The organism is Salinibacter grassmerensis (assembly GCF_947077765.1).
Classification (GTDB): Bacteria; Bacteroidota; Rhodothermia; order Rhodothermales; family Salinibacteraceae; genus Salinibacter; species Salinibacter grassmerensis.
Map to the genome: position 1 here is coordinate 345,536 of NZ_CAMTTF010000003.1, position 57,671 is coordinate 403,206.

Here is a 57,671-nt window from a genome sequence, read left to right on the forward strand (position 1 = left end):
GCATTCGTCCCGCCCTGAAGTACAGAGGTTCCGGCCTCGAGTACAGCCCCAAGCCCCTCACGGTGCAGCTCAAGCGCAGCGTCCGGGATGTCCCACGCCCCCCCGTGCACGAGGAGCAACGGCCCCCGCGTCTCGATCTGCCGACTGTGGAGGGAGAGGGACATTCCACAAGTGCCCAATTCAGAGAGGCTACCGACTTGCCAGTTGGGGCCCTGCCGGAGCCGTGCGCTCCGTCCAGCGCGGTTCGGGGGCCGAGGGGACCCGGGCAAACACCGACGCCCCCTCCAGGCGCGGCAGCAGGGCCCGCACGGTCTCCCGAAACGCGTCCTGATATTGCAGAGGGACCGGCTGTGAGGGCGGCAGCTCTAGTGTGACCGGGTTGACGGGGGTGCCGTGTTTCCAGAGGCGGTAGTCAAGATGAGGGCCCGTGGACCGGCCGGTGCTTCCCACATAGCCGATGGTCTCGCCCTGTTGCACGCGATCGCCGGACGTCACGGAGATTTGCGAGAGGTGGAGATAGCCGGAGGTGTAGGTGCCGTTGTGGCGGATCTTGACGTAGTTGCCATTGGGCCCCTTGTACCCGGCCCGTTGGACAACCCCGCCCCCGACCGATCGCACTGGGGTGCCACGTGGCGCAGCATAGTCAACCCCCCGGTGAGGACGATACTCCTTCAGAACGGGGTGGTACCGGCGGTTCGTATAACCCGAACTGATGCGGGAATACTGCAGGGGCGCCTTCAAGAGCTGGCGCCGGAGGCTCTGGCCCGCCCGGTTAAAATACTCAGCGTCGCCTGCGCCCGCCTCAAACCGAAAGGCGTAGTAGTCCTCGCCGCGGTGCCGCACGTGTGCCGCCACGATGTCTCCGGGCTGCACCGTATCACCCTCAACCGCACGGGCCTCGTACACGAGGCGGAACGAGTCGCCCGCCCGCAGCCGAAAAAAGTCAATCTGCCAGGCAAACACCTCCGACAGCCGCAGGGCGAGGAGCGGGTGTCCGTCGTTTCCCACGAGGGTTTCGTACAACGATCCCTCCACCGTACCCGAGACCGTAGCCCACTGACGGGTTACCGACCGGGTGGCAACGTAGGTCCGGTCCGGGTGCCGGAGGTCGAAGACGACGTACCGGAGTGCATCGATCTGGTACGCCAGGTATCGCGGCTGTTGAAGCCAGGGGTTCACGTAGACGCGATACCGGCGCCCGGCCCGGAGGTCTGTGACTTCGAACCCGGGTCGGGCCGCCTCCGCAAGGTTCAAGATCGTCTGATAGTCCACCCCCTGCTCGTCCAGCACGTCCGAGAAGGTCTCCGCCCGGCCTACGCGTCCATCTTCGATCTGGTACCGTCCCGCCGGAAGGCCGTAGCGGTCCATCGAGGCCTCAAACGTAGCCGTTGGTTCATTCGTCGGGGTCGGCGCAGTCGCACCCGTCTGACAGGCAAGCCCCCCTCCAGCAACGATCAGAAGCAAGGCAAGCAGTCGCACGGGCTGGGGTGAACAGGACATGGGAGCCACCGGGGAGTGTGTAGACGTGCGAGGAGGTTACGACTGATCGGTGGACGCACCGTCGCCCCCACTGCCCCCGGGGCTCCACGTGTCTTCCTGGACGCCAACCTCTCGGTTGGCCCAGCGGGCCAGCACAAAGAGGAGATCGGACAGTCGGTTGAGGTAGACAATGACCTGCTCGTTGATGGGCGTCGAGGTTTTGGCCTCGACGCTGCGGCGCTCCGCACGGCGGCACACGGTCCGGGCGGAGTGGAGCGACGCCCCGGCCGGCGCCCCGCCCGGCAGGATAAAGCGCTTCAGATCCGGCAGGTCCGCCTCGAACCGATCGATCCGTTCCTCAAGCGCCTCGATATGGGTGTCCTCAATGCGTTCCACAACCGGCTTGGCATCCATCGGCGTGGCCAGATCCGCCCCCACCACGAACAACTCCTCCTGCACGTCCCCCAGAACCGGATCGAGGGTGTCGTGTCCCGGCTCGCCCTCTAGGTGGGACCGGGCGACGCCGACAATCGAATTGGTCTCGTCGACCGTGCCGTACGCGTCAATGCGAGGATTTCCCTTGCCCACCCGTTCTCCCCCGAAGAGAGACGTGGTTCCGTCGTCGCCAGTGCGCGTGTAGATTCGTTTGCTCATCAAAGAAAATGCATCGGGAAACAGGGGACTATAATTGAGCACAGCGTGGCACGGCTGACCTCCGTGTGCGTTTCCAGGGAGGCGACAGCCTGAATACTAACCGGGGACGCGGCTCTCGTCAGACGACGACACAGGGCCTAAGTAGTCGATCCGGAGCGTGCCGTCCGGATGCTGATCCAGAGCGACCCGCACCCCGAACACCGAGGCGATGCGCCCCGGCGTCAGGACCGATTCTGGAGGCCCCTGGGCTCGCAACTCGCCGTCCGCGACCAGGAGCAGCCGATCCGCGTAGCGGGCCGCCAGTTCCAGGTCGTGTCCGACGGCGAGCACCGTCCGGCCGGCCTCCGTCTGGGTCCGCACCTGCTCCATGAAGGAGAACTGGTAGTGCACGTCTAAGTGCGCGGTCGGCTCGTCCAGCAGAAACAGGTCCGCCCCCTGCACAAGGGCCTGTGCCAGAAAGACACGCTGCATCTCACCTCCGCTCAGGGACAGGACCGACCGGTCCGCGAAGCCCCCCAACTCCACCCGGGCAAGGGCGTCTTGTACGCGCTCCCGGTCCGACTCCCGGTATGGCTGCAGCCAGCCTCGATGCGGGGCCCGACCGAGCAACACGAACTCCTCCACCGAAAAGTCGAAGGTGAGGGATCGGGCCTGGCGGACGAAGGCCTGCGCCTGTGCTTGCTCCTGAGCACTCATCGTGTCGATGGGCGCGCCCTGGAGCCGAATCTCTCCGTCAAACGGAATGTGCCCCCCAATTGCCCGCAGAAGGGTCGTTTTGCCCGCTCCGTTGGGCCCGAGAATGCCGACCCACTGCCCGGCCGCAACCTCGAAGGCCACGTCTCGCAGGATCGTGTGTCCGTCGAGCGTAACGGAAAGCTGATCGACCGAAAGCAGGGCCACGCAATTGCCGGACGTCAGTACAGGAAGACCGCATACTCATCTAGAGGGGCGTCGCCACCAGCACCTCCGACGAGACGCCCCACGCCGTCACTAGGGTATGGGTTCGGACGGACCAGCGGGTTTCGTTCAGGAGCGGCCGCTGCCGAAGGGGCCGACACCCGCCGACCCACCCCGGACGGATCCGGTGAACGGTGTTCCACAGCCCGCTCACACACCAGGAAAACGGCGACTGCCCCCAAGTGAGCCCTGCAAGGCAGAGCCGACCGTTCGCACGCAGGAGGCGATGCGCCTCACCAAGAAGTGTCCGGGCGTCGTCTCGCGACAGGAGGTCCAGCAGGTAGGTCGCCACCACGCGATCGTACGCTCCATCCGGATCGTCGAACGTGAGGCCGCCGTCGGTTTCGTGGACGGCCGCACGATTTCCAAACGCCCCGAGGCGGGCCCGGGCGATCCGCACCATCGTCCCGCTGAGATCGTATCCCGCGTAGCGCGCCGCCGACGGACAGTGGTTTTGCAGGAGACGCTCGGCGAGTTTTCCGGTGCCGCATCCAACCTCGACCACCGACCGGGCGTCCGCAAAGCCCCCACCGGCCACGAGCGCGTCAAAGGCGGGCGCCTCGTAGAACGCCTGGGTGTCCTGCCATGCCCCAACCCGGTCGTAGACGGCCTCGACGTCCGAGCGCGAAAGCGTTCGGTGGGTAGTCATATCGCGGATCCACGATGGCCCGATCAAACGGACGCCCCTGCTCCCTCGGCGGGGTCCGTCTTACCGGGACGGAACGGTTTCATCGTCCTTCGTCACAAGCGGGTAGTCGGCCTCCACCTCCCCGTTGACCATCTCCCGCAGGGGACGGCGGAGCAGCCGCTTGCGGAAGCTGCTGAGATAGTCGGTAAAGAGGACGCCGTCAAGGTGATCGCGCTCGTGTTGCAGGACCCGGGACAGCATGCCCCCAGCCTCCACTTCCTGCTCCTCGAACTGGCGATCCCGGTAGCGCATCCGGATCCGTTCAGGGCGGGCCACAGCCTCGCGCACCTCCGGAATCGACAGGCAGCCTTCCTCCATTTCCGCGGCGTCGTCGCTCTCCTCGACGATCTCGGGGTTGATGAAGACCATCGGCTGGGGCGGGAGCGGCTCCCCCGCCTCCGCAATGTCATCGGCCATTGGGGTCAGGTCCACCACAAAGAGGCGCTCGGTACGTCCAACCTGGGGCGCCGCCAGCCCGATGCCGGCGGCGTTGTGCATCGTCTCGATCATGTTGTCGATGAGCTCCTGAAGCGCCTCCGTGTTCTCCTGCACGGGGTCGGTCTCTTCCCGAAGCGCCTCGTGGCCGTAGACGTATATCGGCAGTATCATAGGCGAAGGGGGTTGCCAAGAAACTGTGTATGTATTGGTGCAACGGGGGCATGCACGAGGAAGTGCCGGCGATATGCCTCTCCAAAGCAGAAATCCGGCAAACTCTTCAGGGCCCGCCCGGCTCCCGTTCGTTCCGTCCTACTCCCGCCCGTAGTCGTCCTCCAGCCGAACGATGTCGTCCTCCACGCAACGGCCCATCTGCGTCTCGATGAAGACGAGCGGCCCGTCGCCGTCATTCTCGATGCGGTGAACGTCGCCCTCATCGATAAAGCAGGTGTCTCCCTCCGACACCTCAATTTCCTCCTCGTTGCGCGTGAAGACGCCCGATCCCCGAACGACGACCCAGTGTTCTTTTCGGTGCTCGTGTTTTTGTAGGGAGAGCCGCTGGTTGGGATGCACAATGATGCGCTTCACACGATACCCCGGCTCGTTCAGGTATTCCTCCCAGCGGCCCCAGGGACGGTCGTCGGCGTCGAGAAACATGAAGGGATCGTCGATTGGTGAGCGAAAAAACAAAGAAGAGGAGTCAGCACCGCGCTCTGCGCGGCGGTTGGCGTCGGTCTAGGCCGGGGCTTCCACGGGGGCCTCAGCCGTGTCCACGGGCGTGCCGACCAGTTTCAGCAGGCCATACAGGAGCCCCGCGCCCACCAGGAGCCCGACCCACCACGGCATGCCGAAGCCGACGGGCAGTGTGCCGACCAAGATGGCCACGGTGCCGACGCTGAGCGCGTACGGCAGTTGCGTGCGCACGTGCTCCACGTGGTCACAGCCGCTGGCCATCGATGAGAGGATCGTCGTGTCCGAAATCGGCGAACAGTGATCTCCCCATACCGATCCGGCCAGGACACACGACACCGCCGAATACAGGATGTGGTAGTGCGCCGGGGCGTCCATTCCATTCTGTGCGAGGACCGCCCACACCAGCGGGACCACCAGCGGCATGAGGATGCCCATGGTGCCCCAGCTCGATCCGGTCGCGAAGGCCGTCGCGGCCGCAAGCACGAAGATCAGTGCCGGCACCGCCCCGGGGGGAAGCCACTCACCAAGGACCGACACGAGATAGTCGGCCGTGTGCAGCACTTCCGTGATGTTGGACAGGGCCCAGGCAAGCACGAGGATGATCATCGCAAACAACATGGACTTGAGCCCCTCGTACCAGGCCTCCACCGTCTGCTCCAGATCGAGGATGCCCTGTCCGATGGAGAGCGCCGCCGCAACCAGGACCCCGAGTATCGACCCCCACATCAGAGCGGTGTATGAGTTCGCCTCCCCGATAATGTCCCGCAGAGGCGCATCCACCCCAGCGGCCTGGACGCCCGTGGCGTACAGCCCACCGAGCACCCCTCCCACCAGCACCAGAATCGGGATGACCGCGTTGACGGCCCGGTACGGCGTCCCGTCCGGGGGCTGCAGCTCTTCTCCTTCCGAGGCCGCCTCGTCGACCTTCGCTTCCTTGCCCAGCACCTCGCCCGTCTCGCGGGCCCGCTTCTCCGCGTGGTACATTGGCCCGAAGTCGAGGCCCGTGTAGGCCACGAGGAAGACGAAGAACAGCGCGAGGAGCGGATAAAAGTTATAGGGGAGCGAGCTCAGGAATACCGAGTAGGCCCCTTGGGCAAACCCGTCGATGTTCTGGATGGCGGTGCCCAAAAGGCCCACCTGGTACCCGATCCACGTGGTGACGAACGCGAGGGTCGCCATGGGGGCCGCGGTCGAGTCCACGACATAGGCCAGCTTCTCGCGGGAAATGCGAAGCCGGTCGGTCACCGGGCGCATGGTGTTGCCCACGATCAGGGTGTTGGCGTAGTCGTCGAAGAAAATACTCACACCCAGCACCCCAGTCACGACCTGCCCCCGCTTCGAGTTGCTGGCCCACCCTGTCAGTCGCTCTACAATCCCGAGCGTGCCCCCGTTCTTGGAAATGATGCCCACCATGCCCCCAATCATGAGGGAAAACAGGATGATGGACACGTGGCTGGAGCTGGACATCGCGTTCAGCACGTAGACCTGAAAGCTGTCCAGCAGGCCCTTGAACGCGCCCCAGGGCGTAAAGCCGATGGCGGTGACCGCGCCCACCCAGACCCCAAAGAACAACGCCGGGACCACGCGCCGGTACAGCAGCGCCATCCCGATTGCCAGGAGGGGCGGCAGGATAGAGAGCCAGCCCGGGATGGTTCTGGTCGTGGTTGAGCGCAGCACCGCATCGTTGGCCACGACCTCGACGGGAGCACTCCCGCTCGACGAGACCGAGACCCCGTCCGCGGTCCACGCCCCCCTGGCCGCGTCGTACGAAAGCGCGAACGTGGCCCCTGCCACCCGCAGCGTCGGCGACCCCGGGGCGGCCAGCGAGGAGTCCCCGGGCACCGACACCGAAAACTCGATCCCGCTCAGGACCGGGTCCGGGACGTCAATCTCGCCGTCTTGGGCGGCGGCCGGCGTCGTGCTCCCCCAGAGACACAACAAACCCGCAAGCAGAAGAAAGGTACGGGGAAACGAAGCGAGATGAGCCATCGGTCAGCGTCCCTCGGTCACGATCGCGTTCCAAAGATCCGGTCCCCCGCGTCCCCTAAGCCGGGGCGAATGAAGGCATTGTCGTCCAACTCGCGGTCCAGCACCGCCGTCACGACGGGCACGTCCGGGTGCTCCTCGCGGAGCTTCCTCACGCCCTCGGGCGCCGCCACCAGGCACGCGAAGGTGAAATCCTGCCCCCCTTCTTCCTTCAGGTGGTCGATGGCGAAGGACGCACTGCCCCCTGTGGCCAGCATCGGGTCCACCACAAACACATGGGCGCTCTCGATGCTCGACGGAATGTTGCTGTAGTAGTCGACAGGCCGGTAGGTCTCCTCGTCGCGCTGCATCCCGAGATGGCCCACCCGGGCCTCCGGCACGTACCGCACGAACCCGTCCACCATCCCAAGCCCGGCCCGCATGATGGGCACAACCATCACCTCCTCGGCAATCTCGTAGCCCGTCGTGGGCTCCATCGGCGTTTCGATGGTCGTCTCCTGCAGCTCGATGTCCCGCATCGCTTCGTAGGCCAGAATCGCCGCCGCGTCGGACACGGTCTTCCGGAACTGGCCGTGCGGCGTCTCGTCGCGGCGCAGGAGGGTTAGGTCACGCTTCAAGAGAGGGTGGTCGACAACGGTCAGGTTCTCCATAAGGGATTGAGCATGGTGCAGACAGCACGATCGACGTGGCGCAACAGGGAAAAGGCTGCGCCCCCGTCTCCTCACCCATCACGTCTCCGACTCCTCCAGCCACGGCTTCCGAGCCCCATAGTCGTCGGTGATTTCTTTCACCTTGTCCGTCAGCAGGATCACGCCAATCAGGTTCGGCACAATCACAATCCCGAGGGCAATGTCCCCGATGGTCCAGATGGTCGTGAGGGCCGTGACCGCGCCGGTAAAGTTCATGAGCACGAAGACGACCTTGTACGGGAAGATCGCCCGCTCGCCGAGCAAGTAGTAGGCGCACCGGTCGCCGTAGTAGCTCCACGAAATAGAGGTCGAGATGGCAAAGAGCAGCACGCTCAGGATGACGACGTACCCGCCCCAGTCGCCAAGCGGGGAGAGGCCGCGCTCAAAGGCAAGGCGGGTGAGGGGGGCGCCGCTGCGCACCCCTTCTCCGTACAAGACCTCGTACTCGGTCCCGTCGTCGGCCACGGCCATATTTCTCGATGGATAGAGCGTGCCCGTGAAGGGCTCCTGGAGGTCCTCCGCGTCGTCGCAGTCGCTTGCGCACGACGTGTAGAAGGAGCTCACCACGGCCTGGCGCCAGGCAAACTGCGCGTCTTCGTCGGGGTTGGGCACCTGCTGCTCGCCGTTCTCAATTCGGATCTCCTCGGGCGTGTTGGAGCTGGGGAAGATGCCGCCCTCATTCTCCACCCGGTACTCCGCATTGCCGGAGTCAAAGTTGAACTCCGTGGGCACCTCAGCCCCCCAGGCCCCACTTACGAGAATGGCCAGGCAGGTGAGCGTGACGACCGTGATCGTATCGATGAACGGCTCCAGAAGAGCCACCACGCCCTCTGAGGCGGGCTCGTCGGTTTTGGCGGCCGAGTGGGCGATGGGCGCCGAGCCCATGCCGGCCTCGTTGGAAAAGAGGCCGCGCTGCACCCCGTAGGTAAACGTCAGTAAGAAGGCCCCAGCCCCAGTCCCCGCCACCCCCGCGGACGGATTGAAGGCGTTCGTGAAGACGCTTCCGAGCGTCGGAAGAATCTCCGTGTAGTTGAAGGCAAGGACGAGGAGCGCGCCGATGACGTATGCCGCGGCCATGACGGGCACGAGGATGCCCGTGACGCGCCCAATCGCGGTCACGCCCCCAAGGATGACGAGGGCAATGATGGCGGCCAGCACGAGTCCCGAGAGCCACACCGCTACGCCAAACTCCGCGTTCATGACGTCGGCCACCGTGTTCGACTGCACCGCGTTTCCGGTGAGGAAGGAGGTGATCATCAGCATCACGGCAAAGAAAACCGCCAGGGGCTTCCAGTTCTCGCCCAGCCCCTTTTCGATGTAGTACATCGGCCCCCCGGCCACAGTCCCCTTCCAGGTCTGCTGCCAGGTGCCCTTCTCCGCCTCCGTCGGCTCCTCGACGTTGCGGTAGAACTGCGCGATGGTCACCTCGCTGTACTTGGTGGCCATTCCGAGGATGCCGGTGACCCACATCCACAACAGGGCCCCCGGGCCGCCTACGTGGATGGCAAGAGCCGCCCCGGCAATGTTTCCGATGCCGAGGGTGGCCGAGAGGGCCGTTGTGAGGGCTTGGAAGTGCGACACGTCGCCGGGATCATCCGGATCGTCGTACGTGCCGGAGGTAACGGCAATGCCGTGTGGAAACTGGCGGATCTGGACGAAGGCCAGCCGAAGGGTGAAGTAGATGCCTGCTCCCAGCAGTAGCAGCACCACCCAGGGGATGTATTGCCCACCCCCAATCGGGATGCCGTAGGTCCAAACCACATCGTAGAGGGTGTCGACAATCGTTTGCAGCATAAGGTCAGCGCAGTGACACGGCAGTAAGTACGCGAAAACATGCAGTCGTGCACCGGAGGCCCGTAGAGGGGTGGCTCCGAGACTCATACGCAGGACCCCACGATCATTGCCGGGGCCGACGATCCTCTTTTTTTGGAACGCCGTTGGAATATAGGAGGTGGGATGCGTCTGCGCAAACGCGCCCGGTTTTCCACGTCGGAAGGCGGAATACTGGCGATGGATGCCGGCGCTCTTCCTGCGTTCGATCGGCTTCGGTCCTCCCGCGGCACGGCGCGTCCGCCGCTTCACGGAGCGCTGCGGGGCCGGGTCAACGGGGATCGGAAGGCATCCAGAGTGCGCCGTCCCTGTCAGAACGGGAAGCGCGCACTGGCAGAGGACGAACGACACCTTACGGTTGAGGCCGGAGACAAGTGGTTGCCCCATTCACACGCAGCCGCCCTCTTTGGGCGTCGGAGTGAGGTGGCATCGTATACTTCGGGAGCGGACGACGAGGCGGGGTCAATCGATTCCGGAAAATCCTGTAATCGATGACTGGAGGCAGGTCCGACGCCGGATTTTCGTCGGGCAGACATGTGTTTTGCCCGTTTGTGCGTCTAAACGTCAACATCGTCAACGAAGCCGCCCACATTGTCTCGAATTGACTTTTCGTGCCGGCCCACTAGGCTCCCCTTCCCCTGCTCCAAACTCAAACTGCGCGTCCACGACGGCCTGGTGCGCAGGCCGACGTACCATTCACCGAGCGCCGGTGGGGAAGCGATCTCCCCCTCCACCGCATGTGCCCGTCTCACTACGGACGGCAGAGCCGACCGCAATGACCGCCTCCGCACACCGCTGCGTACAGGAAGACATCGGGGAGGGAATCCACGAATCTCCGGCTCTCGGGGTCGCGAAAAGATATGTGGCACTGGTGGTTTGGGCCGCCCGGCGGCCCGTCTTCGCTTTTTCCGTATGCATACGTCCTTCTCCTACATCACTCCCCTATGGCCCCCACCTACACCCCGGAAACACGCCAGGACCGCATCACCAATCAGTGGGTCGCATTCGCACCCTCTCGAAGCGACCGCCCCAGACGGACGACAGCGAAGTCGACCTCGTCGCCCCCAACGGAGGACCCACCCGTGGAGGGATGCCCATTCTGCCCGGGACACGAGGCGATGCTGCCCTCGGTGATCTGGGAAAAGCCTCAGGAGGCGTCTCCCGGGTGGGCCACACGGGTGGTTCCCAACAAGTACGCCGCCCTCGATCCACACCAGAATGGCTCCCCCGACGCGAACGGACTCTACCGCACCCGCGCCAGCCGGGGGCGGCAAGAGGTGATCATCGACACCCCTCGCCACCATCGCCCCCTGGCCCGAACATCCGTGGCCCAGGTCGACGCCGTCCTCGCGACGTATCTGCAGCGCTATCACGCGATCCGTACGTCCGATGACGAGCTGATTCCGGCTCTCTTTCGCAACCATGGCGCACGTGCTGGGGCCTCGATCCCACACCCCCACAGCCAACTGATTGCCCCGAACTTCCGCCCGCCCCGGATTGAGCGCGAGGAGCGGGCGGCCCGGGCCCGATACGAAGAACTGGGCGAGTGCCCGTACTGCGTCATGATTGAAAGCGAGCTCGAGGCGGAGGACCGACTCGTGTGGACGAACGATGCCTTTGTCGTCTTCGTCCCGTTTGCCGCCGAGGTCCCGTACGAGATGTGGATTCTTCCCCGCACCCACGAACCCGAGTTTGGGCGTCTCACGGCCGAGGACCGCACTGCTCTCGCCCGGGCCTTGCGGACTGTCCTGCGGCGGCTGCACCAGTGCCTGGACGATCCGGACTACAATTTTTTCGTGCGAACGGCGCTCGACTACAACTCCGACCACTCGCACCTGCACTGGAGCCTTCGGATTCGGCCCCGCACCACGGTACAAGCCGGCTACGAGGTGGGCACCGGGCAGCGCATCAACCCCTCCATTCCTGAACGGGATGCGGCCGTGCTTCGCCGCCCCAGTCGGGACCTGGACGGAGGCTCAGCGTGATGCCCCACTTCCAAACAAAAAGCCCCAGGGCTTGAACGGCCCTGAGGCTTCTCCTGGTGGGGGACAATCTGTCAGCGGGTATCACTTCGAAAAAACAATTATTGTTTCTAATTTTCCAAACGGTTCGGCGGGTATCGCCGGGAGCCATCCACAAAAGGCAAGAACGTTACGGTTGCCCTGCTGTCGATCTTACTATTCAAGGGTTGTTTTCAGGCGCAGACTGGACGGGTCCGATTCATGCTCCATATGTCAACATCATCGACAGTCCCCCTATACCCTCACAATAACCGTTCCAGCCAGCAGAAGCCTTATCGTTGACACTTCGTAGCCGGCCCGGTACTGCACCGTCCCTTCGGCAGCAATGTTGTTCGCACCGGATTTGACAAAGATGATGAGGCTGAGCGCCCCTCGGGCAACGGGCCGTGCGTGAGACTTTATTCAGGCATATGGCCAGAAAAAGCTGGGACGAAGAAACCCCTACGAAAGTATCCGGCGGAGGGGGCGAGCCGATCATTCCCTCCGGCTCCTTCCCCCTCCGTCAGACACGTCGCCGACTATCCAATCTGGTAGAACTTCTCGTTGGTAATCTGGCCATCGTCGTTCCAGGTGCGCACCGCCACCTGCTTCTGCTCCACGCGGCCCACCCCTTCAAGGGTCATCTCGTTGTGCCACTCGGAAAAGGTGACGCTATTCTCTTCGTCGGTGCCACGGGCCTTAATCTCCGCGGAATGGAACTGCTCCAACGAGCCGACGAACTGCTCCTCGTATTCTCGATTCTCTTCCTTGCCCACGCGACGATCGTCTCCCTCTTCCATGACGACGTCGTCGGCGTAAAATTTATCGAAGGCCTCCAGAATCTCGCCCTGGAGGATCATCTCATTCAGCTCTTGATCGAGGGCATTCAGGTCACTCATGGTTGGGTCTGGGTTGAGTCTAAAGGATCATCGAATTGATCGCGTGGCCGAGCCGCCCATCATCGACCATCACCTGTTGCAACATTGTACGTTGCAACATGTTTCGACCGGGGGTTAGCCCTCGTCCTGAAATCCGGCATAGATGCCTTCGCAGATCCTCGAGAGGTGCTGAAGATCCCGGTCTGCCACCCGCGCGCCGAACCATTGCTGCACCTCGCGGATTTCGGGATCCATTTGCTCTAGTAGTGCCAGTCCGTCGTCAGTCACGGTGTGGAGCGTCACCCGACGATCTTCGTCGCTCGTGGAGCGTCGGACTAATCCCCGCTCCACCAGTTTGTCGATGAGGCGGGTGACGTCCGGAGACGGGTCCAACATCCGCTCGATGATTTCGCACCGGGGATGGCCCTCCGGATGCGCTCCCCGAAGGATCCGGAGCACGTTGTGGTGACTGAACTGCAGGTCGTGCCGTTCACACACCCGCTCTACTCGTCGTCGCACCTCGGCCGCGGCCACGAAGAGGTTGAGCATCGCCTCCTGGGACGCGTTTTCGAACGGGGCAGCCTGTTTGATGTGGTCGCGAAGAATGTGTCCCATGCTTGGGGGGCTTAGATGATGGCGAAATTTCCGTGTTACAACACGTAAATACTACAGCGGGTGTTTCTTAGGAGGCGCTGCAACTATTCGATTTCCCCATGTGCATTCGGGGTTACTCAACCACCTGCGGGACGAGAAAATGGTCGTTGTCGGCCTCCGGAGCCGGTTCCAGGGCCTGTCCCTGATCAATCCGCTCCTCAATCGCGTCGCTCCGAAAGACGTTGGTGGCGTCTAAGACGTGGGACATGGGCGGCACCCCGGAGGTGTCGAGCTCACCGAGTTTCTCCACGTACCCGAGGATTTCGCTCAGCTCGTCCGCCATTCGAGACTCTTCCTCCTCCGAGAAGTCGAGGCGGGCAAGCTGTGCAACGTGCCGAACGTCGTCGCGGGTTACAGACATTTGAACGCGTGAGCTTTGGCGGTTGGGAAGCGGACGGTCGAGTTGGAGTGCAGTCGAAACGGCGAGCGATCAGCCGGGTTTCTCCGTCGCCCTTTGTGCCTTAGTCCGAGGGGGTTGTGGCCCGGACCGTCCGGATCATTCGAATGAGGGTGGTGGCCGACCGCAGGCCGTGCTTCGGGCGGGGCTCCAAGAACATTTCCAGACTAATCGGTCCCTGGAAGCCCTGCGCGGACAACTGCTCCAGCTGCTCGGTCCACCCTACCGCTCCCTCCCCGAAGGGCGTGTCGACCCACCGCCCCCCCTCCACGCGCCCGTCACTGCACCGGACGAGCGTCACGAGCCCCGCAAGGGCCGTAAGTCCGGTGGCCGGATCCTCCCCCGCTCGTAGCGCCCCGACCGGGTTCCAGGCCGCCCGGACGTTGGGCGCTTCTACACGAGACAGCAGCTCGGCGAGGGCCTGTCCGGTGGGACAGGCGGTCTCGGGGCCGTTTCGCACTGCGACCAGGAAATCATACTCGGCGGCCTTCTCACCGGCCTGTTGCAGGGCATCCGCCATCGGCTCCAGGGAGGCGCCCGGCTCGGCGGCAAACGGGCTAATCGTGACTCGCGGACATCCCACCCGACGGCACAGCTCGAGGGTGTCCTCAAACTGCAGGAGATCATTCATCCAGGCCGCCCGGTCGCTCACCGGCCCCTCAAACATGCTCGGCACCACGCTCGAAAGCAGGAGATCGGTGCCCTCCAGTTGCTCCCGAATCTGCTTCTCGTTGACGAACGGAATCCGATCGTCGGGCCCCCCTACGGTTCGCAGCTCCATGCCGTGCAGGCCCCAGAGTTGGGTGTAGTGGAGGGCCCGGTTCAGATCACTCGTGACAGTATCGGTCAGCCAGACGGGAACCATGGCGAGGGTGGGTTTCGGGCGAGAATCAAGCATCCACCGTATCAACCGCCCAGGGGGGTGTTCCTGTCTCCCCGGGGGCCTACGCCCCACCACTCAGTCGCAAGGCAGGCTACTGGTCTTGCTGTGTCTCCGTGTTCGCGCCCGGAAACTCCGCGTCTTCGGCGTACTCCTGTCCCAGTTGGCGAAGGGCCTCCTGCGCAGTGCGGCGACGCTCGTCGATCAGGTCCTGCTTCTGGTCCCGGTCCGCGCGGGCCCGGAGCGGATCCACGACCTCGGCCCGGAGCACAATCAGAAGCTCCTGTTCTGTAACGTTGGTGGTCTCGGAGCCGAAGATGTACCGCAGCCCGAAGAACCAGCCCGGCAGGTCTTTGAGCACCGGGACGCCGCTCCGTCTGGTCGTCTTCTGTGTGGAGATGAGCCCCCCAATGACGGTGGCCTCGTTGTCGAGAAGAAGAACCTGCGTGCTGGCCTGATTGCGGTTGATGATCGGCCCGGAGCCCGACGGCTGACTGTTCGAGTCTTCTACGTCTACGTTCAGGTGAATGAAGTCCAGAACGGGCGCCCCCGACGAATCGGCCACGGGCTGACTGAGCAGCGTGGGGGTCACGTCGATGATGATGCCGGTCGAGAAGAACTCCGTAACGGTATTCCCCGCAAAGTCGGTAGTCTGGATCGGCACGTCCTGACCAATTTGAATCTCGCCCTGCTCTCCGCTCTGCACGGTCACCTGTGGGTTCGCGACGGTGCGTCCCACATTGTCCTGTTCCAGGAGATTGAGGAACCGCCGGAACTGCGAGAGGGAAATTTGATCGGGCGCCTGCAGGATGTTGTCGACGCTCTCGAACAGGTTGTCCGTCCGAACGGCAAAGTTCTGCCCCTGGCCGCCCGCGCCTCCTGCTCCGCCACCTGTCCCCCCTGCTCCGCCACCCGCGCCCCCTGTTCCACCACCGGCCCCTCCCTGACCGCCCGCACCGCCTCCCTGCGTGGAGCCCAGAATCTCATCCCACCGGAGCCCCCGGTTGCGGACCTTTGTGAGGTTCAGGTTGAAGAGGATGGCGTTGATCCGGATCTCCCGGGTGCCAAGGGTGGCGAGCGGCCCCTCACCGGACTGCTGCGGGGTTCCCGAAGACATCGACGAGGTGTCCTGCCTTGCCTCCTGCACCAAAAAGACGTTGTCGGTCTCACGGTAGCTCAGGCCGTTGGCCTCCAACGCCCGTTGAAACGCATCGAAGTAGTACATTCCCGATACCGAGACGCCAATCGGTGTCGTTCGGTCCTCCGGGTCGACGACGCGCTTGCCCACCTCGCGCTCAAAAATCGGATTGATGATCTCGATAAACTGGTCCAGCGAGGTCTCCTGGCCGAAAGACACCAGCAACTCGGGAGAAATGTTGGTGCGGGTGTTGCGGCGCTCCGGTCGTTCCTGGGCCTCAGCCGGCAGGCCCAGCCCCCCTCCCCACAGCACGACGAGGAGGACCGACAGAACACACCGGAGGCGAGAAGGGCGGATCATGAATGTGGAGCGTCGGCGGTGCGAGAGGTCAAAAGGGAGAGGTGTACCCGGTACAAGGGTGTCAGGGGTATCGGGGAGTTGTGGATTGGACTATTGGAGAGGAGAGCAAGGACCGTTCCTACGGATTCGTGGAAGACGCGGCGTCCGCGTCGCGGACCCGGAGAGGACTCTCTGAGCCCAGCGTACGCTCTACGCGGTCCACGATGCCACCCCGGTTCAGCCGCGCGACCACCCGGCCCTCCGACGGGCTCACCTCTGCGATGCGCCCCAGGTACACCCGGTCGCCCTCCCCCACCCGCTGAAGCCCGTCTCCGGTCTGGAAGACGGCCTTCCCATCCACAATGGAAAGCAGCTGTGCGGACTCGACGTTCAGGCGATCGTACTGGTTGGGCGGCACCTCCTCGAAGACAAGGGGATAAAACGGATTGATCTCGGGCGCGGGGTTGGGCACCACCGAGGACGGAAGTGGGGGACTGGTATTGTTTTTCGCCACGGGCAGCCGTTCGATCTCTCCTCCCTCAGAGGGCGACTGCGGGGCGGGCAGGCCCGTGGCGGCCCCGTAGATGGCCTCCACGTCCATGTCGAACGAGACGAGAACGTTCATCGTCGTGCGTCCGCTCTCCTCGTCGGTCTCTCGTTCTTCGAGGTAGTTCAGGCTCAAGCCGCGGATGCGGTAAAACGGCCGGTTGTTTTCAATCGTCCAGACAAACTGGTAAAGACTCGTGAAGTAGGCCTTTCCCGTTGCCTCGAACGAGTGGACGCTGTACCCGTCGCGCTCTTCAGATCCGGCCGACACGACGTCGAACTGCTGAAATCCGGTCTCCGTGAGTTCGGTGAGGTAGGACACGATATCCGGGGACGAGATGGTTGCGGGGACCACTTTGTACTGGGTTCGCCACCGGCGACGAACGGTCTTGAGACGCGATTCTGCGTTGGCCCGGTCGGCACGGAGGGATCGAATTTCCTCCTGCCCCTGCTTCTTGGCCTCAATCTTTTGCTCCAGCGACGCAATCGTGTCTTGTTGACGAAAGTACGTGAGGTAGGTGCCCGCTCCACACACGAGAACCAAGCAGGTGAGGAGCAAAGTCTGATTCGAATCGGGCCAGAACATGAGGCGTCCACGTGGGCGAAAAGAGAGTGCGATCTGCTGGAATTCCTGTCAGACGGAGCGTTCCGGGTCTGATGGGTCGGACGAGGTCGACGCGGAGGCTTCGGTGGAGGCAGCCCCGTCGCCCCCGCCCGCCATTTTGAGCAGCCACGCCCCCTCTGGAAGGGTGCCGTTCATGTCCTGCAGCATCGAGAGTGCATTCCGCACCGAGCCGAACCGCCCGATGCCGACCCGATACCGACCATTTTCCGGGCTTTGTTGAACCTGCACCGGATAGGACTCCTCGCTGAGTCGCTCCCGGAACCGCCGCGCCGTCTCTTCGGCCGCCGCACTTTCCAGCACCGAGGCCACGACCACCGTCCAGATCGATGACGACGCGTCGTCTGTATCACGGCGGGCCTGCAGATCACCATTCGAGTCGGCCTTCTGTGGGGCAGTGCTCGCACTCGTATCGGGGTCGGCCTGAGCCGTGGCGGGCGCCTCAGCCGTCGTGGACGAGTCCGGTGCGGGGGCGTCCGGACCCATCTCCACCGCTTCTTCTCCGGCGGCCAACTGCTCGCCCCGCTCCTCCCGCCAGTACTCGATTGCCTTCGGCTTAGTAGTGTCTAGAGGAATCGTAAGCTCGAAGTCGTACAGCGACACGTCCCGCGTTTCCGTGAACGTGAGTCCCAGGATGCTCCCGTCCAGTTGCTGTGCCAGCTGGACCACCTTCGACCGATCGTTGGACCGGCCGCGAACTGTAACTTCTGTTCCGGACTGCGGGCTCCACTGATCGATGGTGAGGCCGCGGATGTCGTTCATCTGCCCCGTGACGGTCGCGAGCCCGCTGCTCCACTTGTTGCTGCCGCGGAGGAGTGTGCCGACGGTCTTGTTCGCCTCAACGTATTCGGTCGTCATGGCCTGCATGCTGTCAATCCGCCGCTGAAGCGCCTGCCGATCCACTTGATCCACCTTCTGTTTAAGATTCTGCAACTCCGTGCGCCGTTCGCTGATGGTGCTCGCATTCGCGAAGTACAGCCATACGAACCCGAGTGTCGCGATGGCAAGGAGCGTCAGCAGCGCGGGAACCGGCCATCCCACCGGGAGCCGCAGGCGACTGGGGACGTACTCCTTCGCCAGCAGGTTGACCGGCTGGAAGTACGGCGCAAACGCGGCGTCGTCGAGCAGACGAAGCGCCGCGCCGGTGGCCCCGACGTACGCCTCGGCGTCGGTGTCGTCCCCGCCGGGCAGGTGCGACCGGAGCACGTGAAGCTCCGCCGTGGAGAAATACGACTTGAATGCACTTGCGAGCACCTCCTCGTCCTCCTCCGCAACGAGCATCAGGTGTTGCACCTGCCCCATTCCGTACTCGTCCTGCAGAAGAAGGACGCGGCTACAGATGGTCTCGGCGGAGTCCTCCGCCGTTAGCTCGGGGAGGTGCTCGGACTGGCGGAGCGTGTTGCCTTCAATGAAGAGGACGAGCGTGTCCTCGGTGCCCGAGCGGACAAAAATGGTCTTTTCGGGCGTGCCGGGCGGCAGCTGGAGCACCGAACGGGCAAGCCCGAGGTAGAGGGACACCTCGGCGTCCAGCAGGCGCGTCTGCGGGGAGCGGGACAGGGTCTGATCCTGCATGGACTCGAGGGTCGACAGGACCGGACCGCCCGGCCGGGCAATGAGGGCCAGGACACGCTGGTATCCATCGCCCGTGCGATGCATCGGCACGAAGCCGACGCGCTCCTCATCCGCCTCCCCCTCATACTGCTCGCCCAACATGTCCAGGAGCGTAGAGCGGGAGGCCGGAAGGGGAAGTCCGTGCTCGGTTTCGTCAGCCTCGTCCTCGTCGGTCTCGTCCGGCGGCAGGCGAAGCTCCACGTCATCGATCTGCGACGTGGAGCTGCAAAAGGCGATCTCGGGGTCTTCGTACCCTCGCTCGGCGCATTCGTCCAGCAGGTTGTCGAGCTCCACCTGAAAGTTCCACACCTCGCCTCCGTCGTCGCCCCCAAGGGCCTCGCCCCCCCCCATCAATGTCGTCAAATTCCGACCCCATGAACATGTCGTCGCCCCCACCCCCCTCGTCGCCGAATTGGATGGTGACGTCTTCGGACTCCTCTTCCACGTCGGGCGTCATGTCGCCGGGCTCTTCGAAGGGAAGGTCCCCCTCGCGGACGTCCGACGAGCCCGACGACCATCGGAACTGGACGGTCGTCTCTTCTTCCGTGCGTTCCAGGAGCACGGCATGAAGGGCGTCCGCCGACACCATGATGCCAAGGGCGTGTGTGCTCATCGGCTCAGAACAATCAGCAACTCAGAGTAAAGAAGGGAGCCCCAAGGCCCCGCGGCCGAGGGACGGCGGTTCTAGAACAGGCGACGGAGGCGCTTCTTGTTGTTCGCGTAGTCCATCGCGTGCTCGGGCTTGATTTTCTTCTTCCGCACGAGGCGGTAGAGATCCTGCTCCAGCGTGGTCTGTCCCTGTTTCCCGCCCTCCCACATCATCTGGTACACCTCGCCCACGTTGTCATTTTTGATTGCCGCGCGGGCGGACGAGCCCACCCACAGCACCTCTTTCGCCATCTGGCGGCCGCCGCCCATCTTGGGGAGCAGCTGCTGCGAAATCACGCACCGTAGCACATCGGCGAGGCGGTGCCGTACGCGCTGCTGCTCTTCGGGGGGCACCTCCGCCACGATGCGGTCGATGGTCTCCATGGCCGAGGAGGTGTGGAGCGTGGAGAAGACCTTGTGGCCCGAGTCGGTGATTTCGAGGGCCGCCTGAATCGTCTCCGGGTCGCGCATCTCCCCGATAACGACGATGTCGGGGTCCTGGCGCAGGGCCTGCGTAATGCCGGCCTTGAAGGTCTCCACGTCTTTGCCGACCTCGCGGTGTCGCACGATGCACTTCTTCGGCTTGTGCATGTACTCCACCGGCTGGGCGATCACGACGACGTGGCCCGGGAAGTCCTCATTATTCGCGTCGATGATGGCGTCGAGCGTGGTGCTTTTCCCCGACCCCGTGACGCCCGTGATGAGGGTGAGCCCATCCCGGACGTGCCGAAACATCATGCCCTTCTGAATTTTCTCGTGGAAGTTCAGGTCCTCCAGCGCAAACACCTCGTCGGTGATGGCGCGCATGTTGAGGGCGGCGTGGTCGTAATCCGAGTACGCCGTGGCCCGGAACCGGCGGGGCCGTCCGTCCTCGCCCGTGACGCTCTGCAACCGGTACGAGAAGTCCGCCGCCCCCTCGTTCAAGAGCTGCTTGGTCTGCTTCTCGTTGAGGAGATTGAGGACCAGGACATCGGTCTCCAGCGGGTCGTACGTGCCGAACGCGTCTTCTCGTCGCTTCTCACCGTCGACCCGATACCACACGTTGCCGTCGCAGGCCCGGCCCCCAAGGTCCATGTCGCTGGCGTCCAGTTCCAGCGTCCGTTCAACGAACTGGTTCACGTGGTCTCGGAGGGCCCGCTCTCGTTTCGGCGAGAGCTTGGCCGTTTGCTCCGCAAGATACCGGAGCCGCCGTTGCCCCCGATATCCGTCGGGAATGGACTCAATGATGCGGGCACAGGCCTCTGACGGGGCCTCGTCGGCCCGGCTGTCGGACTCGGCAGTCGCCGCGGGGGAAGGGGGGACGTTTTCCATGATCACGTAGCTCTCAGAGTGAATCTGTGGACCCACACCCGATCGGATGGTGGGGATTTAAGTTACCACAAGATTCGCGCCGACGGTCCAAGGGGACGAGGGCCGGAAGGCATACGAGGAGGAAGCGGCCTGTGAGGACCTGTATACCCTCCGTGCCCCTGTCCTTTCGCTGAGGGACTACGATTACGAAATGAATCCTTCCCCCGAGAAGACTACGTTGCGCCCGAGTTCGGGTCCGTCAGCGCGACCTCGAAAACCTGATCACTGAAATCCGGGACGTCACCATAGTCTTCAAGGTCGCGGAGACCATCTGGGGTCATTCGCCAACCGTTTCCACCGTACGTCTTTCGTCTTCTGCTCCAGTAGGAGTTATCGGGGTACCCGTTTTCCTTGATGTCCCATAACTGGGCCTCCGAGAAGACCCGCTGGTCCTCGAAGGACACCCGCCAGCCATCCGACGAGCCGATGGTCGTTTCCTCCACCATGCCGTACGGCGCCTCCCGCATCGTATTCAGCTTGTCCACGTCTTGCTTGAAGGACCGCTGGACGTGATCGTAGTCGCCGGGAAAGTCGACCGACTCGTCTCCTTCGTGGCTGCAGTTCTTGTCCACCGCCAGGATAAAGTTGAGCCGCGTGCCCGACTCGATGGTTTTCTCATAGCTCGACGAGGCATCGTTCCGATTGTTGCCCGGCGGAAATACCATTTCGGGGTCCGGCTGATTCTTCGGCTTGGTGCCTGGCTTCACCCGCTTCAGGTATACCGCCGAGCAGTAGCCGGCCATCGACTGCTCGAAGGTAACATTGAGCTGGCTGGGCGTCTCCACCGTCGGGGCCTTCATCGTGTTGTTTGCGTATCCCCCAAGCCGGTAGTCCACGGACGAATCCGCCACCGAGAAATGGCTGACCGACACGGCCGTATACGCCGAGGAACTGATCTGTTTGAGCCACGCCTTGTACGTTCCGCCCTCATATTCTCCCTGGATCGTGTCAACCTCCGAGACGACCTGCCCAACTTCTTTATCCTCATCGTCAACCTTGTGGGCCTCCGATAATACCGAATTGTACCCGGACCGGGCAATCTGACGAGCAATCACTTTTCCTTGGCGGAACGACTGCCGCTCTCTCGTATCGGCGGAGGTTTGGTTACCCTGAAACGCAAGGATAGTCACGGCTCCTACGACCGATAAGCTAAGAAGTAGACTGAATTTCCCCATGGCGAACAGGTGTTGTTTGTGACGAGGCTAGTTTGATTGCCCTACGGCCTGATCCAGGGCGTTCGGTCGACCGGTGCTTCGGATTCTCCCATTTTCTTCTCCGTTCTCGTGCGAGTGCAGCGGAAGGGGAGTGGGTTCGTGCGGGAGTACCGATCACCAGGGGCGTCCTTTGCCCCCAGTACAGTTATTGGACCCTTTGCTCCCTCCGGATGCCATGTACTTACATGCCGCCGCACACCCGAATGGCGTGCCCGTGGGATCCGTCAACTGCTTCCAGTTCCCCCCCGTGCAGCTCGTCGCATTCTTTGGAACGTTGATCACACTGGAGTTCGACTGATCCCGGACGAGTAAAACCGACCCAACGTGGGTGGCCTGTGGAAAGGTCTGCGTATTCTGGAACGGGGATACGACGGAAAACCGGACCCGGACACTGTGAACTTGGTCCGCATTCGCGTCCGGATTCGGGACAGGGTCAGCGTTCTTGTCAAGCAGATCAATCTGAAAGTACCCGAGGGCAGAGGGGCTCACGCCCTTCGCCCCAGACCACGAAGACCAGCTCCCCGTGCCCATTTCTTTTCTCCGCTTCTTCCGGGTCAGCCCGTACACAGGCTTGTCCGCCCCATCAATCATGCGCGTCCCCTCCTGACTCACCTCGTAGCGAGTCGCGATTCGATACTCTTTGTTGCTTGAAGTGGTGGAGTCGCGGTAGAAGGTGAACTGAGTGGTGATGTCGGTGCCCCCACCGCCCTCGGTGTATACTGGGTTCTCAAACGGAGCGCGCTCTCCTTCCTCAAAGTTCTCCCCCATTCGCTCAATGTCCCTCTCCAACCACGTCGCGAAGGTCTGCGTGAGCTCCCCCATCCGATTCCGCGACATTTCCGCCACACTGTTCTGCGTTGCCCGAGACTGGATGGACAGGAGAATCAGGGTCGTCATGAGGGCGATGACCGTTGCCGTCAAGTTGTCGTAGAGAAACTGCATGGCAAACGTCGGCTCTGTGAGCAGAGACGGATGTCGTACACCGAGGCCGCTCTTAGTAGTAGCTCAGCACCTCCGAAAATCGGATCGGCTCCGTCAGAAAGGGATCGTCCCCCGCGTCCTGGACGTAGACCACGACTTCTTTCCGGAACGTGGGCCCCGGCACCTCCTGCATGCTCGCGTCTAGGTAGCGGACCTCGACCTCCACCGTGAAGCCCATGTCGAACTCTGGGGTCTCGAAGGTCTCGGTACTAGGCACCATTTCGTGGAAGTCCCCCACCGAATCACAAGGTTGATCGCCCCCAAAAGCCTGACAGTCCATTCCTCCCCCGAATGAGCTTCTGAATTTTGCAGGGTTGGTGATCCGATTCTTGGTTCCTCCCACGGTCGCCTCATCGAAGGCCCGAGCGCGAATTACCTCCATCGTCTGCATGCCTACCCCGAGGGCCATCTGTTCCATCTCCGACCGGATCACCTGCCGCTGCTTCTGCAGCTCGGTCTTCATCTGGTTGAAGTTGAAAAACGTGGCCATCATGAGGGCCAAGAGGGCCAGAAGCGTCTGTTGCACGACGACCGATTTGGATTATGAGAAGCCGAGTGTTTGTCTTGCTTTGCTCTCCGTTTCCGTTCCGCCCGCGCTGGCCCCCGCGGCTCGGGGCCAGACGAGTCCCTAGGTCGCCACCACCCGAATCATCTCCTCTACGGAGGTTTCGCCGTCCAGAATGGACTCGCGGGCGGACGCCTGCAGCGACCGCATGCCGTCCTCCTGCTCCGCGTGCTCCCGGATTGAACTCTCATCGACGACCCCCTCCGCCTCAACGATCATGTGGCGGATGGGCTCGGTGAGGTACAGGGCCTCCGCAATGGCCCGCCGCCCGTCGTACCCCGTGCCGCCGCACTGGCTGCAGCCGCCCTTGTCGTCCGCGGCATAGAACGTCCCCGTGTTCACCTCGTCCTCCGAGAAGCCCAGTTGACGCAACTTCACGGCATCCGGGTTCGTGATCTCGCGCTTACAGTTCGGGCAGAGCGTGCGGATCAGCCGCTGGGCCACCACCAGGTTGATGGCGTAGGCGATGAGGAAGGGCTCGATGTCCATCTTGTAGAGGCGGCTCACGGCACTCGGCGCGTCGTTGGTGTGGAGCGTCGAGAACGTGAGGTGCCCCGTGTTGGCGAGCTTAATCGCGAGCTCGGCTGTCTCTTTATCCCGCATCTCTCCCACCATCACCGTGTCCGGGTCGTGGCGCAGGATGGAGCGAAGGGCGTCTTTGAGCCGCAGCTTGTCGCTCAGCTTAATCTGCCGCGCCCCTTCGATGATGTACTCGACCGGGTCCTCAATCGTGAGCACATTCTCCCCCGGCCCAATCACGCGGTGCAGCGCGGCCACCAGCGTGGTGCTCTTCCCGGACCCCGTCGGCCCCGTTAGGATTACCATGCCGTTGGGCTGTTGGATGGCGTGCTCGAACCGCTTGAGCGCCCGCGGCCCCAGGCCCAGCTTGTTGAGGTTCGTGATGACCTTGCGGTCGTCCAGAACACGGATGACGACACTTTCTGAGTCGATGTCCTGGTTGGAACTGGCGATCGGCATGATGGACACCCGGTACCGGATGCGGGTGCCGTCCACGTCGCGCTGGATGAAGCCGTCCTGGGCAGCGTCGCTCTCGAAGCGATCGACGCTCATCGCGTTGTCCTTAATCACCGACAACAGGGCCTCCGGGTGGACGCGGTCCTCCGTGTGCCAATGGTTGAGACGTCCGTCGACTCGGAAGTGGATTTCGACCTCCTTATCGGAGTTGGGGTAGATGTGGATGTCGGACGCCCCCTCCCGCACCGCCTCCACGAGGGTCGCCTCGAACAGGTTGATGAGGGTCGACCGATTGATCTCCTCCTCGAGTTTCTCTTCGTCGACGAGGTCTTCTTCCTCCTCGAAGTTCTGTCCGAGGTCGACGGTCGACTCCTCGTCGATCCGCTCCAGGTACTCGTTGTCCTTCGGAAAGGCCTCCGTCAGCAGTTCGTTGACGACCGATTTGGGAGCATACTGCAGCTCAAACCGGCTCAGGTCAAGCGACCGGGCCACCCGGTGCACCTCGGGGCGCATCGGGTCGTGGGTGATGAGGATGACCTTCCGCCGCCCTTCCGCATGCTGCATGTGATGGGGCACGATCCCCAACTCAAAAAGCTGCTCCTGTTGGTCCTCGGTAAAGGCATCGACCGTCGAGCGGACGAAGTCAAGGTCCGGCTCTTGGGCCTCGACGTCCGCCACCGAGAACGCGTAGATGCGGGCCGCCCGCTCGTAGACGACGTCCTCGTCTACCCCATCCTGCTGGGCCAGGACCCGCCAGAGGGCGAGGTCCGGCGCTTCCTCCTCGCGGTGGGCCTGTGCCGCCTCCACCGCCCCTACGCTCACGACGCCCCGCCGCAGCAGCATCTCCACCACCCGGTCGTTCGTGCCGACCGAGGAGTTCGAAGCCATGCGGGAGGCCGCCTCGTCGATTAGCTCGGTATCAATCTCAGCCTCGAGCTCGTCGAGCGCCTCCTCGGGGCTTGGCAGATCAGGGCCGCCATTCGGGATCGGATCCTCTCCGGACAGGCCATCAGGGTCGGGCTCTGGGGGCAACGCGTCCTCTGCATCGGACGCCGCGTCGGTCCCTTCGAGAGGCGGAGAGCCGTCTCCGAGCGGCTCGGAGAAGGCGTCTCCAGACTCTGCGTCCGCGGAGGATTGATCGTCCGACGCTGCCGCCCGGTCGGCCTTTCGAGCTTCGAATGGCCGATTGTTCGGCGAGAACGGCGGCACCGCAAAGCGCGGAGAGTCCACCGGCCCCAGCGTCAGGACGTCCGGACGAGCCTTTCCCATCAGAGAGGAGGAGGCGTCCGGATTCGTCCCTTCGTTCCCTCGACCCTTGGCACGAGATGAAGCCCCGTCCCCGCGCGTCTCCCCGAAGGAAGCACTCTGATCAATGTCTTTTGAGTCGCTCACGACGACAATCCAAAATCAAGAACGCAGCCAATTCAGGGTGCCTCGACCGTACTCCCCTACATGCCCATCATGTCGGCCTGCGACGGCTGGATAAAGGCCATCTCTGCCGAGAGAATGGTGAGGAACAGAACTCCGAGGGCGATGATGATCGAGACCCCCGTCTGGATGCTCTCCACCGCCGCGTCGAGGCTCAACTCGGTCTCCTGCTCGTAGTAGTCGGCCATCTGGCGGGCGCTCTCACGGACGCTGCCCGTCTCGGCCCCGCTCTTGAAGCGCGTGATGGCCATCGACGTAAACACCCCGCTGGCCTTGAGCGCCTGCACGAGGCTTGCCCCCTGCGCCGTCATCATCGGGATGGTGACGTTCCGGATGCGGTACTCCATGTACTTGTTGCCGCAGGCCTCGGCCGCGATCCGGATCACCCGTAGGTTGTCTCCGGCCCCCGAGTAGAGAATGGAAAAGACCCGACAGAAAATCTCGATGTTGATCTTGTGGAGCAGCTTCCCGATGAGCGGAACCTTGATCATGTACTTGTGCAGGTAAAACTTCCCCTGCTCCGTACGAGCCCATGCCACGAACGCCAGGAGCGGCCCCACCGTCCCCAGTGAGACCCACACCCAGTATTGGTCTAACCAGGCCGCCATGTCGAGCGAGAAGCTCGTGAGCGGCGGCATCGTCACGTCCATGCCCTCGAACAGCCCCGCCGTGGCCGGCACGATGTACCAGATGTACCAGACCATCGCCCCGATCATGGCGACCGTGGTCACCGCCGGCATGATCATGGCGCTCCGCACCCGTGAACTAAATTCGTCTTTGCGCTCCAGGAAGCGGGCCGTGGCCTCGTAGATCTCAGCCATGTTCCCGCTCTTGGAGGCGATGCCCAGCATGTACGCCGTGAACTTGCCGAGCTTGTCACGGTGCTTGTTGAACGCCTTCTCGGCGTTCATCCCGCCCTTCAGGTCGGAGTTGAGGTCGCGGATCACCTGCTGGAGGCTCTTCGACGACACATCGTTCACCAGCATCTCCAGCACCTCGTCGAACGGCAGGTTCTCCCGGAGGAGATTTGCCGCCAGCCGCACGAACATGATGAGGTCGTCCTGCGGCGGCGAGAACTCGAAGTCGAACCACTTCTTCTGCACCTTCACGACCTCCAGCCCCATGTTTTCGAGGGCCTCCTCCACCTCTTCAGGCGAGAAGGCCTTCTGCTCCCCCGTCTTCACGTTGCCGTTCGGATGGCGCACCTTGTAGTAGAAGGTGCGGCGCTTCTTCAGGTCCGACGGCTTGAACCCGTGCTCGTCCGACAGGTCCTCCACCTTCTCGCGGGCCTTGCTCTTGGAGGAGGCCATAACGGTGCCCTGGACCGACTGGCCGCCGGCCGCCACACCCTGAAACCGGTATTCGCGAGTAGCCATCAGTTTGAAAGTGGAAATTTACTCAGTCGCGACGCATCGTTTTCAGGACAACAATTGGCTCATGTAGTCTTTCATCTGTCATCCACAGGATTATACCCTACAGAGACCGTGCCGCGTTCCGTCCTCACAGACAAGTTGGGGGACTTCAGGTACCACCTTTAGTTATCGGCGCTAGGAGGAAAATCTTCAGCGCGTCCGCCCATGTTCTCATCCGCGTGAAGATCTCCCCCCTTACACTCCCACAGGGAATTACATCTTGTAACCCACTTCTTTGGGTTTTGCCAGACGCGTCGACCACACGGATGGCTCCGTGTGCTGACCAAAAAGATTCAAGAGCTGCGCCCTCTCCTACCGACTTCGACGCGCCTTCTCGATTACAGAAGAGTCGCGCACTCCAATGTACCCCTGTGTCCAGTATCGCGGAGAAAGAGTATTTCGTTCGACCGAGTTCATAAAAGCTATGCGGCGCTCTGTCACCGTAGTTAAATCGCGAAGGCTACTCCCGACCACCAGTACGGCACTCACAAGGAGAGCACAGAAAATCGCGTGAGCACGAAAAGAGCAGGCGTCATTAGAAAGGTTTCTTGAGAACTGGTATCGCCCCCACACCCATCCCCCTACTAGAGCAAGAAGCACTTGACTCAATGGGGCCAGTATGAGACCGCTTACCATCGAATGCGCCACTCCAGCCAATACAGCCGCCGCAAAACTCACCTGTATACAGCTCGATGTCTTCCCATTGCACTCAATGATGCTCCTCTCTTGCAGTAGCCAAGACCAAATTCCCCAGATGGTGAGACTGGCCATGATGATGGTAGACGGGATGCCCCACTCTCCCAGCCACTGCATGACCGCATTGTGCGGACTCGCCCCGGTCGCATAGTGATACGGAGGCCAGGCAAAGTGCATTGGTCCAGCTCCCAGAAAGGGGTGCGCCCAGGCCATTTCCAAGCATGTTCGCCAATATTGGAGACGTTGGGAATTATGACTCACATCAGTGAACCTATCAGCTACCGGAGGAACCGAATCGGCAGAAAACAAGAGGTAGTATAACCCAAGCCCCAGAACCAGCCCCACTCCCTGAATAAGGATCCATTTTTTAGCCCCAGAACGGAAGAGAATGCCTACTCCTACCGCAGCAGTGGTCATTGCCAGAAGGGTTCCACGGACATCGGATGCGAAAATCAATGCCCACCACAGTATCACCAGCGCAAATATCGCCGCTTTGCTGAATCGCCATCGTCCGAAATAACCTAACGCTCCACTCGCAAGGAGTGGAAGAGTCAGTGTCTGATACTGATTAAAGATGCGGACATTGGCGAAATTAGTTGGCCCGTCCGGCCAGGGATTAGCATTGGAGACGATCAGGTACTTAGCGTACCCGGCGGAGAAGTATACAGCGTACATCATCGCACTGACGACTACAGTACCCAGAATCATTTTCTCGGCTCGTTCGGGTGCTCGTCGCACGACTGATGCGATTACTCCTGCCAGAATGAACAGGAGGAGATAGTGCCCCATTTCCAGAAAGGCATGAAACGGGGAGGGCGCCAGCGTAGACGATGCTACGCCCAAGCTGAAGACAATGCCCAATCCCCACCGGGAGGACAGCGGTAAACGACGGAGGTTAGAAAGCCAGTCACGGCGATGTTTCTGAGATAAGATTAGCACACTGCCAATGATGACAAGGAGACTGACTTGAAGAGCTCTTTTCTCGTTGAAGGGACCCACAAACGGAAGTAGCGAGAGGCTCGGTACTAATATGATATATACTCCAGAGGCCCAAGTAAGACCCGATAAAGCCCAACCACCTACACGCTTCATATTTTTAATTTCATATATAATACCACTTACGCCTTATTGAATCTACGAACGATCTTGATTTTACTATTTAACCGACATATCCTTTCATAATCGACTCATGGGATATGGTTACCTTAAATATAGGAGTAGATATACGTAAGGGACGACTCCTTCCGTCATCGAAGGAATCGTCCCTTACATGATCTCTCCTGCTAAATTCCCTCTTCTAGCCCCAAGGGATGTGTAGTCGTGACATGCACTCAGTTACAGAGAACTCACACTACCTGCACTATAGCTAGAGCCAAAGTCTGTAGTCACCTCATCAGAAGAGGCGTTATACTTAACTTGTACTCCTTGTGGTGCGTCATCGCTGGAGCACTGTATCGTCGCACTTGGCGAGCTGTACCCTATCACGCAAGTCGCTCCAGGACCAGCTCCCTGTGCTTTGAACGGATTGTTTTCCAATCCAATCGCTCTGGCAATGGTGGTGGCACCATTATCAATTCCGCTACCATCATTAAGATCAACTCCGCCCAACTGCGTTGGTTTGCCCTGAAGACCTTTGATGTCCGAGGCAATCGAAGTACCCCGCTGCACGAGGGCATCCTGCGAGGCTTGCGCCTGGTTTTCGCTGAAGGCCTGAATACCGGCCACGGTGGCCAGGCCGACGATGACGGTACTCAAAACGAGAAGTAAAAGCTGCTGCTGTCCCATGGTATTGAGTGATTGTGGTTGAAAGTAGAGGGTCGCATGTCGCGGAACGTGCGCCGCGGAGACCGTCTTCCGATGCCCGAAAGCCCGTCTCCACGGCCGTGCTCAATGTCTGCCGTGTCTTCGCCTATTATATTGAGCATGAACTGTGCCAATTGACCACAGATGTCCAAACTCATGTTCTTAAAGATAACAATTCTCTGCTCCTAACCACTCTTCAGCCTATCTGGTGGGGCGATCCGCCCTCCTGCTGGGACTTGAGCGAGATCCAGCCTTTCATTTGTATCCGCCGCCGGTACGATATGTAATCGGCCCGGTAGCATTCTCGCCCCTGTGCGGGGGCCGACACGCCTTCGGTCGCAGTCCCGGCTGCTTTTCGTCACAAGCGCCCTTTTTATCGGCGCATTTTACTTGCAATAACAGACATTAAGGGCGCCAGACTAGGACGTCTCTGACGCCTGCCTCGGCTGGAGAGAGCTTTCCGCTCCAGGCGGCTCCCGTCAGCCAACCTTCGGCCTGGATTTCCGTAGGGACTGTGCATGATTCTCAAGTGTCTCCCATTCCATCAATGCCGACCTCCCCGACCGCCTCTTCTCCATCCGTTGCCTACACCGACGTGGCCGCCGCGGCCCGGCGCCTCGACGACGTGGTGCACCGGACGCCCGTCATGACCTCCCGTACCGTCGACGCTCGGGTGAACGCCGAGGTCGCCTTCAAGTGCGAGAATTTTCAGCGCACTGGTGCCTTCAAGATTCGCGGGGGCTACAACGCCGTGTCCCAGTTGCCGCCGGCGGCCAAGGAGCAGGGCGTCGTCACCTACTCCTCCGGCAACCACGCCCAGGCCGTGGCGCTGGCGGGCCACGAGCTCGGGGTCGACGCGACGATTATCATGCCGGAGACCGCGCCGCAGGTAAAGCTCGACGCGACCCGTGGGTACGGCGCGGAGGTCGTGGAGTACGACCCGAACGAGACGGTCCGCGAAGAACTGGGACGGCGCCTCGCGGAGGAACAGGGGCTGACGCTCGTGCCCCCGTACGACCATCCGGACGTGGTGGCGGGGCAGGGCACTGTGGGCAACGAGCTGTTCGATCAGGTGGGGGCCCTCGACGTCCTCCTCGTGTGCTGTGGTGGCGGTGGGCTCCTGTCCGGCTGCGCCCTAGCCGCGCGGCACCACGCCCCCGACTGCACCGTCATCGGCGTGGAGCCGGAAGCCGGCGACGACGCGACGCGGTCGTTCCACACCGGCGAACTGCAGACGGTTCAGAACCCCGACACAGTGGCCGATGGGGCACGCACGCCCTACCTCGGCGACGTGACGTTTCCCCTGGTGCTGGAGCACGCGGACGACATGGTCACCGTCTCGGACGCCGCCCTCGTGCGGGCCATGCACCTGCTCTGGGAGCGGATGAAGATGGTGGTGGAGCCGACCGGCGCACTGGGCGCCGCGGCCCTGCTCGACGGGGTCGTGCCCGGCAACGACCAACAGATTGGGGTCGTCGTGAGTGGGGGCAACGTCGACCTCGCTCGGGCCAACACCCTGTTCGAGCGGTACGATCTCGAATGACGCCGGCGGGGCTCCCTCTTCCGCGTCTGGTCAGGCACGCTCCAACCTTCTCCCAACTAGCCTGCCGATCGGAGCGCGCGTAATGCTCCCCGTCCAGGCCACGAGAAGTTGTTCGGGACGGGCCAACCAAAAAGGGTGGGCCGACGCCGGATTTCGGCGGGCCCACCCTCGGTCTCTGACCTGTAGGAAAACGATATGGGGAGCTACGCCATCGCCCGCTCTCGGACGTTTTCGGCGGCCTGGACCATGTTTTCGAGCGAGGGGCGCACCTCTACCCACCGGCGCGTCTTAAGGCCGCAGTCGGGATTGACCCACATCTGCGACGGCTCAAGCACGTCGAGCGCCGTCCGGATAAGCGACTCCATCTCCTCCACCGACGGCACGCGGGGGGAGTGGATGTCGTAGACGCCCGGGCCAATCTCGTTCGGGTAGTCGAACGCATCGAACGAGTCGAGCAGCTCCATCTTCGAGCGCGACGCCTCGACGGAGATCACATCGGCGTCCATGTCGGCGATCGCCTCGATGATGTCGTTGAACTCCGAGTAGCACATGTGGGTGTGGATCTGCGTCTCATCGCGGACCCCACTGGAGGCGAGCCGGAAGCACTCGACGGCCCAGTCGAGGTAGTCGTCCCACTGCTGCTCGCGGAGGGGCAGTCCCTCGCGGAAGGCGGGCTCGTCGATCTGAATGGCCTGTACACCCACGTCTTCGAGGTCGAGCACCTCGTCGCGGATGGCGAGCGCGATCTGGCGGCACGTCTCGGCGCGCGACTGATCGTCACGCACGAACGACCACTGCAGCATCGTGACCGGACCGGTCAGCATGCCCTTCACCGGCTTGTCGGTCTGGTCGTTGGCGTAGGAGAGCCAACGGGTGGTCATCGGCTCGGGCCGGCTCACGTCGCCGGCAATGATGGGCGGGCGCACACAACGGCTTCCATAGCTCTGCACCCAGCCGTTCTCGGTGAAGAGGAAGCCGTCGAGCCGGCGGCCGAAGTGTTCAACCATGTCGCCTCGCTCCGCCTCCCCGTGAACGAGCACGTCGAGCCCAATCTCCTCCTGGGCAGCAATGGTGTCGGCAATCTGCTCCTCGATGAAGTCTTCGTATTCCGCCTCCGTGATCTCGTCCTTCTTATACTGGGCGCGCATGCGACGCACGTCGTCGGTCTGCGGGAAGGACCCGATCGTGGTAGTCGGCAGCGTTGGCAGGTCCAGGGCCTCGCGCTGGAGGGGACTGCGGCTCGAGTGCGGGGAATCGCGCTCGGTCATGTCGGCGTCGATGCCCGCGACGCGGTCCTGCACCGCAGCGTCGTTGATCCAGTCGGATTCGGCGCGGGCTTTGTGCGCCCGACGGCTCTTCGCAAAGAGCGGCTCCGTGGCGTCCTCGTGGCCGTCGGCCCGTTCGGCCAACGCCACAATCTCCTCGATCTTCTGCGTGGCGAAGGCGAACCAGGTCTTCATCTCGTCGCTCAGGCCCGGCTCCGTGTCGAGGTCGACCGGCACGTGCAAGAGCGAGCAGGACGGCCCCACGAGTACCCGGTCGGTGCCGAGGGCATCGATGGCCGTTTCCACGGTGCCGAGCAGATCGTCGAGGTCGGCCCGCCATACGTTGCGGCCGTCGATGACACCGAGCGAGAGGGCCAGGTCGCCGGGGACACCGTGGTCGAGGGCCTCCTCCAACTGCCCCTCGCCGCGCGTGAGGTCGAGGTGTAGCACATCGATCGGCAGGTCCAGCGCCGTGGGCAGGTTGTCCTGCAGGCCATCGAAGTAGGTAGCGACGTGGAGATCAATGTCGGCGGCGTCGGCAAGCGCCTCGTACGCCTGGCTGAGGGCGGCGCGCTCCGCGTCGCTCAGGTCAAGCACGAGATTCGGCTCGTCGAGCTGCACGGCCTCGCAGCCGGCGTCGGCCAGTTCCTGCAGCACCTCCGCGTAGACCGGCAGCAGGTCGTCGAGCAGATCGAGCGCGTCGAGGTCGTCCGCCTGCGTCTTGCCGAGCAGCAGGAACGACACCGGCCCGATCACGACGGGCCGCGTCTCTACGCCCTGGGCTTTCGCCTCCTCGTACTCGTCGATCACCTTCGTCGACGACAGCGAGAACGTCGTGTCGCGGGAAAACTCGGGGACGATGTAGTGGTAGTTCGTATCGAACCACTTCGTCATCTCCATCGCCTGCACGCCCGATTCCTCATCCTCCAGGTCTTTTTCCTGCAGGCCGCGCGCCATGGCGAAGTAGGTGTCAAGGTCGACCTCGGTGCCGTCCCACGGGAAGCGCTCGGGCACGGCGCCGACCATGGCGCAGGCGTCGAGCACCTGGTCGTAGTACGAAAAGTCGTTGGAGGGAACGATGTCGAGCCCCAACTCCTGCTGGGTGGCCCAGTGCGATTCGCGGAGCGCCTGGGCGGAGTCGCGAAGTTCTTCTTTCGTGAGGTCCCCCTCCCAATATCCTTCCACGGCCCGCTTCAGTTCGCGGTGCGCGCCGATTCGGGGGAAGCCAAGATTGGTTGCCGTCGCCATGGGCGTAAGGGAAATTGGTTGTAAGACGAGTTGAAGTCACAAGGTGTACGGAACGCCTCACAATTGTTACCTCCGTTCGCCCCATTTTCCAGAACCTCCACAATTGGGTGCGGCGGCGCGCGCAAGCCTCGCGCGAACGGGCTGGTGGGACGCCCGTACAGCCCCAAGATCACCGTTTCCTGGACGCCCCCCCGCATCCATGCATCCCGACCGGCTTCGCGCCGAGACGCCCGGCACCGATCACGTCCTGCACTTCAACAACGCCGGGGCGGCCCTGCCGCCCCAGCCCGTCCTCGACGCGCAGATCACATACCTTGAGCGGGAGGCCACCATCGGCGGGTACGAGGCGGCGGCCGAGGCCGAGGGGCAGCTCCACCGCACGTACGAGTCTATTGCTCGGATGCTGGGGTGTGACACCGACGAGGTGGCCCTCGTGGAGAACGCGACGCGGGCCTGGGACATGGCCTTCTACGGCCTTCCGTTCGACTCCGGCGACCGCATTCTGACCTCCGCCTCCGCCTACGCGAGCAACCACATCGCCTGTCTCCAGGTGGCGGAGCGGACGGGCGCGACCGTCGACGTGCTTCCCCACGACGAGCACGGTCGGGTGGACACCGGCGCGCTCCGATCGCGAATGGACGACGACGTGGCGTTGATCGCGCTCACGCACGTTCCGACCAATGGGGGACTCGTAAACCCGGCACAGGAAGTCGGGGCGGTGGCGGACGACGCGGACGTTCCCTTCCTGCTCGACGCGTGCCAGTCCGCCGGACAGATGCCCCTTCCGGTCGACGAGCTCGGGTGCACCATGCTCTCGGCGACGGGGCGCAAGTACCTGCGCGGGCCACGGGGCACTGGCTTCCTGTACGTGCAGGACGACTGGATCGAGCGCATCGAGCCGCCCCTCCTCGACCTCCACGCCGCGACCTGGACCGCCCCCGACGCGTACGAAATTCACCCGGACGCCCGTCGGTTTGAGAACTGGGAGAGCCACGTCGCCGGGCAGGTGGCCCTCGGGGTGGCGGTGGACTATGCCCTCGACCAGGGGCTGGACGCCATTTTCGACCGCAACCGGCATCTCGCCCGCACCCTTCGGACCGGGCTGGCCGACGTGGCCGGGGTAACGGTCCACGACCAGGGGGACGTCCGCTGCGGCATCACCACGTTTAGCGCCGAGCAGAAGGACGCCTCCACAATCCAGGCGGGACTTCGAGAGCGGGACGTCAACACCGCGGTCTCCCCGCCCAGCTCCACCCGTCTCGACGCCGAAGCACGGGCCCTGCCGGAGCTCGTCCGGGCATCCGTCCACTACTACAACACAGAGGCCGAGGTTGACCGCTTTGTGGGCGCCCTCCGCTCGGTCCTCCGTGCATAACGGTTTACTGAACCACGCCCGAGCCGTCCCTTGAAGACCCAAAGAGACTGGCCCGGGCCTTCCGGACGCGAGAATCATTTGAGGGGGGTGCTTACTTCATAGTGACGGTCTCACGTCTCGATGCTCCCCGAACACAACCAGCGACGCCACAAATGCAGTCCATTTCATTCGCGAATGGCGACGAAATGCCCATGATCGGCCTCGGCACCTGGAAGTCTCCACCGGGCGAGGTCTACGAGGCCGTGACGACGGCCCTGGAAGCCGGCTACCGCCACGTCGACTGCGCCCCCATCTATAAAAATGAAACCGAGGTTGGTGAGGCCCTGAGCGACACGTTCGAGGCAGGCGTGGCCCAGCGGGACGACGTGTGGGTTACCTCGAAGCTTTGGAACAACGCCCACCACCCGGACGACGTCCGGCCCGCCCTCGAGCAGACCCTGGAGGACCTCCAGCTCGACGCCCTCGACCTGTACCTCATCCACTGGCCGGTGGCCTTGCAGCCCGACGTGGACTTTCCGGAGTCGCCCGACGACTTCGTGTCGCCGGAGGAGGTGCCCCTGACGGAGACCTGGGCCGCGATGGAGGCGCTCAAGGAAGACGGCCTCGCCCGCCACATCGGCGTCTCAAACTTCAACGTGCCCAAGCTTCAGATGCTTCTGGACGAGGGTGAGGTCCGGCCGGAGATGAACCAGGTGGAGATGCATCCCTACCTGCCCCAGCCCGAGTTGGTGTCGTTCGCCGACGAGCACAACATTCCGATCACTGCCTACTCGCCGCTCGGCTCCGGGGACCGCCCCGACGCCATGAAGGCGGACGACGAGCCAACGCTCATGGCGAATCCCACGATCAACGAGATCGCGGACCATCACGGCGTGTCCCCGGCACAGGTGCTCCTCCAGTGGGGCGTGGATCGGGGGACGGTGGTCATACCAAAGTCGACCACCCCGGCTCACATCAAGGACAACCTGGCCGCCGCGGACCTCGACCTGTCCACGGATGAAATCGAGACCATCGACAATCTCGACCAGAATTATCGCTATCTCGCAGGCGCCGCCTGGACCATGGAGGGGAGTCCGTACACGCAATCTGGCCTCTGGGGTGAGTAGCGCCTCCGCCAGTGTGCGGCGCAGGGAGTGGCAGCATCACGCGAAGGCCCGTCCGGCCTCCAGGCCCACCATTTGACCGATCCGACATGCCTCCTTCGTCCCTTTTCGATTTCTCGTCCGCCCCGCCCGACGACCCGGGCGAGTGGCGGAACGTCGACGACCCAGTGATGGGCGGCGTCTCCGAGAGTGCGTTCGTCGCCGCGGACGACCACGCTGTCTTCACCGGCACCGTGTCGCTGGATCACGGCGGGGGCTTCGCGTCGGTGCGGGCGCCAGAGGACTCCTACGACCTGGGCGACCATGAGGGCCTACGCCTACGCCTGCGGGGCGATGACAAACACTACTGGTTCACGGCGTACACGGAGGCGGGCCGCTCGATTAGCTATCGGACCCGTCTCGCTCCACCAACGGAGTGGACAACTCTCGAGGTGCCGTTCAACACCCTGACCCCGTATCGCCGCGGCACGAAGGTCTCGGACGCCCCCTCGTTCGCCCCCACCCAGGTCCGGACGATCGGGTTTCTGATTGCCGACGAGCAGCAAGGCCCGTTTCGGCTGGAGGTGGCCTGGGTTCGCGCCGCCGCTCCCTCCTCGGCCTAACCTTCCCTCCGAGGCCTCGACGCGCCCGGCGCATACTCTTGTGCGTCGGGTCCGGCGAGGCGTTTTTCGGAGACTGGGGCCGTTCCTTGTCTTTGCACAAAAAAGATCGGGGCGCCGTGTCGATTTTGCCTCGGTCCTGCTAGATTGCTACGCGGTTCGATTGACTGAGGCACGACTTTTTCTTCCATGAACGACACCCCCGCGGACGCACCCGCCGCTCCGAAGCACGTAGCCATCTCCGGCAACATCGGTGCCGGAAAGACGGCTCTCACCAAAGTACTCGGGGAGTATTACGGGTGGGAGACAGTGTTCGAGCAGGTCGACGAAAACCCGTATCTCGCCGACTTTTATAATGATATGCGTCGGTGGTCCTTCAACCTGCAGGTCTTCTTTTTGTCCAAACGGTTCGAGCAGCTGCAGCGGATTGAGGAGGGAGACACCTCCGTCGTGCAGGATCGATCCATCTACGAGGACGCGCACATTTTTGCCCGCAACCTCTACGAGATGGGGCACATGAGTGCTCGGGACTACGACAACTACACGGACCTGTTCACGATCATGACGTCTTACCTCCAGCCGCCGTCGCTGCTCATTTACCTCCGGGCGTCGGTGCCCACCCTTGTCGACCACATCCAGGATCGGGGGCGGGAATTCGAGTCGACCATCCGCATCGACTACCTGGAGCGTCTACAGGGACACTACGAGGAGTGGGTCGCGAACTACGAGCGTGGCCCCAAGCTCATCATCGACGTGGACGAGCTGGACTTCGTGGGGGAGGAAGGAGACCGACGGACGGTGCTGAACCAGATCGAGAGCCGGCTCTTCGGCCTGTTTCCGGACGAGTGATCGGTCCCTCGGTCGTCCACGATTCTGATGCGTAGCGGTCATGCCTTCCGCCCTCCGCCCGGCATTGCGCTCACTGTTCGGCCTCGTCGTCGTGGGCGTGGCGCTGGGGGCCGCGCTGATTCCGGTCCAGAGTGCACGGGCACAGACGGACTCGACCGACGCCGCCCCACAGGATACGCTTCGGCGCCCAGCCGCCGACACAGCTACTGCGCGCCGCGTGCCCGACACGACCGCGACCCGCCAGGAATCCCTTCGCCCCCTGCCGGATCCTGCCCCGCTGTACGGCCGAGTGCGCTCCGACTCTCTGCCGGGTCGGCGTCCTCAGGTAAGCGTGGAAATGATGCTCGCCGAGCAGCCGGGAAGTTTCCTCTACGACCTCGGGGAGTACGGATGGCCCCACGGATGGAGCCCACGCGGCCTTGCTCCCCACCGGGTGCACCTCTGGTCGGAGGGCTTCCCCTTTGACGATCCGCTCACGGGCCGCCCCCGGTTCGAGCTGCTGCCGCCCTCCTTCCTAGACCCGCCCCGGACGGGCCTCGATCCGGGGGGCGGTGCCGTCGGCGTGCACACTGCGTGGCGGACCTACGCCCCCAAGCGCCCGATCACCGAGCTGCGGTACCGGTTCGACCGGGACGGGCTTCACGCGATTGAGGTGGGGCATTCCCAAAAGCGACGCCTTGACCTCTTCGGGCCGCCCGGGGTGCTTCACCTGACGTTTGGGTATGGCGGCCGGAAGGCCGACGGGATCTACGACGGCAGCGCCCTGCGGACCGAGCGGCGCATTTGGGGACGCCTTCGCTACCTCACAAACGACTGGACCTTCGAGCTGTCGGACCGGTCGACGCTCTACCGCATCGGGGCCCACGGCGGCGCTACCCAAACCTCCGGGAGGTCCATCTACGCGCTTCCACTCTCCGCCTCCAACGTGCGCCGGCCGGACGATCGACGGAAAACGACCCGCAACGACCTCACGGTGCGCCTACAGGGGCCGCTGGTGCCGGGGCTGTCCCGGCCCACAGACGTGTCGGCCCGCTGGACCTCTCACACCTTCGACGTCCGCTCCGCCGGGGGGAACACCGACACGACCTGGACTGCCCCGGTCACCGGCGGGCACGTCCAGGCCCGACAGTCGTTGCGGGCCGGCCCTCATCACCTGACGGCACACCTCCGCGGGTCTCTGTGGCGAGTTGGGGACACCAACCTGCCGTCCCTGAACGGACGGCGGGGCGCCGCCCACGTCCTCCTCCGGGACTCCCTTCGCCTCGGGCGTTCCGACCTGATGCTCAACGTGGGCGGCCACCTCACGTCCCAGCAGCGCTACCCGTCCGTCACGGCCCGGGTCCGGCACCCGGCCGGGCCCGTCCGGCTGTCCGCCTCCGTGACGGCCACCGGACAGCGAAGTGCCTGGATCGAGGACGACGGGTTCGCGTCGCACGTTCAGCCCTTGTCTGGAGAGCGCGGCGGGGTCGCCGACCGTGTACTGGCGGGCACGGTCGGGGCTCGCACGCAGTTCGGCCCCTTCAACGTCGGCGTGACGGGGTTTGCCCATCGGATTCGGAACGCCGTTGACCTGTACGCCGCGCCGCCAGAGGAATCTGATCTCACGACGCTCACCGATGCGGTGGCCGCCCGCCGCACGTCTTCCCCCGTCCAGCGGGTGGGGGCCACGGCGTCGCTGGGATGGCGCGAGGACGCACGGCGGGGCCTATACGCCACCGGTCACGGCACACTCCTGCAGACCCTGAACGCCGACGCGTCTCGCCTCCACACTCGCCTCGCCCGCACCCTGCCCACGGCATTTGGCCGGGCACGGCTGGGGGCGCGGTTCGTCCTCTTCAACGACCTGACGACGGACCTCTACGTACAGGGCCGGGGATGGGGCGTCATGAACAGCCGATGGTTTCACCCTCCGACGGGGCGCCTCGTCGTGCCCCCTCGCACCTCCTCTCTCCCCACGACCTCCCGAGGGCGCATCGGTCCGAGCGGGACCGTCGATGTGCGGGCGGAGGTGCAGTTTCGCAGCGCGACGCTCTTCTTTACGTTCCAGAACGTACAGGCCGGCACCCAACTGCAGCCGGGGACGTTTGTGACGCCGGTCTATCCCCTTCCGCCCCAGCAATTCCGATTCGGCGTCTTCTGGCCGATCTTCAACTGACCCCCAGTGGCTACACCGCCCGGCACATGCAGGAGGAATCACGACCGCGGCCTACCGGGTATAAACGGGCATTTTGACGCCTCCTCGTAGACCCTGCGCCCACTCTCGGCCCCCATGCCCTCCTGGTCCGACCTTCCGGTCTCTGTGCAGGAGACGTTGTCGTCCCTCTGGACGGACGTGATCTACTACGCCGTCGGCCTGTACCTGGAGCTCTCGGAGAAGAATGTCTTTCTGTGGGCCCAGGCCATCGCCTTCAAGGTACTGGTCACGATCGTTCCCATCATCATTCTCGCCACGGGCATCGTCGGCCGGGTGTTGCAGGGAAAAGACGCATTCACGGCCGTCTCACGGTTCATCCGGGAGCTCCTGCCAGGCAGCCAGAGCCAGCAGCTCATCGACTTCCTGACCCAGCTTCAGGATGCCAGCGCGACGATTGTCGGGATCGGCGGCATCGGCCTGTTTCTGTCGGCGATGTCCCTCTTCATCACCCTGCGGATCGCGGTCAGCAACGCTTTCGAACAGGACTGGCACCAGGAGCGCTCACTCTTCTGGGGGTACCTGTTCGACGTCCGGATGGTCGTTCAGGTCGGGGTTCTCTTCCTCCTGAGCGTCGGGCTCTCCGTATCGCTTCCGTCGTTCGTGGACGAGGTAATCATCGGGCAGCTACTGGGCTCCGAGCAGTGGGCGCAGTGGCTCTGGGGGCGGGCCATCTGGATTACCGGCCTCTTGCTCCCCCTCCTGCTTACGACCGCTATGTTTTTCCAGCTCTACTACCTGGTGCCCCAGCCATCTCCCCGGAAGCGAAGCGCCCTCGCAGGGGCCCTCCTCGCCGCAGTGCTCTGGGAAACGGCCAAGCAGGCCTTCACCTACTACGCAACCTACGTCGGGTACGGGACCGGGACCGAGGCACTGGGCAGCACGTTTGGACTCATCGTTGCATTCGTATTCTGGGTGTACTTTTCCGGCGTGGTGCTCATGATCGGGGCCGTCGTGGCGTCCCTTCAGGAGCACCGGCACGTGACCGCCGGAGAGCTGCCCGGAACAGAACTGCCGACGCAACTGGGCCTGTCCCCCCACGACGGGGCGGAGGAGGACTCCGCGGAGGAAAGCTCCCCCAAAACGAACCCCGACAGCTCCGCCCTTCCCTTCCCTCCGTCCCGGACCTCCGCGTCCGAATCCGCCCCCTCGGGATCTTCCCCCTCCTCCTCCCCGTCGACCTCGTAGGCTCCGTCCCTTCTGCCGCACTACCACCAACCGATCGTTTCATTCGACCACGGTGTTGTCTTCTTCCGTGACCGCCTCGGACACCGGGCGGTCTCTCGTGCCGTTGCTGCTGCTACTGCTCTCCGCCCTGGCCGCGGGCCCGCCCCGGACCCTCGCCCAGGCCCCGCTCCGCGCCGCCGACGTCAACACGTCGGTCGAAGAGATTTCCTTCCAGTTTGCGGACCAGCAGACCTTCGACCCGGAACGGCTTCGGGAACAGATCGGGACCATGGCCCCCGGGACCCTCACGCGTTTGCGCAACCGGCTCTCGTTCCTTCCGGGCCTACAGACGCGTTATCCCCCCTTCGATCCGGTGGTGCTTCAGAAAGACGTCGTTCGCCTGCGGCAGTTTTACCAGCAGAACGGATTCCCGTCGCCGGACATCGACTATCCGGCCTCCCAACTCGACTCCTCGCGCAACCGGATCCACGTCATCTTCACCGTCCGGGAGGGGCCCTCTCTCCAGATCCGTGACACCGAATTCCTAGAAGCCACGAGCCGGGTCCCGTTCGAGACGACCCTACCCAAGGACCTGCGGGGCGACTGGGTGGCGTTTCGGCGCGACGAGGCGGGCATCGGCGGACGGTACACCGACTTCGAGCGGACGCAAATCGAAGACGAGGTACAGGGATGGCTCCGCAACCACGGATTTGCGTTCGCCCGGGTCCAGTCGTCCGCCTCGGTCGACACGACCGAGTACGCGGCGGACCTGCGCTTTTCGGTCGACCCGGGGCCCCGTGCCGTCTTCTCTGACATCCAGGTGGCGGGCAACGAGTCGGTCGACCGCTCCATCATCCTCCGGGAATTGCCGTTTTCCGTAGGCGATCGGTTTTCCGCCGACGCCGTGACGGAGGGGCAGCAGAAGCTGTTCGACCTGAACCTCTTTCGGGTTGCCCTGGCCGACGTGCCGGGCCAGCCTCGCGACAGCACGGCCACGGTCCGGTATCGGGTCCGGGAACGCGAGCTTCGGAGCTACTCCGGTGAGGTCGGATACGACACGCGCTCAGGGGTGACGGCGGAAGGAAGCTGGCGTCACCGCAACTTCTTCGGAAACGCCCGGACCTTTTTGGCAAGCCTGACCGCCGAGACCGGATACCCCGAAAACGTGCCGGAATTTCTTCCCAGCTTCCTGGCCCGATCGTCATCGCAGGAACTGAGCCGGCGGTTTCGGGCGTCGGTGACCCTCCGCCAGCCGTTCCTCTTCTCGGAGGACCTCTCCGGTTCCCTCTCCCCATTCGTGCAGGAGCGCCTGAACCCGGCCCTCGCCCCGAACCCCTCCCGGCCCCTGGATCTCAACGAACGCCAGTTTGGGCTCGAGTCGACGCTGGTGTACGACTTCCTACCCTACCGCACCCTCTCATTCCAACACTCGGTGTCCCGCACCCAGCAGTTTTTGGTGACGGGGACCGGGGATCCGGAGCGCCCGAACGCGGCCCTCACCGGTGAGGACGATCTCTTCAACAAGAGCATCTTCACGTTGAACGGGACGTTCGGCGACGCGGATGATTTTCTGAACCCGACGAAGGGATACATCGTCCGGCCCACCGTGCAGCTGGGCGGAGTCTTTCTGAGGTCCGGAGTCGAGTTCGCACAGGTAAGCACTGAACTGAGTGGATACCTCCCGGTGTCCTCGTACGTGGAGCTGGCGGGCCGTGTCTTCGTGGGGGCGACCTGGCCATTCGGCGAGAGCCTCGACAACTTGACCGTGCCGGACACCCCGTCCGACACGGAGCAACGCGAAAACCTCATTTACCAGAACCGCTTCTCGGATAATTTCTTCTACGCCGGGGGGGGAAGTGACGTCCGGGGATGGTCCTCTCGTCTCGCGGGCGGGAAGGTTCTCCGGGAGTCCAGTGTCCTCCGCGAAGGCTTCGCGTACCGCCCAATTGGGGCCCAGAGCAAAGTGGGAGTGAGCCTGGAAGCTCGGTTCCCACTTCCCGGCCTTGGAGCGAACTGGCGCACCGCCGCTTTTCTCGACGGCGCCTACGTCACGTCGGGCTCTCTCGACCTCACGCCGCCCCCCAGTGCCCCGTCTATTATCTCGGGCCCGGATGGCACCCCGATCGGCACGGATCCGTCGCAGGTTTTAGTGGGGACGGGAGCGGGCCTCCGCTACGAGACCTCGTTCGGGTTCCTCCGGATCGACCTCGCGTACAAGCTCACCCCCGACGCGCTGGATCTGCGCGCGGCGGAGGACGTGGGCCCAGCGGTCACGGCTGAGGACCCGACGCCACTGTCGGAGATCGACACTCGCTCCCTCCGCCGGTTCCGCGTTCACTTCGGCATCGGCCGGTCGTTCTGACCTCTCCTTCGACCGTCCTGCACCCCGTCTTCTCTCCCCGCTTCCCCCCTCGTCGTGGCCCCCGACCCCGATTCGCCAGAGTCCGCATCCGACACGTCTGCCGATGCCCCCTCCGGCTCGCGCCTCCGCCGGTGGGGCCGCTACCTGCTCTGGGGCGTAGGCGGTGTGGCCGGCACGGTCGTGGTGGTCGTGGGCCTCGTGCTGATTGGACTGCAGACGGAAACAGGGGCCACCGCGGCGGCGCAGTTCCTTGCGCGCCAGGCCAACCCCCTGCCGCAGACCACCCTGACCGTCGAACGGGCGTCGGGCAACTGGGTGCAGTCGCTCCGTCTCACGGATGTGTCGCTCACGCGTCCGGACTCTGGCGGGGCCGCCCCCGTTTCGATGGCGCACGTCGACTCGTTGACGGCGGAGTACCGCCTGCCGGCCCTGCTCCAGGGCCGGCTTCACCTGACGGCGGTGTCGGTCCACGGGCCCTCGGCCACCATGCGCCAGGCTGCCGATTCGACGTGGGACTGGGCGCGACACCTGCCCGCCTCGGCGCCCGCCCCCGAAGACACGAGCGCGTCGCTCCCCGTCCAGGTGGACCAACTTCAAGTGTCGACGGGGGCTTTTGCGGCCCAGTTCTACGCCGAGGGGCGCGACTCAACGGCCCAGATTCAAGATTTCACGGTCCGCGCTCAGGATCTCTACTACGGGTTCTCGATGGGCGGACGGCTCGACACGCTCGGACTGCGCGCCCGCCTGCCCACCGATACGACGGACCTGCAGCTGGCGGCCCGCGGGGCACTGTCGGAGGAACAGGTGACCCTCGACACGCTGCGGCTGGCCTCCGCCCGCAGTGCCGTTCGGGGCGGCGGCACGGCGCGCCTGCCCTCCGCCCCCAGCGACTCGCTGGACGACGTGGCGCTTTCTCTCCGGGCCGACCCGCTCGTCCTGGGGGACCTCACGGCGTTCGCTCCGTTCTTGGAGGTGGACCCAGAGGAGGCCCTCGACCTTCGCGCCCGACTCACCGGCTCGGGGGAGCGGCTGACCCTCACGACGGACGTGGCGGTCCGGGACGGCGGGGGGCGCTTCACTGCCGAGGCGACGGCGACCCCCCACGTCACGTCTCCTCCCGGCGCGTCCTCGCTGAAGTATCGGATCGACGCGCAGGCACAGCGCCTCACGACGAGCCTGATTGGGGAATCCGACCCCGCGGAGAACAGGATTACGGCCACCGTTCTGGGCGCCTTGGAGGGGCCCGCGGTCGACTCCCTCGACGGGAACCTGTCCGCGTCGGTCACCGACACGCGCCTCTACGACGTGGAGGCCTCCGACGTAATCCTCGAATCCACCGTCCGGGACGGGACCGCCAACCTCGACCTACAGGGGTCGGTGAACGACATCGGGCTCTCGGTCAGCGGATCCGCCCGTCCTCTTGATGCAGCTCCCTCCATGAATCTGCGTGCGCAGGTGCGCGACCTGACACTGGCGGCCGTGGCCCCGGACGCAGGAATCGATGGATCCCTCACGGCCACGGCCCAGGTGCAGGGCCAGTCCATGACGACGGACACGGCCACGTACGACGCCGACGTGCGCCTTCAAGACGCCCGCCTCGGCACGCAGGTGATTGAGTCGGGGCGCCTCACGGCCGCACTGCGGCCGCAGGAGGTCCGCGCGGACGGGACGGTCCGGTTCCCGACGGGTCATCTTCGCGTGGCTGGGCATTCCGACCTCGATGGGTCGGAGCGCTTCACTTTGGAAACCGGACGCCTTGAGGACGTGAACTTGGCCGCCCTGGTCGGCGATACGACCGACAGCCGCGTGACGGCCACCCTGACGGGTGAGGGGCAAGGCTTCGCCCCCAGCACGATGGACGGGCGGGCCACCCTTGCCGTCCAAGAGTCGCACTACGGGCCGCATCAGCTTTCCGCGATCACGGCCAGCGCCCGCCTTCGCGGCGGCCAATTGACCGCGGACGCTTCCGCTCAACTGAATGGCAGTGCGTGGACGCTCGCGGCCAGCGCCCGCCCCTTCGCGTCCCGTCCGGCGTTTGCCCTCACCGAGGGCCGCTTCCAAAACGTGGACCTCGGCCCGTTCCTGCAGGACTCGACGCAGTCGAGTGCCCTCCACGGGACGGTTCAGGGTCAACTTCGGGGCACGCGCCCCGACAGCCTCTCCCTGGACGTCGGACTCACCCTCGATACGTCCCGTGTGAACCGGCAGCCCATCACGTCGGCGTCGCTGGATGCGTCGCTGCAGAACGGCGACCTCCGCTCCACCTTCGGTCTGGACACCCCAGCAGGAGCCGTCGAGATTCCCCTCCGGGCCCGCCCGTTCGACGATGTGCCTTCCTACCGAATCGAGGACGGGGGCTTTAAGAACCTAAACGTGGGCGCCCTCGCCGGGCTGTCGTCGCTGAACACGGCCCTTTCGGGACGCCTCGCCCTGGATGCTCGAGGCGCGCAGTTCTCCGAGCTTGACCTGGACTCGGAGTTGACGCTCCGCCCCTCCACCGTCAATCAGGCGTCCGCGGACGGGCGTCTCTCCGTGACGACGGAACAGGGCCGGGTGGCAGCGGACGGACAGTTCGGCCTCGCCGGCGGGGCCCTGCAACTTCGGGGGCACCTTGACAGTCTCGCCCAGACCCCAACCTACGCGCTCCGGACGACCGCCCGGTCGTTGGACCTGAGCGCCCTCGCAGGAGTCGACTCCACACAGGCCCGCCTCAAGACGGCTGACTGGCGGGTGCAAGGCCGGGGCCTCCGCCCGGACAGCCTGCAGGCATCGACCCGCTTCGCCGCCGATTCCATCCGCGTCGGCGACCTGCGCCTCAGCAGTGCGCAGGTGACGGGCCGCCTCGATCAGGGGCTCTTTCGGGTGGACACCCTCGGGGTGCAGTCCAACGTGGGTGCGGGACACGGCCAGGGTCCCATCGCCCTAACCCCGGGTGCGGGGTCGTCGGACTTTGACCTCGACGCCCGCGTGACGGACATCGCTCCCCTCCGCCGCCTGACCAGCCTGTCCTCCCTAAAACTCCGCACGGGGCGCCTGACGACCCACGTCTACGGCTCGGCCGAGGCGCAGCGGTTCGACGGCACCGTGGAGGTGGACGGGTTCATCTACGACGACATGCGGCTCAGCGACGCCACAGCCCTGTTCGCCGGGCGGCGCGGCACCACTCAGCTCCTGGATCAGTTGACCGTCACGGGGACCGTCGGATACCTCTCGGCCTTCGATTTTGCGGCCACCCGGACCCGCATCGAGGCCGACTACGATGGCACCCACATCCATCTGTCGACGAACGCGCAGTTGGACGCCGAACGGCGCGTACAGTTTGACACAGACATCCGCCCGACGGCCGACTCGACGACGATCGACCTCCAGACGCTGACGGCCCGGCTGGGCCCCGACCAGTGGGCACTGCGCCGACCAACCTCGATCACGATCGGCGATGCGTACCGGGTGGGGGACCTGGCTCTGGAGAGCGGCACGCAACGCATCGAGGCCAGTGGTGTCGTGGACCCGAGCGGGACGCAGGAGTTCAACACCACGTTCGAGCAGGTCCGCCTCCGCGGCATCGCCCCGTTGCTGGGGCTGTCGGGCCTCGGCGGGGCGGCGACCGGGCGCCTTCAGCTGACCGGGGAGGCGTCCGCCCCGGTCCTCGACGGCTCGCTCGACCTCGACATTCGGTCCGAGGATCGGGAGGTCGGGACCCTTCAGCTGGACGTGGGCTACGAGGATCTGACCGCGGACCTCGATGCGCGCCTCACCCACCAGGACGGCAGCGTCCTGACGGTGAACGGCTCGGTCCCTACCGACCTGCGCCTCCAGGCCCCTACCCCTGCCTCTGTTTCCGACCGGCCCGTCCGCCTGGAGGCCTCGACCGACCAGTTTCCCCTCGACTGGGTGGACCCCTTCTTCGACCCCACGACCATCCGCTCGGTGACGGGCACCCTTACCGCCGACGCTAGAGTGCAGGGCACCCTCGGCAGCCCGTCGCTCTCAGGGTCCGCCTCCGTGACCGGCGCAGGCGCCTCCATCCCAACCCTCAACACAACGTACGAAGGGGGCACCGCACGACTTCTGTTGTCGGACGACGAATTGACCCTTGAACGCGCTCGCCTCCGCACCACCAACGGCGGCTCGATGCGGGCCGACGGCACCATCTCGCTCCCGGAGCTCACGGTCGGCGAGTACGACCTCACGCTAAACGCCTCCGAGTTTCTCGCCATCAACACCACCGCCTACCGACGGGCCGTGATCAACGGCGACATGACCCTCCGCGGGACCGTGCGCCGGCCGGTGCTGTCGGGCGGCCTGCAGGTACAGGGCGCGAGTGTCTACTACGCCGAGGCCCTCGCCGAGAGCGCCGCCGCCATGGGCGCCGTGGAGCTGACGGCGCAGGACCAGCTGACCCTCGAAGAGCGATTTGGGCTCCGCCTCACCTCGGCCGACACGACCACCTTCGACGCCTACGACGCCATGGCCCTGGACCTGACCGTCCAGATCCAGAACAACACGTGGCTCCGCTCGAGCAGCAACCCGGAGATGAACGTGCAGTTTACCGGCGACCTGGACGTGCAGAAGTCTCCCCTCGAGGACCCTCAGGTCTTCGGGACCATCGACGTTCTCGAACGGCGGAGCACCCTCCGTCAGTTCGGACAGGAATTCCAGATTACAGAGGGCTCACTTACCTTCAATGGCGATCCGTTTACCCCGTACCTCGACTTGTCGGCGGTGTACGATCAGCGAGCGCGCGGTAGCCAGAGCTCCGAGGTGCGCATTACCCTTTCCCTCTCGGGCCGCCCCGACAACCTCGCTCCCTCCCTCTCGTCGGAGCCCACCATGAGCACGCGCAACATCTTTTCCTACCTGGCCACCGGGCGCCCGGCCGACGCGCTCCTCAGTGGCAATTCGGAGGGCGGAAGCCTCGCCACGCAGGTCGCCCTCGGGCAGGCGTCCAACTTCGTCGAAAACCTTGCGGCCAGCGAGCTGGGGCTGGACGTCGTTCGCTTAGATGTGCGCACCGAGGGCGCCTCGTACCTCACGGTGGGCCGCTACCTCACCCCACGCTTTTTCGCGTCGATCGAGCAGCCCGTGCTCGCCCCCACCTCGCAGACATCCACGCAGTCGACGGCCCTCATCCCGGACGTCACCCTCGAATATCAGCTCAACAACTACCTCCAGCTCCGCTCCCGGAGCAACCAACAGTCCCTGCAGTTCAACCTGCTCTTCGAGTACGCCTACTGACGGCCCACGGCTCGTCGCACGGTGGACCTGCCTCATGTGGCAGGCGTCCCCTGAGCGACGAGGGCTTCGCGGCAATGCGAGTGGGGACCGACGCACACGCCGGACCGCGAGCATGCCAGTCGTCGTCAGCCAAGGAACTCATCGGCAAGCGTCGCGAGGTCGGGCACCGTGTGCACCGGATCGGTCTGTGGAGCTGGCGGGTCGAACCGTTCGCCGTAGCGGCGGACCCGCACGCAGTCGACCCCAATCCGTCCCGCAGGGTTTACGTCGTAGTACACGCTCTGGGCGACGTGCAGAAGCCGGTTGGGCGGCACGCCGAGCCGGGTGAAGGCCGTCTCGAAGGGGTCGAGCGCCGGCTTGTAGGCCCGCACCTGTTCTCCCGTGATGATGTCGTCGAAGTCCACGGGGATGTGACGGGCCGTGTCGTGGAAGAGGTCGTCGTCCACGTTCGAGATCACGGCGAGCCGAACGGACTCGCTCAGCCGCTGGAGGGCGTCGTTCGTATCTTGGAAGAGGGGCCAGTTTCGTACCGACCCGACGAAGCGCTCCGTCTCCACGTTGGTCGGGGTAAATCCGAACCGGTCCCCAAACCGTCGCAGGACGCGCCCCAGCACCTCCCGGTACGGGACGTAGCTGCCGGACTCCACGTCCCGCTCGAACTCCTCGTGGTGCCGGAAGAGCTCGTCGTCGTCGAGCTCCACGTCATGGGCGCGGAGGATGGGCCGCAGCGCCGTGGAGATGCCATCGGCCCAGTCGACGAGGGTGCCGTAGCAGTCGAAGCTGAGAACGTCGTAGTCGTCGGGGTCAAGGGGCATAGATCAACAGAGCAAAGAGGAATTGAATGCAGATGCGACCGGTCGTATGAGTTCCCCCCGCACAGGATGCACGGTCGTGTGCAGGAGCAGCCTGCTTTTTAGGACGCAACCCGCTGCGTCGTCTCCGTCTGAGAGCGTCGCATTCCGTACAGGAGCACCAGAAACATTCCCCCCAGTAGCCCCGCCAGGGCGAGAAAGGCCGGGCCCCACCCCAACAGGTCGGCCACCGCTCCGGTGACGACGCTGCCACTGGCCCCGAGCACCATGTAGGCCGTCCGGATGAGCCCGAAGCCCGCGCTTCGCTCCTCCTCCCCCAAATGGTCCATGAACTTCGGCAGCAGGGCCGCCCCCCATCCCATCGCCAATCCGGCACAGAGGGTCGCCCCCGCTATCACCCACAGCCCGCCTCCCAGGACGAGCCCGGTGTAGCCGAACACCCCGATCCCCACGGCGGCGGTGGCGGCCGGATACCGGCCCACTCGGTCCGAGAGGGTGCCCAGAAGCGGCTGGGTGAGCCCCTGCACCACAAAGTATGCCGAAAAAAGCGCCCCGGCAGCCGCCTCGCCGTAGCCCTGATGTTCGATGAGGAACGCGGGCAGAAACGAGGCAGTGGCCTGCCACACGAACGCCCCCACGACGGAGAGCCCCGCCGTGAGCGCGATGGGCGGACGGCTGAGCAGTTCGAGCAACGGCCCGAGGCGAAGGCGACTCCAGGGCGACTCGTCGGGGCGCACCGGGGCGATGGGGCGAACCACCATTCCGAAGAGGAGGGCACTCGGCAGCGCGATGACGGCCCCTACCGCCACGGCCCACCGCCAGCCCAGCCACACCCCAACACTTCCCGCGGCCAGCGGAACCAGCACCCCCGCCACCGGCGCCCCCGCGGTGTGGAGCCCAATCGCGGACCCGGTGTTCGGAATGGTTCGGGTCAGCAACGACGTGGCGACGCTGAAGTGAAGCCCAGCGACGCCCCCCAACACGATCGCACCAGCGAGAAAGACGGGATAGGTCGGGGCCATCGCCACCAGCGCGCTCGCCAGCGCCGTTCCCCCCACCGCCACGAGGATGATCCGTCGCTCTCCGTATCGGTCGGCCAACAACCCGCTCGGAAACTGCGAGGCCGCGTACGCCATCCACATGCCCGTGAGGGCCAGGCCGATGGCACTGTTGGACACTCCATACGCGTCGCCGATGGCAGGCACGACCGGGCTGATGGCCAGCCGAGCGGCCATCGTCGCGAAGAAGGCCAGGGTGCACGCCCCAAGGACGGCTCCCTGGTACGACCACAATTTCACGGTGGACTGGGAGTTAAGCGAGGAATTGATTTATCACCGGATAGGTACGGGCCCCTCTCCTATCGGTTTGAACGCAAGTGTGACGAAAGGGACCCCGCCCCCGTCCTTCGCGAAGTGTTCGCCCGTCGTGGCGCACACGTCTCGCAGGAGCATCCCCCGTGTCGGGACATCAGATTTGCGTCTCGCGGAGGAACGCGACTAGGCGTGCATCTCGGCCTGGAGGGCATCGAGCCGCGCAATCGTCTGCTCGAGGTCTTCCGCCGTCGTCCGGGGATTAATGGGACAGAGTCGGAGGACGGGCCGCCCGTCGAGCGTCGTCTGCGTCAGGAAGGCCTCCCCCTCTTCATTCATCGCCGAGATGAGGCGGCGCGTGAGCGCGTCGACCTGGTCGGGCGTACACCCGTCCGGCTCGCAGCGGAACGTGATGATGCCCATCTGGGCGGGGGTCACCACCGTCCACGCGGATCGATCTCGGAGAAGCCGTTCGGCCTGCTCGGCCCGCTCGAAGCCAAGGTCGACCGCAGTGGCGACGTGCTCGCGGCCAAACACCTTGAGCGTCATCCAGAGCTTGAGTGCACGGAAGCTGCGCGTGAGCTGGATGCCGGAGCCCGAGAAATTGACCTCGTCCTCCTCCCCCACCGCGTCCTCCAGGTATTCCGCCTCCAGCCGGAAGGCGCGCCGCAGGTGCTGCTCGTCGCGCACGAGTACGCCCCCAATCTCGAAGGGCTGGAAAAGCCATTTGTGCGGATCCAGGGTCAGCGAATCGACCCGGTCGAGGCCGCCGAGCCGTTGCTGCCCCCGCTCGCAGACAACCGTCGGCGCCCCGTACGCCCCGTCCACGTGCAGCCACAGGTCTTCGGCGTCGGCCAGGTCCGCCAGTGCGGGCAGCGGATCGACGGCACCGGTATTGGTGGTGCCCGCGTTGGCGATGATGCAGAAGGGGCGTCGCCCCGCCGCCCGGTCGGACGCGACGGCCTCCCGCAGTGCCACGGGATCAAGGCAATACTGATCGTCGGAGGGCACCCGGTGGAGCTGGTCGGGACTGAACCCGAGCAGCCGCAGGGCCCGGTCGACCGACGTGTGGGTCTGGTCCGAGCAGTAGGCGACGGCCCCCGTCACGTCGTCGTCCAGTTGGGCGTGGCGGGCCGCGGCCAGGGCCGTTACGTTCGCCATCGACCCGCCGCTCGTGAACAGCCCCCCGGCGGTCTCCGGAAGGCCACAGAGCTTGCGCAGCCACTCGATTACCACTAGCTCGATTTGGGCAGCGGCGGCGCCTGAAATCCAGGTCCCCGAAAACACGTTGAACCCCGACGCCAGCATGTCGGCGAGCACGCCGACGAAGTTGTTCGGGCCCGGCACGAAGCCGAAGAAACGGGGATGGTCCACCCGCATCGTGTTCGGCAATACGTCCGCCTCCACCTGATCGAGGACGGACTCGGGGGAGGCTCCCTCTTCCGGAAGGGCCTCTCGGAAGTGGCTCTCCAGTTCCTCCCGCGACGGCGCCTCCCCCAGCGATTCGTCGTCGCCGTTTGCGAAGTGATCTACCAGGAGATCCACCACCCGGTAGCCCAGCGTTCGCATTTTTTCGGGGGAGAGTTCAAGACGGTCAGGATCCATGGGCACAGCACGCGCAAAGGATGAAAGCGAAAGCAAGGGAGAAACGGGGCCTCGGTACACGAGTTGCCCGGGAACTGGGAAGCTCATGGATAAACTTCTTGTCGTGTCCCGGCGATCACCTGCCCGACTGGCACGTGTATACATGTACTTGATGCTTTCACATAGACGCATCCAACTTTAGGTCTTATGGTCACCCTCTACCGCCGTCCAGTTGACCCGTGGGCCGACAAGATCGAAGAGGCCCTCGACACGATGGTTATCGCCCACGAGGTCGAGCACGTCGAAGAGACCGCCCTCTCCGGGACTATCTCTGAACTTCCCGCCCTGCACGACGACGGCGAGGTCGTAACCGGAGAATCGGCCCTTCGGTCACACCTGCAGAATCTACGGGATCTGATGGCCGACTGGAATCGATTTCAATCAGACGCCTGTTACGTCGAGGACGACGGTTCAACGTGCTAGCCCTTCCAGCACGAGCCTGTCTCCGGGCAGTCTGTTGCAGGCTTTTCAGCTATTCCGGACAACATCGCGCGCATGCAGGGCATATACCCGACTGTCTATTTGACATCACGCCCTGGCTCTACCCTCTCACCCAACCTTTTGCCTTCAGATGGCCATTGATCTCTCGTCCGCCAATACGTTCGACGAGCGTCACCTCGGCCCCACGGACGCCGACGTGAACGCCATGCTCGACGCCCTCGGGGCCGAGTCGCTCGATGCCCTCGTCGACGCGGCCATTCCGGACTCCATCCGCACCGACGACCCACTCGACCTGCCGCCCGCCCTCACCGAGCAGCAGGTGCTCGACGCAGCCCAGGACGCTGGCGAAAAGAACGACACATGGCGCTCGTTCATCGGCATGGGCTACCGTGGCACCCACACGCCGCCGGTGATCCAGCGCAACATTCTGGAAAACCCGGCCTGGTACACCCAGTACACGCCCTACCAGGCCGAGATTGCCCAGGGCCGCCTGCAGGCGCTCCTCAACTTTCAGGACATGACGATCGACCTGACGGGCATGGAGATCGCCAATGCGTCGCTGCTCGACGAGGCGACGGCCGCGGCGGAGGCGATGATGATGCTGAACCGGGTCGACCGCCGCAGCGACGCCTCCACGTTTTACGTGTCTGAGGACTGCCACCCACAGACCATCGAGGTGGTGAAGGGCCGCGCCGAGCCGATCGGGATCGACGTCATCGTAGAGGCCCCCGAGAACTTCGTCTTCGGCGAGGACACGTTCGGCTGCCTCCTGCAATACCCCACGACCGACGGCGCAATTCACGACCACCGTGACGTGGCCGACCGGGCCCACGAGGCGGACGCCTACGTGGCCGTGGCCGCCGATCTGCTGAGCCTTACGCTCCTGGAGGCCCCGGGCGAATGGGGGGCCGACGCGGTCGTCGGCTCTACACAGCGCTTCGGGGTGCCAATGGGCTACGGCGGGCCGCACGCCGCCTTCTTTGCAACCCGCGAACGCTTTCAGCGCCAGGTGCCCGGCCGCATGATCGGCGTCACGAAGGATGCCGACGGCGAAATGGCACTCCGCATGGCACTTCAGACGCGCGAGCAGCACATCCGGCGGGGGCGCGCAACCTCCAACATCTGTACCTCCCAGGTGCTGCTGGCCGTGATGGCCTCAATGTACGCCGTCTACCACGGCCCCGAGGGGCTCCGCGAGATTGCAACGCGGGTGCACGACCTCACGACGACGCTGGCCGAAGGGCTGGAGCGAACGGGCCACACGGTCCGCCACGACGCGTACTTCGACACGTTGCGCGTGGACCTGGCCGAGACGACGCAGGCCCAGGTCCGCGAGCGGGCCGAGGCGCACGAGATCAACCTCCGGTACTACGACGACGGATCGGTGGGCATCGCGCTCGACCAGACCGTCGGCGCCGAGGACCTCGACGCGCTCTTCACCGTCTTCGGTGCCACCAACGGCCAGAAGCTGTACGCCGAGGACCTGGCCGCCGAACTCGACAGCGGCTACGACGGCCCCATGCGGCGGCAGACTTCGTACCTCGAGCATCCGGTCTTCAACTCGTACCACTCCGAGGGCGAGCTGACGCGCTACATGAAGTCCCTGGCGGACAAGGACCTGTCGCTCATCCACAGTATGATCCCGCTGGGGTCGTGCACCATGAAGCTGAATCCGACCGCCGCCCTTCAGCCAATTTCAAACCCGCAGTTTGCGGGCCTGCACCCCTTTGCGCCCCAAGAACAGGCGGAGGGATACGAGCAGGTGATCGACGAGCTCAGCGGCTACCTCACGGAGATCACGGGCTTCGACGACATCTCCTTCCAGCCTAATTCCGGGGCTTCTGGCGAGTACACCGGCCTCCTGGTCATTCAGGCCTACCACGAGGCGCGGGGCGACGAGCAGCGGGACGTGTGCCTCGTCCCCGAATCCGCCCACGGGACCAACCCTGCCAGCGCCAACATGGCCGGGATGGAGGTCATCACCATCGACTGCGACGAGAACGGAGACGTCGACCTGGACGACCTCCGCGAGCAGGCCGAGGCGAACAGCGAACGCCTCGCCGCCGCGATGATCACGTACCCCTCCACACACGGCGTCTTCGAGGAGCACGTCGAAGAAATTTGTGACATCATCCACGAGCACGGCGGGCAGGTGTACCTTGACGGGGCCAACGTGAACGCGCAGGTCGGCCTTTGCCGCCCCCGCGAGTACGGCGTGGACGTGTGCCACCTTAACCTGCACAAGACGTTCAGCATTCCGCACGGCGGCGGCGGACCGGGAGTGGGGCCCGTTTGCACGGCCGAACACCTGAGCCCCTTCCTCCCCGGTCACCCGGTGGTGGAGACGGGCGGCGACCAGAATATTCCCGCGATTGCCGCGGCCCCGCACGGCAGTGCCCTGATTCTGCTCATCTCCTGGGCCTACATCAAGCTGCTGGGCCCCGAGGGCCTCACGAAGTCGTCGAAGACTGCCCTCCTGAATGCCAACTACCTGGCCGACCAGATGTCGAACCACTACGACATCGTCTTCCGGGGGCCCAATGACCGTGTGGCCCATGAGTTTATCCTCGACCTCCGCCCGTTCCGCTCTGAGCTCGACATCAACGAGCAGGACGTGGCGAAGCGGCTCATGGACTACGGCTTCCACGCCCCCACGATGAGCTGGCCGGTGGTGGGAACTCTCATGGTGGAGCCCACGGAGAGCGAGTCGAAGGCGGAGCTCGACCGCCTGGTCGACGCGTTCGCCGCCATTCGCAGCGAGATCGAGGCCGTCGAGAACGGAACGCTGGAGGCGGAGGAGAGCACGCTCAAGCAGGCCCCCCACACCGCCGAGATGGTCACCGCCGACGAGTGGGATCACGCGTACGGCCGCGAAACGGCGGCCTATCCGGTGGAGGCGGTGCGCGAGCACAAGTTCTGGCCCACCGTGCGGCGTGTAAACGACGCCTACGGCGATCGGAACCTCTACTGCGCCTGCCCTCCGACCGACGCGTACGACGCGGAGGAAGAGGAGGAGCTGAAGTCGGCCCTCCAAACCGCGTAGTGACATCGTTCAGGGTCCTGTTCCCGCGTACTCCGCAGGGACGGCACGTTTAAACACCTTCAGCAGGAGGGTCGCGAGGCACGCCTCGCGGCCCTTTCGCTGTGGCGCACCCATTGTGCACCCATTACGGTGAAGATCGGCCATGGTCGAGATTGTACAGGGGGATTTGTTCGAGGCAGACGCGGCGGCACTCGTGAACCCGGTCCACTGCGCCGGCCTCATGAAACGCGGGCTGTGTCGCCAGTTCAAGACTCGGTTTCCCGACAACGTTGAGCAGTACAAGGCCGCCTGCGACGCCGGGGCCCTGACGCCGGGCGATGTGCTCGTCCACGATCGCGGGGGGCTCTTCGGCGACGTCCAGCATCCCCGATACGTCTTGAACGTGGCCACGAAAGACCACTGGCGCGACGCCTCGTCCGCCACGCACATCAAGTCGGGGATGGCGGCCCTCGTCGATGAGGTGGCCGCCCACGACATTGCGTCGATCGCCGTGCCCGCGCTGGGGTGCGGCGGGGGCGGGCTCGACTGGCCCACGGTGCGCCCGCTGCTGACCGCTCCACTCAAGTCGCTCGTCGGCGTCCGGGCGCTCGTCTACGCCCCTCGGTCGGCGGACGCACGGAGCGGCTCCGACGCAGACGACCGCCCCGCCATGACCCGGGGACGGGCCCTCCTCCTCTCCGTCCTCGACGCCTACGCCAAACCGGGCGACACCGTCAGCCCGCACGCGGCGCACAATCTCGCCTTTCTGTTGCAGGAAGCGGGCGAGGACCTGCACCTCACGTTCGAGCCGGGCAGGTACGGACTCCGCGCCGCGGGGCTCACGGCCGTGCTGCGTCGGATCGAGGAGGACTTTATCGCGGGGTACGACCCGTCGCACCAGGACTCCCCGTTTCGCCTCCGTCAGGCAGCAGTCGGTGTGGCCAAAGATGCTCTTTCGGACTACCCAGGTGCCAATGATCGTCTGGGCCGGGTGCGAACCCTCATCGAAGACTACGACGCGCCCGACGGGCTCGAATTGCTGGCCACGGTGGGCTGGATCACACGGCACGATGCGCAGGCCCGGCGCCGGCCCGAGGCGGTCGTGCGGGCCATGCAGGACTGGAGCCGTCGCAAGGCGGAGCGCTTCACGCCGGAGCAGATTACGGCGGCCTGGCAGCGGCTCCGCCAACACGAATGGTTCAGCACAGGGCAGCCCACGGATCCCGAGTAACCACGGGGGTGTGTGGCAAAAGTACCGGCACTACGTCGACCGCCCGTCCTCAAGCCGTGCCCGAAAGTGCTGGATTCCGTCTTCGGTTCCGGCAACGATCACCTCGTCGTCCGTCTCGAAGGTGAAGAGGGCCTCATCAGGATCGGTGAGAAAATCTCCCTCTCGGTACACGGCAAGCACCGTGTAGTTGGTCTGTGCATCCGGATCAACGTTCCTAAGCGTTTCGCCGACCAATGGAGAGGCGGGGAGGCGGACCACGTTGAGCTGACGGTCCCGGGATAGATGGCCTTCATCTTCAAGTACCGTGGCGGCCAGCATCCGTCCGCAGACCGTCGGCAGGGCCTGCACAAAGTCTGCACCGGCGCGGCGGAGGTTCTGGACAGCCGTTTCGTCGTGGGCCCGGACCAGAATTTGCAGGTCCGGATTCAGATCGCGCGCAATGAGTGTCGCAAATGTGGCGACGGTATCATCGTCTACGGCAATAATGAAGGCCGACGCACCTTCGATTCCGCAGGCCTGAAGTGCGTCGGGGTCTCGGACGTCCCCGACCACATCCACTCTCTCTCCGTCCCTGAGGTCCAGTACAGTTACATCAGCATGGACCGCCCGGAGAGATTCCCAGGCGGCCTGTCCCGAGTCGCCATGCCCGGCGAGAATAATGGACTGTGATGTAAAGGCCCGCACGTACGGGGCCATCTCGTCGCGAAGGGCGTCCAGCTGGTCTGG

43 protein-coding genes (2 of these 43 running past the window's edge) are annotated in these 57,671 nt (G+C 64.3%); 13 read left to right on the forward strand and 30 right to left on the reverse strand.

The window, feature by feature from the left end; genetic code table 11:
- The 10 genes from OJB03_RS08750 to OJB03_RS08795 form a co-directional block, all read right to left on the reverse strand.
- A protein-coding gene (locus tag OJB03_RS08750) for an isoaspartyl peptidase/L-asparaginase family protein (RefSeq protein ID WP_263786573.1) crosses the window boundary here: on the reverse strand, positions 1–164 show its beginning. 814 nt of this gene lie to the left of the window's left edge; only the first 164 of its 978 coding nucleotides appear in the window; the start codon lies at positions 162–164; its stop codon lies off the left edge, out of view.
- Positions 165–189: 25 nt separating this feature from the next.
- Entirely contained in the window at positions 190–1,500 is a 1,311-nt protein-coding gene (locus OJB03_RS08755; RefSeq protein WP_263786575.1) for a peptidoglycan DD-metalloendopeptidase family protein, read from the reverse strand.
- 36 nt (positions 1,501–1,536) lie between these two features.
- Positions 1,537–2,133, reverse strand: a complete 597-nt coding sequence (locus tag OJB03_RS08760; protein WP_263786577.1) for a cob(I)yrinic acid a,c-diamide adenosyltransferase — start codon at positions 2,131–2,133, stop codon at positions 1,537–1,539.
- 96 nt (positions 2,134–2,229) lie between these two features.
- Positions 2,230–3,033, reverse strand: a complete 804-nt coding sequence (locus OJB03_RS08765) for an ABC transporter ATP-binding protein (RefSeq protein WP_263786579.1) — start codon at positions 3,031–3,033, stop codon at positions 2,230–2,232.
- A 40-nt stretch (positions 3,034–3,073) separates the two neighbouring features.
- Positions 3,074–3,739, reverse strand: coding sequence for a class I SAM-dependent methyltransferase (locus OJB03_RS08770; protein ID WP_263786581.1), 666 nt, complete (start codon positions 3,737–3,739; stop codon positions 3,074–3,076).
- A gap of 60 nt (positions 3,740–3,799) precedes the next feature.
- The gene (gene def, locus OJB03_RS08775; RefSeq protein WP_263786582.1) at positions 3,800–4,387 is read right to left on the reverse strand and encodes a peptide deformylase; all 588 of its coding nucleotides are present in this window, start codon (positions 4,385–4,387) and stop codon (positions 3,800–3,802) included.
- A 138-nt stretch (positions 4,388–4,525) separates the two neighbouring features.
- Positions 4,526–4,870 carry a phosphomannose isomerase type II C-terminal cupin domain gene (locus OJB03_RS08780; RefSeq protein WP_263786584.1) on the reverse strand — a complete coding sequence of 115 codons (345 nt, stop codon included), beginning with the start codon at positions 4,868–4,870 and terminating at the stop codon, positions 4,526–4,528.
- 78 nt (positions 4,871–4,948) lie between these two features.
- Entirely contained in the window at positions 4,949–6,895 is a 1,947-nt protein-coding gene (locus tag OJB03_RS08785; protein ID WP_263786585.1) for a Na+/H+ antiporter NhaC family protein, read from the reverse strand.
- Positions 6,896–6,912: 17 nt separating this feature from the next.
- Positions 6,913–7,542: a uracil phosphoribosyltransferase gene (gene upp / locus OJB03_RS08790; RefSeq protein WP_263786587.1), complete on the reverse strand. Its 630-nt coding sequence runs from the start codon at positions 7,540–7,542 to the stop codon at positions 6,913–6,915.
- Between the two features lie 78 nt (positions 7,543–7,620).
- Positions 7,621–9,375 (reverse strand): alanine/glycine:cation symporter family protein, encoded by a 1,755-nt coding sequence (locus tag OJB03_RS08795; protein WP_263786589.1) that lies wholly within the window; start codon positions 9,373–9,375, stop codon positions 7,621–7,623.
- 980 nt (positions 9,376–10,355) lie between these two features.
- Here OJB03_RS08795 and OJB03_RS08800 point away from each other — a divergent pair.
- Positions 10,356–11,396 carry a galactose-1-phosphate uridylyltransferase gene (locus OJB03_RS08800; RefSeq protein WP_263786591.1) on the forward strand — a complete coding sequence of 347 codons (1,041 nt, stop codon included), beginning with the start codon at positions 10,356–10,358 and terminating at the stop codon, positions 11,394–11,396.
- A gap of 554 nt (positions 11,397–11,950) precedes the next feature.
- Here the strand turns inward: OJB03_RS08800 and OJB03_RS08805 are convergent.
- From OJB03_RS08805 to OJB03_RS08875, 15 genes are all read right to left on the reverse strand, one after another.
- Complete coding sequence (locus OJB03_RS08805; protein ID WP_263786594.1) at positions 11,951–12,310, reverse strand: nuclear transport factor 2 family protein; 360 nt, start codon at positions 12,308–12,310, stop codon at positions 11,951–11,953.
- Positions 12,311–12,424: 114 nt separating this feature from the next.
- Positions 12,425–12,904, reverse strand: coding sequence for a MarR family winged helix-turn-helix transcriptional regulator (locus tag OJB03_RS08810; protein ID WP_263786595.1), 480 nt, complete (start codon positions 12,902–12,904; stop codon positions 12,425–12,427).
- A gap of 112 nt (positions 12,905–13,016) precedes the next feature.
- Positions 13,017–13,304 carry an Asp-tRNA(Asn)/Glu-tRNA(Gln) amidotransferase subunit GatC gene (gatC, locus tag OJB03_RS08815; RefSeq protein WP_263786597.1) on the reverse strand — a complete coding sequence of 96 codons (288 nt, stop codon included), beginning with the start codon at positions 13,302–13,304 and terminating at the stop codon, positions 13,017–13,019.
- A gap of 100 nt (positions 13,305–13,404) precedes the next feature.
- Positions 13,405–14,205, reverse strand: coding sequence for a sugar phosphate isomerase/epimerase family protein (locus OJB03_RS08820; RefSeq protein ID WP_263786599.1), 801 nt, complete (start codon positions 14,203–14,205; stop codon positions 13,405–13,407).
- Positions 14,206–14,314: 109 nt separating this feature from the next.
- Positions 14,315–15,718, reverse strand: a complete 1,404-nt coding sequence (locus OJB03_RS08825) for a type II and III secretion system protein (RefSeq protein ID WP_263786601.1) — start codon at positions 15,716–15,718, stop codon at positions 14,315–14,317.
- A gap of 118 nt (positions 15,719–15,836) precedes the next feature.
- Positions 15,837–16,829: a hypothetical protein gene (locus OJB03_RS08830; RefSeq protein ID WP_263786603.1), complete on the reverse strand. Its 993-nt coding sequence runs from the start codon at positions 16,827–16,829 to the stop codon at positions 15,837–15,839.
- A 48-nt stretch (positions 16,830–16,877) separates the two neighbouring features.
- Positions 16,878–18,839 carry an SPOR domain-containing protein gene (locus tag OJB03_RS08835; RefSeq protein ID WP_263786605.1) on the reverse strand — a complete coding sequence of 654 codons (1,962 nt, stop codon included), beginning with the start codon at positions 18,837–18,839 and terminating at the stop codon, positions 16,878–16,880.
- A gap of 321 nt (positions 18,840–19,160) precedes the next feature.
- Entirely contained in the window at positions 19,161–20,435 is a 1,275-nt protein-coding gene (locus tag OJB03_RS08840; protein ID WP_263786607.1) for a type IV pilus twitching motility protein PilT, read from the reverse strand.
- Positions 20,436–20,647: 212 nt separating this feature from the next.
- Positions 20,648–21,604 carry a hypothetical protein gene (locus OJB03_RS08845; protein ID WP_263786609.1) on the reverse strand — a complete coding sequence of 319 codons (957 nt, stop codon included), beginning with the start codon at positions 21,602–21,604 and terminating at the stop codon, positions 20,648–20,650.
- A gap of 198 nt (positions 21,605–21,802) precedes the next feature.
- Positions 21,803–22,630 carry a hypothetical protein gene (locus tag OJB03_RS08850; RefSeq protein ID WP_263786611.1) on the reverse strand — a complete coding sequence of 276 codons (828 nt, stop codon included), beginning with the start codon at positions 22,628–22,630 and terminating at the stop codon, positions 21,803–21,805.
- Positions 22,631–22,682: 52 nt separating this feature from the next.
- Positions 22,683–23,195, reverse strand: a complete 513-nt coding sequence (locus OJB03_RS08855) for a hypothetical protein (RefSeq protein WP_263786614.1) — start codon at positions 23,193–23,195, stop codon at positions 22,683–22,685.
- 102 nt (positions 23,196–23,297) lie between these two features.
- Positions 23,298–25,601, reverse strand: a complete 2,304-nt coding sequence (locus OJB03_RS08860) for a GspE/PulE family protein (RefSeq protein WP_263786617.1) — start codon at positions 25,599–25,601, stop codon at positions 23,298–23,300.
- A gap of 56 nt (positions 25,602–25,657) precedes the next feature.
- Positions 25,658–27,013, reverse strand: coding sequence for a type II secretion system F family protein (locus OJB03_RS08865; RefSeq protein ID WP_263786619.1), 1,356 nt, complete (start codon positions 27,011–27,013; stop codon positions 25,658–25,660).
- Between the two features lie 348 nt (positions 27,014–27,361).
- Positions 27,362–28,837, reverse strand: a complete 1,476-nt coding sequence (locus OJB03_RS15650) for an O-antigen ligase family protein (RefSeq protein WP_341482952.1) — start codon at positions 28,835–28,837, stop codon at positions 27,362–27,364.
- A gap of 243 nt (positions 28,838–29,080) precedes the next feature.
- A complete protein-coding gene (locus OJB03_RS08875) occupies positions 29,081–29,530 on the reverse strand; it encodes a hypothetical protein (RefSeq protein ID WP_263786622.1) in 450 nt (149 codons plus the stop codon).
- Between the two features lie 565 nt (positions 29,531–30,095).
- On the opposite strand from OJB03_RS08875, the gene OJB03_RS08880 reads away from it, so the two are divergent.
- The gene (locus OJB03_RS08880) at positions 30,096–31,091 is read left to right on the forward strand and encodes a threo-3-hydroxy-L-aspartate ammonia-lyase (RefSeq protein ID WP_263786624.1); all 996 of its coding nucleotides are present in this window, start codon (positions 30,096–30,098) and stop codon (positions 31,089–31,091) included.
- 203 nt (positions 31,092–31,294) lie between these two features.
- Here OJB03_RS08880 and metE read toward each other — a convergent pair whose 3' ends face one another.
- Positions 31,295–33,604, reverse strand: a complete 2,310-nt coding sequence (gene metE, locus OJB03_RS08885; protein ID WP_263786626.1) for a 5-methyltetrahydropteroyltriglutamate--homocysteine S-methyltransferase — start codon at positions 33,602–33,604, stop codon at positions 31,295–31,297.
- A 199-nt stretch (positions 33,605–33,803) separates the two neighbouring features.
- On the opposite strand from metE, the gene OJB03_RS08890 reads away from it, so the two are divergent.
- From OJB03_RS08890 to OJB03_RS08925, 8 genes are all read left to right on the forward strand, one after another.
- Complete coding sequence (locus OJB03_RS08890) at positions 33,804–34,979, forward strand: aminotransferase class V-fold PLP-dependent enzyme (RefSeq protein WP_263786628.1); 1,176 nt, start codon at positions 33,804–33,806, stop codon at positions 34,977–34,979.
- 152 nt (positions 34,980–35,131) lie between these two features.
- Positions 35,132–36,085, forward strand: a complete 954-nt coding sequence (locus tag OJB03_RS08895; protein ID WP_263786630.1) for an aldo/keto reductase — start codon at positions 35,132–35,134, stop codon at positions 36,083–36,085.
- Between the two features lie 86 nt (positions 36,086–36,171).
- Positions 36,172–36,684 (forward strand): CIA30 family protein, encoded by a 513-nt coding sequence (locus OJB03_RS08900; protein WP_263786631.1) that lies wholly within the window; start codon positions 36,172–36,174, stop codon positions 36,682–36,684.
- 186 nt (positions 36,685–36,870) lie between these two features.
- A complete protein-coding gene (locus OJB03_RS08905; protein ID WP_263786633.1) occupies positions 36,871–37,530 on the forward strand; it encodes a deoxynucleoside kinase in 660 nt (219 codons plus the stop codon).
- Positions 37,531–37,570: 40 nt separating this feature from the next.
- On the forward strand, positions 37,571–39,685 hold the full coding sequence (locus OJB03_RS08910) for a putative porin (RefSeq protein ID WP_263786636.1): 2,115 nt from the start codon (positions 37,571–37,573) through the stop codon (positions 39,683–39,685).
- A 114-nt stretch (positions 39,686–39,799) separates the two neighbouring features.
- Entirely contained in the window at positions 39,800–40,909 is a 1,110-nt protein-coding gene (locus OJB03_RS08915) for a YihY/virulence factor BrkB family protein (RefSeq protein WP_263786638.1), read from the forward strand.
- Positions 40,910–40,976: 67 nt separating this feature from the next.
- Entirely contained in the window at positions 40,977–43,250 is a 2,274-nt protein-coding gene (locus tag OJB03_RS08920) for a BamA/OMP85 family outer membrane protein (protein WP_263786640.1), read from the forward strand.
- 54 nt (positions 43,251–43,304) lie between these two features.
- The gene (locus tag OJB03_RS08925) at positions 43,305–48,485 is read left to right on the forward strand and encodes a translocation/assembly module TamB domain-containing protein (protein WP_263786641.1); all 5,181 of its coding nucleotides are present in this window, start codon (positions 43,305–43,307) and stop codon (positions 48,483–48,485) included.
- 125 nt (positions 48,486–48,610) lie between these two features.
- Here the strand turns inward: OJB03_RS08925 and OJB03_RS08930 are convergent, their stop codons facing one another.
- The 3 genes from OJB03_RS08930 to OJB03_RS08940 form a co-directional block, all read right to left on the reverse strand.
- Entirely contained in the window at positions 48,611–49,300 is a 690-nt protein-coding gene (locus OJB03_RS08930; RefSeq protein ID WP_263786642.1) for a haloacid dehalogenase type II, read from the reverse strand.
- Between the two features lie 98 nt (positions 49,301–49,398).
- On the reverse strand, positions 49,399–50,595 hold the full coding sequence (locus tag OJB03_RS08935; RefSeq protein ID WP_263786643.1) for an MFS transporter: 1,197 nt from the start codon (positions 50,593–50,595) through the stop codon (positions 49,399–49,401).
- Between the two features lie 198 nt (positions 50,596–50,793).
- Positions 50,794–52,212, reverse strand: a complete 1,419-nt coding sequence (locus OJB03_RS08940; protein ID WP_263786645.1) for a pyridoxal phosphate-dependent decarboxylase family protein — start codon at positions 52,210–52,212, stop codon at positions 50,794–50,796.
- 186 nt (positions 52,213–52,398) lie between these two features.
- Here OJB03_RS08940 and OJB03_RS08945 point away from each other — a divergent pair, with 186 nt between their 5' ends.
- The 3 genes from OJB03_RS08945 to darG all read left to right on the forward strand — a co-directional run bounded on the left by OJB03_RS08945 (position 52,399) and on the right by darG (position 56,945).
- Positions 52,399–52,674: a hypothetical protein gene (locus OJB03_RS08945; RefSeq protein WP_263786647.1), complete on the forward strand. Its 276-nt coding sequence runs from the start codon at positions 52,399–52,401 to the stop codon at positions 52,672–52,674.
- Between the two features lie 148 nt (positions 52,675–52,822).
- A complete protein-coding gene (gene gcvP / locus OJB03_RS08950; RefSeq protein WP_263786648.1) occupies positions 52,823–55,735 on the forward strand; it encodes an aminomethyl-transferring glycine dehydrogenase in 2,913 nt (970 codons plus the stop codon).
- A 142-nt stretch (positions 55,736–55,877) separates the two neighbouring features.
- Positions 55,878–56,945 carry a type II toxin-antitoxin system antitoxin DNA ADP-ribosyl glycohydrolase DarG gene (gene darG / locus OJB03_RS08955; protein ID WP_263786650.1) on the forward strand — a complete coding sequence of 356 codons (1,068 nt, stop codon included), beginning with the start codon at positions 55,878–55,880 and terminating at the stop codon, positions 56,943–56,945.
- 30 nt (positions 56,946–56,975) lie between these two features.
- Here darG and OJB03_RS08960 read toward each other — a convergent pair whose 3' ends face one another.
- Positions 56,976–57,671, reverse strand: the 3' portion of a protein-coding gene (locus OJB03_RS08960) for a potassium channel family protein (RefSeq protein WP_263786651.1). Its footprint extends 954 nt past the window's final position; 696 of the gene's 1,650 nt are visible here — the last part of the coding sequence; its start codon lies off the right edge, out of view — the gene reads right to left on this strand; the stop codon is at positions 56,976–56,978.

Bases quoted from the DNA above. Each gene is read 5' to 3' on its own strand.
- OJB03_RS08755 (WP_263786575.1), bottom strand. From the start codon at position 1,500: ATGTCCTGTTCACCCCAGCCCGTGCGACTGCTTGCCTTGCTTCTGATC.
- OJB03_RS08760 (WP_263786577.1), bottom strand. From the start codon at position 2,133: ATGAGCAAACGAATCTACACGCGCACTGGCGACGACGGAACCACGTCT.
- OJB03_RS08770 (WP_263786581.1), bottom strand. From the start codon at position 3,739: ATGACTACCCACCGAACGCTTTCGCGCTCGGACGTCGAGGCCGTCTAC.
- def (WP_263786582.1), bottom strand. From the start codon at position 4,387: ATGATACTGCCGATATACGTCTACGGCCACGAGGCGCTTCGGGAAGAG.
- OJB03_RS08780 (WP_263786584.1), bottom strand. From the start codon at position 4,870: ATGTTTCTCGACGCCGACGACCGTCCCTGGGGCCGCTGGGAGGAATAC.
- OJB03_RS08785 (WP_263786585.1), bottom strand. From the start codon at position 6,895: ATGGCTCATCTCGCTTCGTTTCCCCGTACCTTTCTTCTGCTTGCGGGT.
- upp (WP_263786587.1), bottom strand. From the start codon at position 7,542: ATGGAGAACCTGACCGTTGTCGACCACCCTCTCTTGAAGCGTGACCTA.
- OJB03_RS08795 (WP_263786589.1), bottom strand. From the start codon at position 9,375: ATGCTGCAAACGATTGTCGACACCCTCTACGATGTGGTTTGGACCTAC.
- OJB03_RS08800 (WP_263786591.1), top strand. From the start codon at position 10,356: ATGGCCCCCACCTACACCCCGGAAACACGCCAGGACCGCATCACCAAT.
- OJB03_RS08805 (WP_263786594.1), bottom strand. From the start codon at position 12,310: ATGAGTGACCTGAATGCCCTCGATCAAGAGCTGAATGAGATGATCCTC.
- OJB03_RS08810 (WP_263786595.1), bottom strand. From the start codon at position 12,904: ATGGGACACATTCTTCGCGACCACATCAAACAGGCTGCCCCGTTCGAA.
- gatC (WP_263786597.1), bottom strand. From the start codon at position 13,304: ATGTCTGTAACCCGCGACGACGTTCGGCACGTTGCACAGCTTGCCCGC.
- OJB03_RS08820 (WP_263786599.1), bottom strand. From the start codon at position 14,205: ATGGTTCCCGTCTGGCTGACCGATACTGTCACGAGTGATCTGAACCGG.
- OJB03_RS08825 (WP_263786601.1), bottom strand. From the start codon at position 15,718: ATGATCCGCCCTTCTCGCCTCCGGTGTGTTCTGTCGGTCCTCCTCGTC.
- OJB03_RS08830 (WP_263786603.1), bottom strand. From the start codon at position 16,829: ATGTTCTGGCCCGATTCGAATCAGACTTTGCTCCTCACCTGCTTGGTT.
- OJB03_RS08840 (WP_263786607.1), bottom strand. From the start codon at position 20,435: ATGGAAAACGTCCCCCCTTCCCCCGCGGCGACTGCCGAGTCCGACAGC.
- OJB03_RS08850 (WP_263786611.1), bottom strand. From the start codon at position 22,630: ATGCAGTTTCTCTACGACAACTTGACGGCAACGGTCATCGCCCTCATG.
- OJB03_RS08865 (WP_263786619.1), bottom strand. From the start codon at position 27,013: ATGGCTACTCGCGAATACCGGTTTCAGGGTGTGGCGGCCGGCGGCCAG.
- OJB03_RS15650 (WP_341482952.1), bottom strand. From the start codon at position 28,837: ATGAAGCGTGTAGGTGGTTGGGCTTTATCGGGTCTTACTTGGGCCTCT.
- OJB03_RS08875 (WP_263786622.1), bottom strand. From the start codon at position 29,530: ATGGGACAGCAGCAGCTTTTACTTCTCGTTTTGAGTACCGTCATCGTC.
- OJB03_RS08880 (WP_263786624.1), top strand. From the start codon at position 30,096: ATGCCGACCTCCCCGACCGCCTCTTCTCCATCCGTTGCCTACACCGAC.
- metE (WP_263786626.1), bottom strand. From the start codon at position 33,604: ATGGCGACGGCAACCAATCTTGGCTTCCCCCGAATCGGCGCGCACCGC.
- OJB03_RS08890 (WP_263786628.1), top strand. From the start codon at position 33,804: ATGCATCCCGACCGGCTTCGCGCCGAGACGCCCGGCACCGATCACGTC.
- OJB03_RS08895 (WP_263786630.1), top strand. From the start codon at position 35,132: ATGCAGTCCATTTCATTCGCGAATGGCGACGAAATGCCCATGATCGGC.
- OJB03_RS08900 (WP_263786631.1), top strand. From the start codon at position 36,172: ATGCCTCCTTCGTCCCTTTTCGATTTCTCGTCCGCCCCGCCCGACGAC.
- OJB03_RS08905 (WP_263786633.1), top strand. From the start codon at position 36,871: ATGAACGACACCCCCGCGGACGCACCCGCCGCTCCGAAGCACGTAGCC.
- OJB03_RS08910 (WP_263786636.1), top strand. From the start codon at position 37,571: ATGCCTTCCGCCCTCCGCCCGGCATTGCGCTCACTGTTCGGCCTCGTC.
- OJB03_RS08915 (WP_263786638.1), top strand. From the start codon at position 39,800: ATGCCCTCCTGGTCCGACCTTCCGGTCTCTGTGCAGGAGACGTTGTCG.
- OJB03_RS08930 (WP_263786642.1), bottom strand. From the start codon at position 49,300: ATGCCCCTTGACCCCGACGACTACGACGTTCTCAGCTTCGACTGCTAC.
- OJB03_RS08940 (WP_263786645.1), bottom strand. From the start codon at position 52,212: ATGGATCCTGACCGTCTTGAACTCTCCCCCGAAAAAATGCGAACGCTG.
- OJB03_RS08945 (WP_263786647.1), top strand. From the start codon at position 52,399: ATGGTCACCCTCTACCGCCGTCCAGTTGACCCGTGGGCCGACAAGATC.
- gcvP (WP_263786648.1), top strand. From the start codon at position 52,823: ATGGCCATTGATCTCTCGTCCGCCAATACGTTCGACGAGCGTCACCTC.
- darG (WP_263786650.1), top strand. From the start codon at position 55,878: ATGGTCGAGATTGTACAGGGGGATTTGTTCGAGGCAGACGCGGCGGCA.